43 protein-coding genes and 1 tRNA gene (1 of these 44 running past the window's edge) are annotated in these 57,671 nt (G+C 39.7%); 33 read left to right on the top strand and 11 right to left on the bottom strand.

Translation table 11 applies throughout. From position 1 onward, the window contains the following. On the bottom strand, window positions 1–202 hold the 5' end (the start) of the coding sequence (locus LBQ60_06550) for a RagB/SusD family nutrient uptake outer membrane protein (GenBank protein ID MDR2037566.1). 1,901 nt of this gene lie to the left of the window's left edge; only the first 202 of its 2,103 coding nucleotides appear in the window; the start codon lies at window positions 200–202; its stop codon lies beyond the left edge, outside the window. A gap of 24 nt (window positions 203–226) precedes the next feature. Next, the gene (locus LBQ60_06545; protein ID MDR2037565.1) at window positions 227–3,382 is read right to left on the bottom strand and encodes a TonB-dependent receptor; all 3,156 of its coding nucleotides are present in this window, start codon (window positions 3,380–3,382) and stop codon (window positions 227–229) included. A 675-nt stretch (window positions 3,383–4,057) separates the two neighbouring features. Between LBQ60_06545 and kdsB the strand changes: the two genes are divergently transcribed. The 5 genes from kdsB (at window position 4,058) to LBQ60_06520 (ending at window position 9,195) form a co-directional block, all read left to right on the top strand. Further along, window positions 4,058–4,819, top strand: coding sequence for a 3-deoxy-manno-octulosonate cytidylyltransferase (gene kdsB, locus LBQ60_06540; GenBank protein MDR2037564.1), 762 nt, complete (start codon window positions 4,058–4,060; stop codon window positions 4,817–4,819). Beyond that, window positions 4,806–5,675, top strand: a complete 870-nt coding sequence (locus LBQ60_06535) for an FKBP-type peptidyl-prolyl cis-trans isomerase (protein MDR2037563.1) — start codon at window positions 4,806–4,808, stop codon at window positions 5,673–5,675. Before kdsB ends, LBQ60_06535 begins: the two co-directional genes overlap by 14 nt. An 80-nt stretch (window positions 5,676–5,755) precedes the next feature. Continuing rightward, a complete protein-coding gene (locus tag LBQ60_06530) occupies window positions 5,756–6,721 on the top strand; it encodes a hypothetical protein (protein MDR2037562.1) in 966 nt (321 codons plus the stop codon). A 108-nt stretch (window positions 6,722–6,829) separates the two neighbouring features. Beyond that, entirely contained in the window at window positions 6,830–7,429 is a 600-nt protein-coding gene (locus LBQ60_06525) for a sigma-70 family RNA polymerase sigma factor (protein ID MDR2037561.1), read from the top strand. 95 nt (window positions 7,430–7,524) lie between these two features. Continuing rightward, complete coding sequence (locus LBQ60_06520) at window positions 7,525–9,195, top strand: formate--tetrahydrofolate ligase (protein ID MDR2037560.1); 1,671 nt, start codon at window positions 7,525–7,527, stop codon at window positions 9,193–9,195. On the opposite strand, the gene LBQ60_06515 is transcribed toward LBQ60_06520, so the two are convergent. Both LBQ60_06515 and LBQ60_06510 read right to left on the bottom strand, forming a co-directional pair. Next, a complete protein-coding gene (locus tag LBQ60_06515; protein MDR2037559.1) occupies window positions 9,192–9,806 on the bottom strand; it encodes a hypothetical protein in 615 nt (204 codons plus the stop codon). The two genes, LBQ60_06520 and LBQ60_06515, sit on opposite strands and share 4 nt — an antisense overlap. Further along, complete coding sequence (locus LBQ60_06510; protein MDR2037558.1) at window positions 9,803–10,123, bottom strand: helix-turn-helix transcriptional regulator; 321 nt, start codon at window positions 10,121–10,123, stop codon at window positions 9,803–9,805. Before LBQ60_06510 ends, LBQ60_06515 begins: the two co-directional genes overlap by 4 nt. A 173-nt stretch (window positions 10,124–10,296) precedes the next feature. Here LBQ60_06510 and LBQ60_06505 point away from each other — a divergent pair, with 173 nt between their 5' ends. Beyond that, a complete protein-coding gene (locus tag LBQ60_06505) occupies window positions 10,297–10,809 on the top strand; it encodes a prolyl-tRNA synthetase associated domain-containing protein (protein MDR2037557.1) in 513 nt (170 codons plus the stop codon). Here the strand turns inward: LBQ60_06505 and LBQ60_06500 are convergent. The 5 genes from LBQ60_06500 to LBQ60_06480 form a co-directional block, all read right to left on the bottom strand. Continuing rightward, complete coding sequence (locus tag LBQ60_06500) at window positions 10,781–11,800, bottom strand: bile acid:sodium symporter (protein ID MDR2037556.1); 1,020 nt, start codon at window positions 11,798–11,800, stop codon at window positions 10,781–10,783. The genes LBQ60_06505 and LBQ60_06500 overlap by 29 nt on opposite strands. Then, window positions 11,800–12,213, bottom strand: coding sequence for a DUF2721 domain-containing protein (locus tag LBQ60_06495; protein MDR2037555.1), 414 nt, complete (start codon window positions 12,211–12,213; stop codon window positions 11,800–11,802). The genes LBQ60_06500 and LBQ60_06495 overlap by 1 nt, the downstream gene beginning before the upstream one ends. Before the next feature lie 25 nt (window positions 12,214–12,238). Next, complete coding sequence (locus tag LBQ60_06490; protein MDR2037554.1) at window positions 12,239–14,044, bottom strand: hypothetical protein; 1,806 nt, start codon at window positions 14,042–14,044, stop codon at window positions 12,239–12,241. An 84-nt stretch (window positions 14,045–14,128) separates the two neighbouring features. After that, window positions 14,129–15,364: a SpoIIE family protein phosphatase gene (locus LBQ60_06485; protein MDR2037553.1), complete on the bottom strand. Its 1,236-nt coding sequence runs from the start codon at window positions 15,362–15,364 to the stop codon at window positions 14,129–14,131. A gap of 52 nt (window positions 15,365–15,416) precedes the next feature. Next, window positions 15,417–16,211: an SAM-dependent chlorinase/fluorinase gene (locus LBQ60_06480; GenBank protein ID MDR2037552.1), complete on the bottom strand. Its 795-nt coding sequence runs from the start codon at window positions 16,209–16,211 to the stop codon at window positions 15,417–15,419. Window positions 16,212–16,390: 179 nt separating this feature from the next. Between LBQ60_06480 and LBQ60_06475 the strand changes: the two genes are divergently transcribed. From LBQ60_06475 to LBQ60_06350, 26 genes are all read left to right on the top strand, one after another. Then, window positions 16,391–17,053: a hypothetical protein gene (locus LBQ60_06475; GenBank protein ID MDR2037551.1), complete on the top strand. Its 663-nt coding sequence runs from the start codon at window positions 16,391–16,393 to the stop codon at window positions 17,051–17,053. A gap of 344 nt (window positions 17,054–17,397) precedes the next feature. After that, window positions 17,398–19,950, top strand: a complete 2,553-nt coding sequence (locus LBQ60_06470) for an ATP-dependent Clp protease ATP-binding subunit (protein MDR2037550.1) — start codon at window positions 17,398–17,400, stop codon at window positions 19,948–19,950. Window positions 19,951–20,016: 66 nt separating this feature from the next. Next, a tRNA-Cys gene (locus tag LBQ60_06465) sits at window positions 20,017–20,087 on the top strand. A 119-nt stretch (window positions 20,088–20,206) separates the two neighbouring features. Then, window positions 20,207–20,761, top strand: a complete 555-nt coding sequence (locus LBQ60_06460; protein ID MDR2037549.1) for an RNA polymerase sigma-70 factor — start codon at window positions 20,207–20,209, stop codon at window positions 20,759–20,761. 85 nt (window positions 20,762–20,846) lie between these two features. Beyond that, entirely contained in the window at window positions 20,847–21,731 is an 885-nt protein-coding gene (locus LBQ60_06455; GenBank protein ID MDR2037548.1) for a FecR domain-containing protein, read from the top strand. A 153-nt stretch (window positions 21,732–21,884) separates the two neighbouring features. Then, window positions 21,885–25,394 carry a SusC/RagA family TonB-linked outer membrane protein gene (locus LBQ60_06450; GenBank protein ID MDR2037547.1) on the top strand — a complete coding sequence of 1,170 codons (3,510 nt, stop codon included), beginning with the start codon at window positions 21,885–21,887 and terminating at the stop codon, window positions 25,392–25,394. 14 nt (window positions 25,395–25,408) lie between these two features. Further along, window positions 25,409–27,355 carry a RagB/SusD family nutrient uptake outer membrane protein gene (locus LBQ60_06445; protein ID MDR2037546.1) on the top strand — a complete coding sequence of 649 codons (1,947 nt, stop codon included), beginning with the start codon at window positions 25,409–25,411 and terminating at the stop codon, window positions 27,353–27,355. A gap of 27 nt (window positions 27,356–27,382) precedes the next feature. Continuing rightward, window positions 27,383–28,582, top strand: a complete 1,200-nt coding sequence (locus LBQ60_06440) for a DUF4959 domain-containing protein (GenBank protein ID MDR2037545.1) — start codon at window positions 27,383–27,385, stop codon at window positions 28,580–28,582. A gap of 22 nt (window positions 28,583–28,604) precedes the next feature. Beyond that, a complete protein-coding gene (locus LBQ60_06435; protein MDR2037544.1) occupies window positions 28,605–29,717 on the top strand; it encodes a discoidin domain-containing protein in 1,113 nt (370 codons plus the stop codon). Window positions 29,718–29,855: 138 nt separating this feature from the next. After that, window positions 29,856–30,551, top strand: coding sequence for a GDSL-type esterase/lipase family protein (locus tag LBQ60_06430; GenBank protein MDR2037543.1), 696 nt, complete (start codon window positions 29,856–29,858; stop codon window positions 30,549–30,551). A 4-nt stretch (window positions 30,552–30,555) separates the two neighbouring features. Then, window positions 30,556–31,944 carry an FAD-dependent oxidoreductase gene (locus LBQ60_06425; GenBank protein ID MDR2037542.1) on the top strand — a complete coding sequence of 463 codons (1,389 nt, stop codon included), beginning with the start codon at window positions 30,556–30,558 and terminating at the stop codon, window positions 31,942–31,944. Between the two features lie 22 nt (window positions 31,945–31,966). Further along, complete coding sequence (locus LBQ60_06420) at window positions 31,967–33,157, top strand: glycoside hydrolase family 99-like domain-containing protein (GenBank protein ID MDR2037541.1); 1,191 nt, start codon at window positions 31,967–31,969, stop codon at window positions 33,155–33,157. A gap of 26 nt (window positions 33,158–33,183) precedes the next feature. Continuing rightward, entirely contained in the window at window positions 33,184–34,572 is a 1,389-nt protein-coding gene (locus LBQ60_06415) for an FAD-dependent oxidoreductase (GenBank protein MDR2037540.1), read from the top strand. 77 nt (window positions 34,573–34,649) lie between these two features. After that, window positions 34,650–35,063 carry a hypothetical protein gene (locus tag LBQ60_06410; protein ID MDR2037539.1) on the top strand — a complete coding sequence of 138 codons (414 nt, stop codon included), beginning with the start codon at window positions 34,650–34,652 and terminating at the stop codon, window positions 35,061–35,063. Between the two features lie 56 nt (window positions 35,064–35,119). Then, window positions 35,120–35,476 carry a hypothetical protein gene (locus LBQ60_06405; GenBank protein MDR2037538.1) on the top strand — a complete coding sequence of 119 codons (357 nt, stop codon included), beginning with the start codon at window positions 35,120–35,122 and terminating at the stop codon, window positions 35,474–35,476. Window positions 35,477–35,521: 45 nt separating this feature from the next. Beyond that, complete coding sequence (locus tag LBQ60_06400) at window positions 35,522–38,239, top strand: glycoside hydrolase family 2 (protein MDR2037537.1); 2,718 nt, start codon at window positions 35,522–35,524, stop codon at window positions 38,237–38,239. A gap of 107 nt (window positions 38,240–38,346) precedes the next feature. Then, window positions 38,347–39,450, top strand: a complete 1,104-nt coding sequence (locus tag LBQ60_06395) for a glycoside hydrolase family 88 protein (protein ID MDR2037536.1) — start codon at window positions 38,347–38,349, stop codon at window positions 39,448–39,450. Window positions 39,451–39,619: 169 nt separating this feature from the next. Next, window positions 39,620–41,122: a glycoside hydrolase family 28 protein gene (locus tag LBQ60_06390; GenBank protein ID MDR2037535.1), complete on the top strand. Its 1,503-nt coding sequence runs from the start codon at window positions 39,620–39,622 to the stop codon at window positions 41,120–41,122. After that, window positions 41,112–41,327 carry a hypothetical protein gene (locus LBQ60_06385; protein MDR2037534.1) on the top strand — a complete coding sequence of 72 codons (216 nt, stop codon included), beginning with the start codon at window positions 41,112–41,114 and terminating at the stop codon, window positions 41,325–41,327. The genes LBQ60_06390 and LBQ60_06385 overlap by 11 nt, the downstream gene beginning before the upstream one ends. Next, window positions 41,317–43,233: a discoidin domain-containing protein gene (locus LBQ60_06380; protein ID MDR2037533.1), complete on the top strand. Its 1,917-nt coding sequence runs from the start codon at window positions 41,317–41,319 to the stop codon at window positions 43,231–43,233. The genes LBQ60_06385 and LBQ60_06380 overlap by 11 nt, the downstream gene beginning before the upstream one ends. 52 nt (window positions 43,234–43,285) lie before the next feature. Continuing rightward, window positions 43,286–44,161 carry a hypothetical protein gene (locus LBQ60_06375; GenBank protein ID MDR2037532.1) on the top strand — a complete coding sequence of 292 codons (876 nt, stop codon included), beginning with the start codon at window positions 43,286–43,288 and terminating at the stop codon, window positions 44,159–44,161. Beyond that, window positions 44,161–44,979, top strand: coding sequence for a hypothetical protein (locus tag LBQ60_06370; protein MDR2037531.1), 819 nt, complete (start codon window positions 44,161–44,163; stop codon window positions 44,977–44,979). Before LBQ60_06375 ends, LBQ60_06370 begins: the two co-directional genes overlap by 1 nt. Before the next feature lie 7 nt (window positions 44,980–44,986). After that, the gene (locus LBQ60_06365) at window positions 44,987–45,781 is read left to right on the top strand and encodes a hypothetical protein (GenBank protein MDR2037530.1); all 795 of its coding nucleotides are present in this window, start codon (window positions 44,987–44,989) and stop codon (window positions 45,779–45,781) included. Between the two features lie 80 nt (window positions 45,782–45,861). Next, window positions 45,862–47,598, top strand: a complete 1,737-nt coding sequence (locus tag LBQ60_06360; GenBank protein MDR2037529.1) for an O-antigen ligase family protein — start codon at window positions 45,862–45,864, stop codon at window positions 47,596–47,598. Between the two features lie 96 nt (window positions 47,599–47,694). After that, window positions 47,695–50,691, top strand: a complete 2,997-nt coding sequence (locus tag LBQ60_06355; protein ID MDR2037528.1) for an FAD-dependent oxidoreductase — start codon at window positions 47,695–47,697, stop codon at window positions 50,689–50,691. Between the two features lie 267 nt (window positions 50,692–50,958). Then, window positions 50,959–52,950, top strand: coding sequence for an FAD-dependent oxidoreductase (locus tag LBQ60_06350; protein MDR2037527.1), 1,992 nt, complete (start codon window positions 50,959–50,961; stop codon window positions 52,948–52,950). Window positions 52,951–53,027: 77 nt separating this feature from the next. Here the strand turns inward: LBQ60_06350 and LBQ60_06345 are convergent, their stop codons facing one another. Further along, complete coding sequence (locus LBQ60_06345; GenBank protein MDR2037526.1) at window positions 53,028–55,304, bottom strand: DUF4114 domain-containing protein; 2,277 nt, start codon at window positions 55,302–55,304, stop codon at window positions 53,028–53,030. A 120-nt stretch (window positions 55,305–55,424) separates the two neighbouring features. Next, window positions 55,425–56,735 carry a ribosome biogenesis GTPase Der gene (der, locus tag LBQ60_06340; GenBank protein MDR2037525.1) on the bottom strand — a complete coding sequence of 437 codons (1,311 nt, stop codon included), beginning with the start codon at window positions 56,733–56,735 and terminating at the stop codon, window positions 55,425–55,427. A gap of 129 nt (window positions 56,736–56,864) precedes the next feature. Here der and ruvB point away from each other — a divergent pair. Continuing rightward, window positions 56,865–57,671, top strand: an 807-nt coding sequence (gene ruvB / locus LBQ60_06335; protein ID MDR2037524.1) for a Holliday junction branch migration DNA helicase RuvB, incomplete at its 3' end; no start/stop codon positions are given.

Raw genomic sequence — 57,671 nt, 5'->3', positions numbered from 1 at the left:
CTCCCAGCATCCAGGGCGAAACGTCGGTGTCAGCGTATTGAGGCATATAACTGTATATTTTCGCCAATCCGTTCCAGGCGTTTTCGCGAGTCTCATAAAGACTTTCCAACGACTCGGTATCATCGGGTACTATATCCAAATACTCTTTACACGAGGCAAGCGAAAAAATCGCAATAAATAAAAATATTATTGTATTTCTCATTTGATTTCTTATTTATGTGATGAACTAAAATGTAACATGAAGTCCAATATTATATTTCCTGTTGAGCGGATATCCTAATCCATTTCTTCCTTGTTCTGGATCCCACAATTTAAAACGACTCAACACAAAGAAATTTTCGCCGCTGAAATAGAATCTCAGGTTTGAGATTTTAATTTTAGGGAGACTTCCGACACTATATCCAAATTCCACGGTTTTCAACCTGAGGAATGAGTTATTGCGCAACCACCATGATGATTGTTTCGTATTATTATCTAAAGTGCGAACCGACAATCTGGGCCAAAATGCATGTACGTTAGGGTTGGTTTCGCTCCAATAGTCGCGTTCGACAATTTCCAGCGCATTTCGCCGGTTGACAAGCGGAGCAATACCTTCCGTACCATCGGTGCCACCGCCCGTACCTGAGTTGATAAAGAACGAAACCCTTGCGTTACCCTGGAAAAAGAACGATAAATCGAATTTCTTATATCCGGCAGAGAGCCCGAAGCCATATTGTATCTGGGGCGAAGTGGGATATCCCATCGGTATCTGGTCTTCATCATTGATGATGCCATCGCCGTTGACGTCCTTGTATTTGATGTCGCCTGCCATGTAATTTCCATCATACTGCTTGGGCGAGTTGGCCACTTCCTGATCATCCACAAAAAGCCTTTCGGCTACCAATCCCCATTTTTGCGTGGTGGAATGTCCTATCTGGCTGCGGTAATCGTCCCTGTAATTAGGCTCGTCCTTTTCAAGGATCTCATTAACGGCAAACGTAAAATTACCGCGTCCGGTCACCCAAAAATCAGTAGTAAAATTGTGCTGTATATCCAATTCAGCTTCAATACCCTTTGAGCGTACCCTGCCTGAATTGGTCCTGATATTCACTTCCAGTCCTGCACTGTGTGGGTAATTCTGGCGCAGTTCATAGATATTCTCCCTGTTGTCTAAAAATGCGTCAATTTGAAGTTTGATGGCCTGGTCTTTCAGGAATCCCAATTCCAATCCAAGATTGTATTTATTGGATACTTCCCACGAGATGTCGGCATTGGGATAACGTGCAATGCTGTAACCTTCATAGCGGTTCAGGAAATCTTCGCCAAAAATGTAAGCTCCTCCGCCTCTGTTGAATTGCGAGAGGTAGAAGAAGCGTCCGCCGCGCCCGTCAAGTGCATCATTCCCGACTCTTCCCCATGTAAATTTCAGTTTGAGGTTGCTGATGATATTTTTGCTCACGTTCCAATACGGTTCGTTCGAGATCAACCAACCGAGGCCAATGGACGGGAAGAAGCCGTATGCTTTGTCAGAAGAAAATTTTTCCGATCCGTTGTATCCGAATGCAAATTCCACGAAATAACGCGAATCGAAACCATAAGTCGCTCTACCTGAAATGCCCATATTTTTTTCGGGCAACTGTTCAAAGATAGACGTGCTGTTACCACTTGTCAATTGCTTGCTCGACAGGGTACCAACCACCATAGCGCCTACTGAGTGAACGCCGAAAATCCTTTCCCAGTTCAGGCGAAGTTCGCCGGAATACAGCGCATCGCCGTCGCGACTCGGTATAACGTCTCCCAACTTGTTATTAGTGTTGGTCGGATTGAGGCAATAAAGCGTGTGTTCGCCGGTTACCATATTGTAACTGTCTAACCCATAATAAAACGGTGTAAAAAATCTTAACCCCGAACTTTTGCTCCAGGTAGCAGCCGATCCTTTCAACTGCAATTTCAACCCCTCCGTGATGAAATCCAAATCCTGCAGCAACGTGGCCTGCGCCGAAATCCTGTTTTCCTGCCTGTCTTCGTATCCCATCACCATCTGTGCATAAGGATTGGTTTTCATATACTGGTTATTGTCATAAGTGTTGCCGAAAAGAACATGGTCGGCATGCATCCTGGCTGCGTCAGGCTCATATATCACCGGATGGTCTACCGGATTTGCGAGCATAACGGAATAATATATATCCTTTGCCGATCTATAGGGACCGTTATAGTTTTCAAAACGCCCCTGGATACGGGTATCCAGTTTTGTGGTGGACGACAGCTTCAAAATGACGTTATTACGGATATGTACACGATTGATAGAGATATTATTGTCGAAAGAGTTTGACTGATTGGTTTTCAACAATCCGTTATCATGATCGTATCCTCCAGACACATAATAAGTTGCAACCCCACCGCCGCCTGACACATTGATGTTGGCTTTGGTATTGACGGTGGCATTGTTGAACATTTCGTCGTACCAATCCACATTGGGATAAATATTCGGATTATCGCCACGTATGGTCGACTGTATCTTCTGTTCACTGTAATATGGTACCGACTCCGGATTTCGGCTAATCAACGCTTCGTTGTACATTCTCATATACGTTGGTCCGTCCAACACCTTTTTTTCGCGTGTAGGCGTAGTAACGTTCACGTCTACCCTGGCGCTGATTCTTGGCGCACCTTCAGTTCCGGGTTTAGTGGTCACTATGATGATACCGTTAGCGCCGCGCGCTCCATAAAGTACAGAAGCCGAAGCGTCCTTCATTACCGAAAAGCTTTCGATGTCATCGGGTTGCAAACGTGCCAAATCATCTTTTGTGGCTTCAAAACCGTCTATGAGGATCAACGGATTGGAGCGTCCTCCTTCGAAAGACGATACACCGCGCACAAAAAAGTCTGCATTATCCGCACCCGGCTCGCCGGTAGTTTGAACCGAAATAAGGCCGGCAATCCTTCCCGCAAACGCAGTGGTAAGATTGGATGAGGGTACTTTCAAATCAGAGACTTTCACCGTTGAAACAGACGCAACAACGCTTTCTTTCTTCTGCTTACCGAACGCTACAATCGTTACTTCATCCAACTCATTCGCTTTCGGAGAAAGGGTGATACTTACTTTAGTCTGAGCACCTACTTCAAGGGTAAAATCCTCATAACCGACAAACGAAACGACCAATTGGTCTGTTGGCGATACCTTAATGGAAAAAGCGCCATCAGGATCTGTCATTACCCCCCTCGTAGATCCTTTAACCAAAATCGATGCCCCGGGTAGAGGTTCATCTTTTTCATCAAGGACAACTCCGCTAAGGTTTACTTCTTGTTGGGCAAATAATGAAATTGTACAAGTACAAACGATACACAAAGTATACAGCAGTTTTCGTAATGTACCTCGTTTTCCATAAATTCCTTTACTCATGTTTTATGTTCATTTTTAAGTTTAATATTTGATATTGTTATGATGAATCAACTTCATCAGATAAATTTTGTAATAGAGTCCTTTCATATTGATTTGTTCATAGGCTAAAAAATTATTTTTAAATGGTTTATACTGTTGGTTTTGTTTTTATCTACTTATATTACCCCTTCCGTGCGCGCGCACGGAAATACACATTTATTATTTGTATAGGAAATTTTTCATTTTTTTTCAAAATTTAGAAAGACATCGGTCAATTAATGCTAAACAATAGTCTCATTCGGCCCCAAACTTATAAGGTTGAAAATAAAGAAGCCGCCCATTGTTGAAAAAACAATGGTACGGCTATATGTAGAAATAAGATTCTCCCTATGCGCTTGTCTTACCAGCTCTCTCTCTCTCTCTCTCTCTCTCTCTCTCTCTCTCTCTCTCTCTCTCTGCAATACACATGCCAATAGCTACTTGCGGCGTGTTGCATACTACATTTTTAAACAGAGTTTTCATTGGAGATATACGCTTAATCGATATTATATATTTTGCAAATATAAATCATTTTTGTAATAATATCATTTTTATAAAATTTTTATCGACGGATATTTTAAAATAGTTTTGATCATTTCCGTTTGAATAAACATAGCGTTTTATATATTTGCATTCCAGAAATCATAAAAAGAAAATTTGAAAACTTTTGGTATCATTCCGGCACGATATGCCTCAACACGTTTCCCTGGTAAACCTTTGGCTAAAATTCAGGGGAAAACTATGATAGAGCGGGTATATCAGCAAGCTTCCAAAGCTTTTGAAATAGTTGCCGTAGCTACAGATGACGAACGAATTGTCCAGGAAGTGAAGCGTTTTGGTGGTACTGTCGTAATGACCTCCCCATCGCATAATAGCGGAACAGACCGTTGCGCCGAGGCTTTGGTATTACTTCAGGAAATGTATGGAGAAAATCCGGAGGTAGTAGTTAATATACAGGGAGACGAACCATTTGTGGATCCGGGTTTGCTACGCCGCTTAGCTGAATGTTTCGAAGAAAGTTCTGTACAGATTGCCACAGTAGTGCGGACATTTGACCATATAAATGATTTATTGAACCCGAATAATGTGAAAGCTGTGATTACTCCTTCAGCCCATGCTTTATATTTCAGTCGTTCCGTTGTTCCTTATGTACGTGGGTACAAACAGGAAGAATGGCTGAACCAGCAAACTTTTTACTGGCATCTAGGATTATATGCATACAGGACTGAAGCACTCAGACAGTTAACCCAATTAGCACAATCGCCCCTGGAAATTGCGGAATCACTCGAACAAAACCGCTGGTTGGAAAATGATTTCTACATCAAAGTGATACAAACCGATCAGGAAACTATTGCAATCGATACACCCGATGACCTGGAAGCCGCGTGTAAATGGCTGACTGAAAATGCAAAAATATAAGTTGACCATATTATCCGGGATGATTGTGATCCTGGTAATGTTTTCCTGCCATGATCCCTACCCGGGATACACCAGAAATGAAGAAGGCATTTATTATAGGCTCCTGGAGGTGGGCGATAGAGACAAATGTTGTCATTTTGGAAATTATATTACCGTAAACCTTACATACAAAACATTGGATGATTCTGTTTTCTTTTCGGGAATAAGGAAATTTAAAGTAACTGATCCGGGCTTTCCGGGATCCATTGATCAATGTTTTTGTTTGATGTGCGAACATGATTCAGCTGAATTTATCATTTCCCTTGTCGATTTTTTTGAAAAAACATTAGAAAGTTCTGTTCCTGACCACTTACAGAATCACATGGAAATGAAACTTTCTGTAAAAATGCTGGATATCCAGACAACATCCGAATATTTAAAAGAAAAAGAAGCTTTTCTTCACTGGGTGGAAGATTTTGGTGCATATGAAAAATTGTTACTACAGCAATATATCCGTAAAGAAAAGATAGGTGCCCCCCCTGTTGAAGATGGTATATATTATATCGTGCAACAAGCCGGAACCGGTCCTGCAGTAAGAAGAGGAGATACTGTCACCGTTCATTATGAAGGACGTTTCTTAAACGGACGTTTCTTTGATTCAACATATTTGCGGAATGAGCCGTTTCAATTTGTATATGGTGAGCAAGAACAGGTAATTCGTGGTCTTGAAAAAATAATCGGCAGGATGTGTCCGGGTGAAAAGGCTTTAGTGGTCATTCCTTCCGACCAGGCCTTTGGAATCGAGGGTACCCAATCCGGAATCATACCTCCTTTTACACCGGTTGTATACAAAATTGAGTTAATTAATGTTAAATGAGTCGATTTTTTCTTAACATCAACGCAACGTTAGTAGTTTTGCATCGTCTAATAAATTGATGAATATTATTTTAACTTTTCATGATGAATAGAAACTTTTTCTTTATTATTACATGTATGTTGGGGGTTTTAGCATCTTGTAATAAGGATGATTCTTCTGAAAAACTGGCAAATGAAGACCGAAAGTTGGATGAGTACATACAGGCTAACTATCCGGATGCAAAAGAATTGACAAATAGTGTACCAAATGGCTTATATATTATAGCATCTGATACAGAACAACCTAAACCGGAACCAGGACAGTATGTATTGGTAGATTTTATACTCCGACAGCTCTTCGAAGACAAAGTAGAGAGGGTTAGTTACCAGGATTATGAAAGTTATCAACCGATCTATTATCCGTTTTATATATATGGAGGGCCTGAATTGTGGCAACTTTCAGCTCCTTCATTAACAGGTGTATATAAAGGATTGGGATTGATAGGCGAAGGAGAAACCGGAAGTATTTTTTTCTCTTCCCGCCATAATATGCTCTTTCCTTCAGGAGCTGATTTTATTTCCCGGGTATTAGAAGTAAAAATAGTAAAAATCATAGAAGATCTTACTCTTTATCAGGAATCATTGATGAATAGCTACTTATCAAAATATGGAACGGTTGACACTCTGGTTACCAAATCAACCGTTGATTCTAAAGAGTATAAAGTAATGTTTTCTGTAATTGATAAGGGATCCGGCGATTCAATAGAATCTCCCCGGGTAAAAGTAAAAATAAATGTTTATTATACCATGCTGGATGGAGTACAGCATACTTATCTTAAAGACGGTGAAACTACATGGAATTCTGAAAGTTCGCAATTTTTTAATGCTGCCCCCAATATCATGAAAGAAATATTCTTAAAGATGAATAAAGGTGGAAGAGTATCGATCGCTATGCCTTACAGGGTATATTACGGAGAAGACTATAATGAAATACTTTATGACGGTAACACCGGACAGCGCATAATCCCCCATGGTTCGGTAATTATTCTGGATGCAATTATTGAATGATTTTGTCATTTTATAAAAATATATATTACATTTGTTGTATGTTTCATTTATAATAAGCCAATTTATCGATAACATTCTTTTACTCTTTTAACCAATTTATTGTTGCAGATGAATAATCTACAAGAATTGTCGGACCAGACGTTGGTCGAACAATTTATTGCAGGTAATGGGAAGAGTTTTGAAATGTTAATCGAACGCCACCAAAGGCGTTTGTTTTCATACATTTATTACACTGTTAAGAATAAGCATGCTGCGGAAGATATTTTTCAGGAAGCATGCATTAAAGCTATTACCTCCTTACTCGATGGACGTTATTCCGAATCCGGACGTTTTTTGCCCTGGATAACGCGTATTGCGCATAACCTGATCATTGACCAGTATCGTCAGGAAAAGCTGTTAAATATAAAATCAACAGATAACTTCACCGTTCCGGTACTCAATTCGCCAAAATATTCAGAAAATACGATCGAGGAAGAGATGGTGCAATTCCAGATTTATGAGGATATACGTAATCTGATCGATTATCTGCCTGAAGAGCAAAAAGAAGTGATCCTTCTACGCCATTACGGAGATCTGAGTTTTAAGGAAATAGCAGATCATACCAATGTGAGTATCAACACAGCATTAGGACGGATGCGTTATGCTTTGATCAACCTTCGCAGATTGATCAAAGAAAATAATCTTCAACTCACTTTATCAAAAAAATAATACATCCGAAGGAACGTAATTTGTAAATCCTGATTAGGGAATCATGGGTATTTGTTGTATTATTGTATATTCATTAATACTACCATATCATGAATATGTTAAGTGACATAGAAATTGCCCGTTCGATCCGGATGAAGCCCATTACAGATATTGCTGCTTCTTTGAATATACCTCAGGAAGATCTATCCCTCTATGGTAAATACAAAGCCAAGTTACCGTTATCATTCATTGACAAAAAGAATATAGATCGATCGAACCTGATTTTGGTATCGGCCATGTCTCCGACTCCTGCGGGGGAAGGAAAAACAACCGTATCCATCGGCCTGTCGATGGCTTTAAACAAAATCGGAAAGTCATCTATTGTAGCATTGCGGGAACCTTCATTAGGGCCTATTTTCGGGATAAAAGGGGGAGCTGCCGGTGGTGGTTATTCCCAGGTACTACCGATGGAGGATATCAACCTTCATTTTACCGGTGATTTTTCTGCCGTTGAAAAAGCAAATAATCTACTGGCAGCATTGATTGACAATAACATACAAAACAAAACAAATAATTTAGGAATCAACCCGGGAAGTGTTGTCTGGAAACGGGTAATGGATATGAATGACCGTTCTTTGCGCCAGATCATCATTGGATTAGGTGGAAGTGCCAATGGAGTACCCCGGGAAACCGGGTTTGACATCACCGCTGCTTCCGAATTAATGGCTATCTTATGTATGGCAAAGGATATGAATGATCTGCAACAGCGTATCGGAAATATCTTTATTGGCTATACTTATGATAAACAACCCGTATATTGTCGTGACCTGAAAGCTGACGGAGCTATGACTGTCCTGATGAAGGAAGCTATTTTCCCTAACCTGGTACAAACAACTGAACATACTCCAGCCATTTTGCATGGAGGACCTTTTGCTAATATTGCCCAGGGAACCAACTCTACCATAGCCACATATACAGCTATGTCGTTGAGTGAGTATGTAGTAACTGAAGCCGGATTCGGGTTTGATCTCGGCGGGGAAAAATTCCTGGATCTGAAATGCCGCAATGCAGGAATTTCCCCGAAAGTAGTGGTTTTATCCGCTACCGTACGTGCATTAAAGTACCATGGCGGAATAGCTATTGCTGATTTAAAAAAGCCCGATCTGCAGGCCATCACTAATGGTATGGAAAACCTGAATAAACATATTGAAAACGTTCGTTCTTTCGGTCTTCCGGTCATAGTGGCCATCAACCGTTTTGCAACGGATACCGATGATGAGATAAACCTGGTCAAAAAATTATGCAATGAAAGATCTGTACAGGCCATACCCGTTGATGTATGGGCAAAAGGCGGAGAAGGAGCTGTTGAACTGGCTGAAGCCGTTCTCCGGATAGCCAAAAGAGACCCAGTACCATTCAAACCATTGTATGAGCTTTCCCACCCGATAGAGAAAAAGATAGAAAAAATCGCTAAAAATATTTATGGAGCTTCACAAATAGAGTACAGTAAAAAAGCGATATCGGATCTGAAAAGTATCAATGATCTGGGGTTAGCCGGACTTCCTGTCTGCATTGCCAAAACACAAAAATCATTATCGGATAATCCTGCTCTGCTAGGTGCTCCCCACGATTTTATTTTTAACATCCGGGAAATAGAAATCGCTGCCGGAGCGGGGTTTGTTATTCCCATCTCCGGAGAAATCATGCGGATGCCCGGCCTTCCTTCCATACCCTCTGCAGAACATATAGCCATAGATGATCAGGGAAATATTGCCGGATTGTTTTAGATTACCATGTCTGTTTTGTACCGGTTGGTAAATATCAAAGGGAAGACGGCAAAGTCAATACATAAGACCGCTGATAATAATGCAATAAATAATCCCGGCCAGTGGGAAGTGTAAAAAACAACAGAAACAATGAGTAATACAGTGCCGATACATCCGGCCACATATGGAAATTTTCCGATTTGCCGTATTCCCATTTTCTTTTGAAAGAAATAGAGGAATAATGCCGGAATAAGCAGAAAAATACAGACTACAGCCGTCAGCATCAATACAATCTGACCAAAAGGAATATGGAAAAGTTTCATGAACACAGTAGCGGTAAATCCAACCAGTGTGAAAATTCCGGATATTCGAAGTATCCGGCTAAGTCGTTTCCTTTTGGTTGTTGTCGGGATGTATGATGTTTCTTTTATCAAGCCGTCTAAACCTTCCGGGCATACTTTTTCGAAAACAAAACGATAAGCCATTTCAAAATCCTTCCCTTTGACCATTTCATCTTCTATGGTACAACTGAAATGGTCGATCAGGTCATCTTTCATTTCTCGTGATAATTGCACACATCCGTTGATTTTTTCTGAGATAAAATCAATTTGTTTTTCTGTTAAGACATTCATAACATAATTTTTTGAATGGTTTCAATAAAATCTTTTAACTCACTCTCTTGCTTTATTCGCTCCTGATTACCTTTTTCAGTAAGTGAATAATAATGCCGGATCCGTTTACCAATGTTTTCCGTCTCAACATCCACCCAGCCTTCTTCCTTAAGTTTATGTAAAGCGGGGTATAACGAACCTTCTTTTACCAGAATCTTATTCCCGGATAACCCTTTCACGGTTTGTGTAATCTGATATCCGTACATTTTGCCATTATCTTCCAGTAATTTAAGGATAATCACCGATAATGTACCTTTTAATAATTCTTTTGAATACATAGAATAAAAATATATAGAACAAAGATACATAGATAATCTATATATATGTAAATATTTTATATTTTTTTTGAAAAATTTAAAATTACCTGATAATATGCCGGTTATAAAATGTGTTGATTTTTACGATTAAATATGTAATTTTGATTTTTTTGATCGATTTCATGTAATACAAAATGAGCAACCTTATTGGCCAAGAAGAGGTATACCGGATTTTGGAAGAATTAAGTATTCCGTTTGATTATTACATACATCCACCCACGCCGACTATTGAAGAAGCACGTCAATACTGGCGGGATGAAACGGCTACTTACTGTAAAAATCTTTTTTTCCGTAACCATAAGGGAAACAAACACTATTTAGTTGTATTGGAATGTTCCCGGGCATTGGATATCCATGATCTGGAAAAGCGTTTGAAACAGGGAAAAATCAGTTTTGCATCACCGCAACGTATGGAAAAATACCTTGGCCTGCTCCCGGGCTCTGTTTCTCCTTTCGGTCTGGTCAATGATAAAGAGAAACATGTGCATGTCTTTTTCGATGAAAATCTGCAACATGCACAAAAAATATCATTCCATCCTAATGACAATCAGGTTAGCCTGGTGATACCCGCCAATGAATTCTGGCGTTATATGGATTGGACCCAAAACAATTATGAATTTATCCGCCTGTATGATGTGGATGAGTAGACTGTTCGTTTTTTGATTTCCGGTAAGCGATTGCCGATACAATCATCAGTTGCAGGGCATGGTACAGCATAATAGGAAGCAAAATAATACCGACACTGCTATATCCGGTAAAGATGACCTTCGACATGGCCGTTCCGTGTACCAATGACTTTTTAGATCCGCAAAATTGTGCCGTAATCGTATCTTCCCTGTTCAGTTTTAATATACGGGCAATTAAAGTAACGATGAAATAAACCACAAAGAACAGCAAAACCATACCTAGCGCACACCAGAGAATCCCGGAAGCCGAAAAATCCTCAAATACATGATCAGCAAACGAAGTACAAAAAGATGTATATACGATCAATAATATAATCGCCTGGTCAAATCGTTGCAATCCTTTCCTGTGCTTTTCGGTAAAATATCCCCATTTCCGGTTTAATATCATGCCCAGCGCCACAGGCAACAATATCTGCAGGATTAATTTTGAGATAATTCCCCATAAATGGGAGAAATCGTATCCGTTTGTACCTGAAAGCACCAGACTCATCCATAACGGGGTGATGAATACACCAGCAAGACTCGAAATACTGGCATTAAAGATGGCTGCCGGAATATTTCCGTTGGCAATGGATACCATGACCACGGATGATGAAACCGTAGAGGGAAGAACAGCCAGATAGAAAATACCCAGCCATAAAATAGTTTCTTCCCCGGTAAAAAGTGGACGAATGAACCATATAAGAACCGGGAACAGGATGAAAGTAGTTACATGTATCAGGATATGTAATTTCCAGTTGGAAAGTCCCGCATGCAGTTTTTCGCGATTAAGTTTCAATCCGTAAAAAAAGAAAATGAAAGAAATACCATAATTGGCTATAGCAGAAAGAGAAAAAACACCTTTTCCCGAACCTATTTCAGGTTTCAAGTAAGCAAGAAAGACGGCCAGGATAAGCAGTAATAGAAAAGCATCAATTCCGGCTTTTGCAAGAAATTTTCCCAGTCGTTCCATTAATCCTTATCAATATGGGCAATTTCTTCCATATCATTGAGGTATATGTCCAGAGCCTTTACGGAAATAATTATTTCCCAAATACAGATACTTAAGGAAATGATCAGCAATACTAATCCTGCACCGAACACATATGCTCCGGTTAAATTCAATTCTATATAAATGAAAAACATGGAAGCTACACAAAAAAGTAATCCTCCGATACCGAATATCTGCATGTTCCTAACAAGATTCAGCCGCTTGCGAAGATTAATGATTTGTGCTTCGGTTACGGAATTAGGATTTGCAATATGCTTATCTTTTAAGGTTCTGACCAATTGAGCGTATGATAAAAAACGGTTGGTATACGCCAGCAGTATGAGCGAGATTGCAGAAAACAACAACGCAGGTGTGGTTAAAGTAAGTTCTTCCATGATAATTCCAGGTAATAAAAAGAAATTAGCCTATAGTCGACTCAATATGAACAATTTCCTCTTCAATCCTGTTCAATTCTTTTTCAAATATTTCCTTTTCATTTGGCTTTTGGGTAAAAATCTTGTCTTTCAAAGACCGGTAATAGGCCACGGCATCGTGCATATTCCGGCAAAATGACTGATAGTATTTCAATTGCCGGGTATTGGTTAAATCTGCTACTTCTTCGGATAATTGTTCTTTCAGGTAACTGAGATAAATATCCATTTCCTTGATAAACACATGCGGACGGTAACCCTTACGTAATAAATCAGTCCGCCCATAGATGTGACCCACCATTTCCCCAAGGGAAACCACTTTATCGAAATATGCCAGGTTCGGTCCCGGACATGCAGTAACTCCTTGTATCGTCTTATTGATGATATCCAACCGATGCTGAATAATAGCCGGATTACTCAATCCGATACACAGGCATTCTTTAGTAAGGATTTCCCCTGTTTTTTTCTTACGTTCATCATCGCTCATCTCTGTTTCCTGCAATTGTTGCAATTTCTTCCTAATATATGCGGAAGAAGCCGTACATAATGGTTTTTCCGTAAATTCGGTATTGAATTGTAAGAGTTTTTCAGAACATGGACTGCCAGGATGTCCCTCTTCGGCCAGCCGGTATTTTTCTTTTTCTCCTGAAGCCCCTTTCAGGTAATTGAAAGGCACACCTAATGGTGAATTTTTGCTGAGTATGATATCATCTTCTTTGGCATCAGCCAGAAGCCTGAGCGTCTCTTCATCAATGGAAACAGCTTCGGGTACCAGCATAAAAGGAGTCCCCCAACCGATAGAATCAACCATGTAATAATCCCGGAAAAAAGCATCTTCCTCACTTGTACCGATTCCTCCCTGAACAGTCAATTTTATTGAAGGCCGGGTAGCAGGAGGTGTTTTTCCTTTTTCGGCCAATGCTTTGCTGTAAATCCCGTAAAGTTCATCATTCAGTGCTTCTCGCTTATTCTTAAATTCTTCAAGAATAGGACCGAGCATATATCCTTCGCTTGCGAAAGCATGTCCACCACAGTTCAGACCGGACTCAATACGAAATTCAGAAACCCATAATCCCTTCTTGGCCAGATATTTTCCTTGAATGATCGCCGACCGGTGATCACTTACTTTCAACACGATCTTTTTCTCGAATTCACCGTCTTTCATTTTACAAAAGACGTCCAGGTTTTCCATATAGTTGAATAAACGCGGATTGAGTCCAGCTGAAAATACGACGGAAGAATTTGTCAGGTCACTGTTTGCATATCCCCTTAAAGCTGTGATAGCATCCGAACCGTTTTCAATCAATTCTCCGTTGCGTTGGTAACGGTCATTATCCAGCTTTGTCATGATATTTACATCAATACTGCCGGCTCTCAATTCTTTCCGCAGCTTTAATTCCAGTTTCTTCTTTTCATATTTATCATGCATCTCCAGCATTTGTTGGTACATCTTTTTCAAGATACTGGTATCAGGTAACATTTCAAAATATTGTGTCAGGTCCGATCCTGCTTCAAAAGCTGATTCTTTCAATTTTTCGACCTGCTTATTCACAATCTCATTCAAGAGATTTAAATAGTCTGTAATTCTCTTTGCCCGGTAATCCGGCTCGGTAACATTGATCGGAAAATAGGTCCGGTTGGTTTTCTTGCAGTAATATTTACGCATTCTTTCAATAAGCGTATCTTCAATAATGGAAACCACTGAAGATATTCCAAAGCGTGCGACTTTAACAGGTGTGTCAATGGTATAGGCCAGCCCCATCACGGGAATATGGAAAGAATGATATGTGTGCATTATTACAGTTTATTCAAAATACAAACATACGGAATTATTAAGAGAAAGCAGCAGAAATACGGTTATTTCTGTTATCAATTAAAATCATTTCGGGAAAAATTCCACTCCTAAAAGGGTGATATCATCAAAAATAGCTTCATTCTGCCCCCGTAAATTCTGGGTAGTAATAATATTTTCTATCACATCATCAACAGTTGTGAATTGCTGGACGGCATTTTCCAATACATAGAAAGCTGAGTCCACTTCTCCTTCTTCCGTATCCGAAATCACTTCTACAATACCATCAGTATAAGACAATAATAAAGTATGTTCATCAATGGTTATTTTTTTTACATTAACAAACGGAAGTTCGTCAAGCATGCCGACAGCAACCGTTGAACTTTCCAGTAAATCCATTTTTTTACTTTCGGTATTGTATAAAATGACAGGCGTATGTCCGGCATTCACATATTCCATTTCCCGGGTGTTATAATCATAACGTCCGATAAAAAGAGTAATGAATTTTTCTCCCTTTGCCCTGGCCGAAATCCTCCGGTTTAATTTCTGCAATAATTTTTCCATGGGAATGTCCCAGGTAAACAATGCCTGTAAAGTAGCCTGAAAATTAGATGCCAGTAATGCGGCAGCCAGACCTTTTCCGGAAACATCCGCAACACAAAATCCTATCTTATTTTTTTTTAAATCAATACAATCAAAATAATCCCCCCCAACATCATAATGGGATTTGTAGAAAGCATTTACAGATATAAATTTATTCCTGGGCAGATCCTTAATATCGGGAACCAACATATTCTGCATCTGCGAAGCCAACTCTAATTCTCTTTTAATGGCCTCCTGTTGTAAACTTTCCTGAAACAAACGTATATTTTCAATGGCAACAACAATAATGTTGGATATCGTTTGTATGAACTGGAGATGTTTGATCACAGGACTTACTCCTTCCATCTCCTCTTCGATATCCCCGATCAGTACATACGCAATAGGGGTGTTATTATTAAAAACCGGAATAACAATATCAAACCCGGGTAATATGTCTTCTTCGGAAGCAATAAACGTAATATCCGAATAGAGGAGTAAATCTTTTTCAACATCGATATTGTCTACAATTCTAGAGGCAGCTCCTGCATTTAAAATACATTCCCATTGATTACTATACTTGAACATAACCACTTTACCTATCTTAAGCTTATGGCAAAGAATATCAATATACTTTTCCAACAAGGCTTCTACCGATTGGTTCTCATTGATGGAACGTGTAATCTCCAACAATGAATCCAACTTAAACTTCAATGTCTGCCGGACAGTATTTTTTTCAATCATGGAAATATTTTAATAATTACATAAATATAATACATTTCTTTGATTCAGAACATTATATTTTAACATTCAAAAATTTTACAATAATATTTGAATTCAGGGAAAGATTCAGCATTTCGGCAATCTTTCCTTTATTCATTGCAATTTCCAATAAACCGGAAACATCGAACAGGGCCAATAATTCGCCATCACTTGTCTCATGGTAATATTTATTGATACGTGTTATTTTATTCCGGATACTTTGTACCATAATCTCAAACGGACGGCCTTTTCCAATCCTATCAAAGTCTTCCCGTGTAATGTTAGTTATGACATTTCCGAAAGCATTGATATGTATGATAGTACCTGTAATCTGGGATTCATCAATTGTGGCCATCAACATACCTTTACGCTGGTATGTGGTATATGTAGACCCCAGGTCACTGATGTTACCTCCTGATGCAAGGTGAATAGCTGCAGGTGCAAATACGGAAATAGCAGGATAGTTAGGGGCAGCAGCATCAGTATATTTCTCGATACGAACCATATCTTCCGGCTCATATCTGAATATCAGGCTAAATATGCCATTATCAGTACCTACAAAATATTGTCCTTCATATTGTGCTGCAATAAAAGGTGTTTTTTCAGTATATTCACTGGCCACAGATATCAGATGTACTGTATTCTTCGGATAATAAATATAACTGTGACTGATCATATAAGCAGCATAAGAAATACCGGTATTAAATGCCGGCGTATGATGTGATATATCAACAATTTGTACAGAAGGTATTGCAGAAAGGATGATCCCCTTTACCACTGCAATATAATAATCATCTATCCATCCTGTGGTTAACGTAATAACAGCCATCCTGTGGTTTTACAATTGTTGAAACAAAAGACAAAAATATAAAAATGAACCAATACATATAACCTAAGTTAAAAAATTATCATCGAAAAACGGTTCGTCAATTCGTAAATAAGAGTTGTAAACAGATAATCGGGCACAGATTTTGAGTGTGTTTCACCATCAAAGTAATTTTTACGCACATGAAATTTAAAGTGTATTTTTTAGTTTCCTTGTTTACTATTACGGCAATTACATGTAACAAAGAAGAGGAGCCTGAGATATCAAATAATTATATCACAGATTACATTTATGAGCCGGATTATCTAAGTCTGACTTTTATATATCCGGGTGGCGGAGGGATCAAAGCAGATATGTCTTACGTTTCTATTAAAGATGCTTCTTTATTACTCATTGTTGAAGGCAAAAAAACCAATCAAAATGAAGCGGACTTCAATGTATTTTCTGAGATAATGAAAGATCAAACATTCAATCAGTCTGTAGAAAAAACATTTCCCGTATCGTGTTTGGCTGATTCCATATCGGATATCAGCATTTTTACCAATCAAAATTATAATGATACTTATCCTGAAGGAAGTATAATCAATGACATTGTAGATATCAGTTATTTACTTCCCAAAAAAGTAATTGATTCCGGCTATAACCAGTCTATAAGCTTATTAGAAGAACAATCATTATATTCTTTCAATCAAAATATACGGGCATTTACCTCCATTACTTTTGAGTTTCGATTCACCTCTCCGCCGTCCCGAAATGGTGTTTATTCATTTACACTTCAATACACCAGCAAGGATGGTACTATATTAGAAAAGACAATCGACGGAGTGCATTTATCTAATTTATAACAGGAAAGATGCACATTATTACCATTACCTACAAGTAAGCCTAAAAACGTTTAGTAGCATAAATTCCCCTTTATTTATCTCCACCATATTGACATGTTTACATTTTTAAGACAATATGTACATGAGTTACAAATCATACCTGTCATTTTGTCAATATAAAATAAAATGGCAAATTATTTGTATTATTGTAACCAAAAAATATAACAGATGTATTTTATATGAGTAAGTTTTTATTTTATTTTGTATTTTTCCAAAGTAGGATTCAAAACAATAACACTTACAAAATACTGAAAAAAATTTTACCTTTGTATAGTTAATACACCAGAATAACACAAATAAATAAGATGGATTCAAAATTTTCTCAACATATCAAAGGGGTTCTCGGTTATAGTAAAGAAGAGGCTATGCGTCTGGGTACACCATATATCGGATTAGAACACTTATTTTTAGGAATTCTTCGCGACGGGGAAAATGAGGCTCTTGATATTCTTCAATCACTGGGTGCTGATTTATATGATGTACGGAAACATATTGAAGACAAAATTAGGCCCGATACTTTTCAAACAATTCCCGAAAGTGAGGATATTCCTTTGCTAAAATCTACGGAAAGAGCATTAAAACTTGTATACCTTGAGGCAAAATCATTTAAAAGCCCGGAAATAAAAACTGAACATTTATTACTGGCCATCCTCAAGGATGAAACTTCCTATGTAACACAGTTATTGAACGAAATGGATATAGATTATTATTCAGTCAGAAGACGTCTGGAAGATATTACAGAAGTCAAGGACGATGAAATTAGAGCTGATTTTGCAGCAGGAGGTGATGATGACGAATCCCGCAATCCATTTGAAGGTGGAGGCGGTGGACAAGGAGCCAGTAAACAACAGGCTTCAAAATCTTCGTCTGAAACACCGGTACTTGATAACTTTGGCGTCGATCTTACGAAAGCCGCTGAAGAAGGTCGTTTAGACCCAATTGTCGGTCGCGAAAAAGAAATCGAACGTTTGGTACAGATCCTCAGCCGGCGCAAGAAAAACAATCCCATATTAATCGGTGAACCGGGTGTAGGTAAGTCGGCGATAGTTGAAGGTCTGGCATTACGTATCACTCATCGTAAAGTGTCGCGCGTATTATTCGGGAAACGAGTTCTCACACTTGATCTTGCATCTATTGTAGCAGGTACGAAGTACAGGGGACAATTTGAAGAACGTATGAAAGCCATTCTTAATGAATTGTCACACACTACCAATGTGATTTTATTTATTGATGAGATACACACCATTGTCGGTGCCGGTGGAGCTAGCGGTTCACTGGATGCTGCCAATATGTTGAAACCCGCTTTAGCTCGTGGAGAAATACAATGTATCGGGGCTACCACTCTGGACGAATATCGTCAATACATTGAAAAAGACGGAGCATTGGAACGAAGATTCCAGAAAGTCATGGTAGAACCGACATCTGAGGAAGAAACCATCGAAATACTAAACAATATAAAAGATCGTTACGAGGATCATCATAATGTGATTTATACCCCTGATGCCATCGAAGCATGCGTACACCTGACAAATCGCTATATCAGTGACCGGCGCCTTCCTGACAAAGCCATTGACGCCCTGGATGAAGCAGGTTCAAGGGCTCATATATCCAATATACTGGTGCCAGACCAAATAGTCGAACTGGAGGAATCCATTGAAGAAACCAAACGGGCAAAAGTTGCAGCAGTAAAAAACCAAAATTTTGAACGGGCTGCCAGTTTCCGTGACACTGAAAAAATGTTGCTGGAAAAACTGGAAAATGAAAAAGCCATTTGGGAAACTGAATTATCTAAAAATCGTGTCGTAGTGGATGCTGATAAGGTTGCGGAAGTAGTTGCCATGATGACCGGTGTTCCGGTACAGCGTATAGCGCAGGCTGAAGGAACCAGATTATTACATATGGCTGATGAATTACGCGGCAGTGTGATCGGTCAGGATGAGGCGATCGATAAAGTAGTAAAATCAATACAACGTAACCGTGCAGGTTTAAAAGATCCCAATAAACCTATTGGCAGTTTTATTTTCCTTGGTCCCACGGGAGTTGGTAAAACACAGCTGGCCAAAGTGCTGGCCAAATACCTGTTTGACAGTTATGATAACCTGATTCGCATCGATATGAGCGAATACATGGAAAAGTTCACGGTTTCCCGTCTGGTCGGAGCTCCTCCGGGTTATGTAGGGTATGAAGAAGGCGGACAATTAACGGAAAAAGTACGCCGCAAACCTTATTCGGTAGTATTGTTGGATGAAATCGAAAAGGCACACCCCGATGTATTCCATTTATTACTCCAGTTGCTGGATGAAGGACAATTAACGGATAGCCTTGGTCGAAAAGTGGATTTCAGGAATACCATCATCATCATGACATCCAATATCGGTTCCCGTCAATTAAAAGACTTTGGACAAGGAGTCGGTTTTCAGACAGAAGCGCGCATTTCCCAAAGTAATGACTATGCAAAAAGTGTCATACAAAATGCGCTTAAAAAGGCCTTTGCTCCCGAATTCCTCAACCGTATCGATGATGTGGTATTGTTCAATACATTGACCAAAGAAGATATTGGAAAAATCATCGATATTGAATTGAAAGGTTTGTTTGACAGGATACACACCATGGGCTACAACATCAAAATCACTCCCATTGCCAAGGATTTCCTTTGCGAAAAAGGATTTGATGTGAATTTCGGTGCGCGTCCGTTAAAACGCGCTATTCAAAAATATCTGGAAAATCCGATGGCAGAGGTAATGATCAAACAAAACCCTAAAAATGGAGATACGATCCGTGTCGGGTTCAACAAAAAAAGAGAGGAATTGACATTTAAGGTTGTCTCTGTTAAAGCAAAGGAAGAATCCGTCAAATAAGAACATAATTGAGCAGAATATTTTTGGAAGTCTGAAAATATTCTGTACTTTTGCAACCGCAAAAACGGTTTCTTGGCCGAGTGGCTAGGCAGAGGTCTGCAAAACCTTGTACGGCGGTTCGAATCCGCCAGAAACCTCGCTAAATAAAAACAAGCTCTTATACAGGGCTTGTTTTTTATTATATAGGATGAAGATCAGGATCATAACACAAATATTCGATTAAATTTGTATATTTGAGAATATTTTGAATTATTACTTGAAAAAAAAGCTTCATATTGAGTTAATCCATCGGATTGCGGTGAACGGGGAAGAATCAGCTTTTAGAAAGTTGTACTATGATTATTATGAGCGCCTTTTCCGTTTTGGAATGCATATGGTAAAAAGTGAAGAATGGTGTGAAGAAATTGTATCCGATGTTTTTTTTAATATCTGGCAGAACAGACAGCAATTAACTGAAATTGATAACCTGGAAGCTTATTTATTCAAATCGGTTAAAAACAAATGCCTGCATTACCTGGATAAATCAGCACGTCGCCCCAGAAATCAGGATTTGTCTGTATCTATTGAATATACTACAATCGATGAAAATACACCGGAAAGTATTGTTCTGGACAATGAACTAAACCAGTTATTACAAAAAGCCATCAACTCCTTACCCGACAGGTGCCGTACTATTTTCAAGCTGGTACGCGAAGACGGAATGAAATACAAACAAATCGCTGAAATACTGAATATATCAGTACGTACCATTGATGCTCAAATGTCCATTGCTACACAGAAAATAAAAGCAATCATCGAAAAATATAAATAAAAAATAATATTTTTTTATTTTCATTTAGGTGATTTCATTCCTTTTCCGGTCTTACTATATAATAAAAGACTTAACTTATCCTATCGTGAAAAAAGAACAAAATTCAGATCATTTAAATAATGATATCATCAAAAAGGTATCATACACTACGAATCATCCTTCTGAAAAATACCCTGCAGAAAACTCATTCAATCTTCTCTGGAAAAAAATTCAAAAAGACCAACAAAAAACAAAAATCAAGAAATTACGTCCCTGGAAGTATGTTGCAGCTGCATCCATTGTTATACTATTGATTGGTACATACTGGTTTTCCGGTTACCGGACAAAAGAGGAAACTCATATGTTATTAGTTGAAGCAGGAAGAAAACAATATACTTTACCTGACGGAACATTGGTATGGCTCAATTCTTCCAGTAATTTGACCTATATCGATAGATATGGCAATGAAGAAAGAAAAGTGGAATTAAACGGAGAAGCCTACTTTGAAGTAGTAAAAAATACAGAAAAACCTTTTATTGTAAGTACCGGCCATTCAAATGTAAGCGTACTGGGTACCAGTTTTAATATTAGGTCTTATCCAGATGAAATAAACATAGTTACTACATTAATCGAGGGCTCTGTTCATATCGACAAAGGAATTGATAACAACGGATCAATACTGTCTCCAGGCCAGCAACTATTACTGAACAAAAAAAGTAATCATGTCTCCCTTCATGAAGTGGATGTTACTTTATACACCGCATGGAAAGACGGACGCTTAATATTTCAGCAAACAGCCATTGAGAATGTATTTTCCGAATTAGAACGCGTCTTTCGAATAAAAATACAAATTGAGAACCAGCATCTTAAAGATCGTAAAATAACGGGACGTTTTAGCATAGATAACGGACCTGAAGCTATTTTAGATATTATGAAAGAAAGCATGCCATTTGACTATAACATACAAGATCACACAATAACCATTCAGTAAAATAACCTTTAAATATTAAATATATACGCCTATGGAATAAACAAAATTGAGAAAAAACAAAATAGGGAAATGCGCCAACATTCCCCTATCTGATGTTTTGAGTTTAAACAATGTGTTCAGAATTATTTAAAAAACAAAAATCGAAACAAATTTATGGATTTATTTAATAAGTATGGAGGATTTTTGTCCTCAAAAGAAATACGTAAAATAGTGAATATAGCCAAAATGATTTGCGTGCTTATCTGGGCAAGTATTTTCACGATTACTGCAAACGTATACTCACAATCCAAGAAGCTCACCTTCAGTTACAAAAACACTTCTTTGGAAAGTATTTTTAAGGAAATTGAAAATCAAAGCAATTTTTCTTTTTTTTATACCGATGAGATCGACCTGAGTAAAAAAGTAAATATTGATATCAAAGATCAGTCCATTAAAGAATTATTGGATGCTTTATTACTTAATAGTGATTTATCGTACAAAATAATGGATGAACATATCATCATTCATAAAAAAGAAAAAGAAAAAGAAAAAGAAACACTCCCGTCAAAGCCACAGCAACAAGGTATAAGAATTACCGGAACCGTTTCCGATGATTCCGGAGAATTACTCCCGGGCGTTAATGTGGTTGTCCGCGGTTCAGGCCAGGGAATTATGACGGACATAAATGGTGAATTTCTCCTGTCGGTTCCCAGTGATACATCCGTACTTCAGTTTAGTTTTATAGGATACCAATCCCAGGAAGTAACAGTAGGACAACGCCGTATCATTGCTGTCGTATTAAAGGAAGAAGCCGCCAGCATAGATGAAGTAACCATTGTTGCATTTGGTAAACAGAAAAAAGAAAGTGTTTTGGCCTCCATTACCACCGTTAATCCAGGTGAATTAAAAGTACCCAGCAGCAACTTATCAACCGCATTGGCAGGCCGTATTGCAGGATTGGTTTCTTACCAGAGCAGTGGCGAGCCGGGTATGGATGATGCCAGTTTCTTTGTTCGTGGAGTCACCTCTTTAACTTATGCAAGCGGACCGCTTATTCTAATTGATGGTGTGGAAATGTCATCGTCAGATTTGTCTCGTATGCAACCGGATGATATTGCCAGTTTTTCTATCATGAAGGATGCAACAGCTACAGCTTTATATGGGGCACGTGGAGCTAATGGGGTTATAGCCATTACAACCAAGGAAGGGCGTGAAGGTCAGGCTACTGTATCTTTCAGGGCTGAAACGTCTTTGTCTTTACCTACCAAAAAAGTCAAAATCGCCGATCCTATTACTTATATGCAATTGAATAACGAAGCAGTACTCACAAGGGATAAAAACGGAAATGCTCCTTATTCGCGGGAAAAAATTGACAATACGATGGATCCTAACAGAAATCAGTATGTTTATCCCGCTAATGACTGGTATGAAATGCTTTGTAATGATTATGCCGTTAACTATCGTGCAAACATGAATGTAAGCGGAGGAGGAAAAATTGCGAGGTATTATGTGGCCGCAACATTCAATCAGGACAATGGTATTCTCAAAGTAGACAAACAGAATAATTTTAACAATAATATTGATTTAAAACGTTACTTATTACGTTCTAATGTCAACATCAATATTACAAAAACGACTGAAGCCATAGTACGTTTGTCCGGTACTTTTGATGATTATCAAGGACCAATAGATAGCGGAGATGCGATATATAAGAAGATAATGAGATCGGATCCCGTACTTTTCGCTCCAAAATATGCGCCTGATGAAGCTAATCAACATACCTACCATATCTTATTCGGAAATTCAGGAACAGCCAATTATATCAATCCATATGCAGATATGGTAAAAGGGTATAAGGATTATAACAAGTCTAAAATGATGGCACAATTCGAGTTAAAGCAAAATCTGGATTTCATTATTTCCGGATTATCATTAAGGGCTCTGTATTCTACCAATCGTTATTCCTATCATAGTACCAAGAGACAATATAAGCCTTATTATTATTCCGTAGCTTCTTATGATAAACAAGCTGATACGTATATCTTACAATGGCTGAATTCCGGTACGGGAGAGGCTGAAGAATGGCTGAGATTTACAGAAGATCCTAAAGAAATCGAAACCACCAACTATACTGAAGCTGCAGTTACCTATGACAAAACTTTCCTGCAGAAACATGCTGTAAGCGGCATGTTGGTATTTACCATGCGAAATTATTCGGAAGCCAATGCTGAAAGTTTTGAATTGTCTTTACCTCATAGAAATATCGGATTATCCGGAAGAGCAACATATGCATACGATGATCGGTACTTCGCTGAATTTAATTTCGGGTATAATGGTTCTGAAAGATTTGCCAAAAATGAACGTTTTGGTTTCTTTCCATCAGCCGGCTTTGGTTGGATTACTTCTAATGAAAAATTCTGGACAGATAATTTAAAAAAGGTTATTTCAAAATTAAAATTTAAAGGAACATACGGTATAGTAGGAAATGACGCCATTGGAGACGCTGACGACCGTTTTTTCTACTTATCTAAAGTTCTTATGGGTACTGAATCGGGAAGATCCTATCAGTACGGATATGACTTTAACTACACCCGTTATGGTGTAAAAGTTGATCGTTACGCCAATGACAAGATCACCTGGGAGACTGCAAAAAAAATGAATCTGGGAGTCGAACTGAGTCTATTTAACAAACTGGAATTCATGTTTGATTTTTATACCGAAAAAAGAAGCGGTATTTTATTAAATAGATCCTATGTACCTGCTACAATGGGGCTTTCCGCTACGCCACAGGCAAATCTTGGTAAAGCAAAAGGAAGTGGGGTAGATCTTTCTCTTGATTATCAACATAGCTTTACCCACGATTTATGGGTAGCAGGAAGGGCTAATTTTACTTATGCTACTACCGAATATACCGAATATGAGGAAATAGATTATTCAACTACTCCCTGGCGGTCTATAATCGGAGAACCTGTTTCCCAGCAATTCGGTTATGTAGCTGAACGTTTATTTGTTGACGATTATGAAGTATCGAACTCACCAGAACAAAATTTTGGAGGTAATGCTGCTATTATGGGTGGCGATATTAAATACAAAGATATTGACGGAGATGGTCAGATTACCGATCTGGATAGAGTACCGATCGGCTTTCCGACAGAACCTCAAATAGTATATGGATTTGGACTTTCCGCCGGATATAAAGGATTTGATCTGTCATTCTTCTTCCAGGGATTGGGACAAAGGAGTTTCTGGATCAATACGGATGCAAGTGATCCGACAAATAGGCCATCAACTGTTCCTTTTATCGATACGGACGGCACTAGTAGCATTCAGTCAAAAAATGCATTACTGCAGGCATATGCAGACAATCACTGGTCGGAAGATAACCGTAATCTATATGCTTTATGGCCGAGACTGGCCAATGAAATGGTAAATAACAACGTACAACGCAGCACCTGGTTCATGCGTAACGGATCATTCCTGCGTCTTAAATCGGTTGAATTCGGATATACCATTCCTGAAAGATTGACCAATAAAATCAGGATGAAAACTTTCCGGGTTTATTTTAGTGGTACCAATTTATTTACATTCAGTAAATTTAAATTATGGGATCCGGAAATGGCCGGGAACGGATTAGGATATCCTATTCAAAAAGTTTATAATCTTGGGGTACAGTTTACATTTTAAAAAAAAAGAATAAAATGAAACGGATTTATTATATATTTTTCGTATTATTATGTTGCTCTTGTGATAGTTATCTGGATATCGTCCCGGATAATATAGCAACTATCGATTATGCTTTTCGCGACAGGGCCGGAGCAGAATCATACCTTACCACTTGCTACACCTGGCTGCCCGTTATAGGTGATCCGCGCTATGATCCTGCCATAATGGGAGGTGATGATACCTGGTCTTTATATGACTCCTGGGCCAATTCGAAAACGGGAAATTTCGCCGGGTTTTTCCTAAAACAGCAACAAAATTCCAATACACCTTATTTCAATTTTTGGGAAGGATCTGTTCAGGGAAAAGCGTTGTTCCAGGGTATCAGGGATTGTAATATATTTCTTGAGAATATACATAAGGTAGGACCCGATTTGAATGAAGATGACAGAAATCGTTGGGTTGCCGAAGTAAAGTTCTTAAAGGCATATTATCATTACTATCTGTTACGGGCATACGGGCCGATCCCTTTAATAAAAGAAAGTTTGCCTGTAGATGCCGGCATTGACGAAACAAAGGTATATCGGGATAAATTTGACGATTGTGTGGATTACATTGTGCAATTAATCAATGAAGCTGTTCCATATCTTCCCCTGATTATTTTCGATACATCGAATGAAATGCGCAGGATCACTCAACCCATAGCATTATCTATAAAAGCAGAAATATTGGTTACTGCTGCCAGTCCTTTATTCAATAATAACCCGGATTATGCCGGATTTCAAGATAACAGGGGAGAGAAACTATTTGAAAGCAGTCTTACTGAAAAACAAAAATGGGAAAGAGCAAAAGATGCCTGCAAAAATGCTATCGATACCGTCAGACTTGCCCAACAGTTTAAATTGTATACATTTAACCAATCTGTTTTTTACTCTTCTTATAGTGGCATTTCCGATACCAGTAAGTTGCTGATGACCTTAAGAACAGTAGTAACTGAAAAATGGAACAGTGAAACTATCTGGGGAACACTCAACGATTTGACCAGTTGTACCCTTCCTCATTTTTTAGTATCGCATACGACGCTTGCGGCAACGGAACCTGTTATTGCACCTACCATGCGGATGGTTGAACTTTTCTATTCCAATAATGGAGTGCCTATCGATGAAGATATAAATTATGATTATGAAAATCGGTTTAAAACAGATGTTGCCCCCGTGAGTCATAAATATTATATTTACAGGGATACTACCAGCGGTTATCCGACAGCCAAAATCAACATGAACCGTGAACCCAGGTTCTATGCTAACCTTGGTTTTGACGGAGGATACTGGCTGGGGAACGGCAGAAAAGTAGATTTCGACCAGTCTCCTGAAGATCAGAGGGCTTGGGTCACTTACATGTTAAAAGGAAAACCATCCGGAAACTATATGGGGCTAAGGTATTCTATAACTGGCTATCTTGTAAAAAAAGGCTCCCATATCGAGACACAAGTCAACAGTGCCGGAACCTCTTTAAATACAGTTCAGTCTACTTTCCCGATCATGCGTCTGGCCGATCTGTATTTATTGTACGCAGAAGCTTTAAATGAGAGCCTTGACGTTCCAAGCCAGGAAGTATATGATTATGTAGACAGCATCAGGTATAGAGCCGGATTACAAGGCGTTGTTGATAGCTGGAGACAATATTCCAAATATTCTGAAAAGCCGAACAGTAAAACCGGTATGCGGGAAATCATTCAAAAAGAACGTATGATCGAATTGGCTTTCGAAGGAAAACGTTTCTGGGATCTTCGCCGTTGGTTGTTAGCTGAGACGGAGATGAACAGAGCCGTTAGAGCTTGGAATATCATGGGTACGGTTCCTGAAGATTATTACAATCTGATCACTTTATATAATCTGCAATTCAGCAAGAAAGAATATTTATGGCCGATCAGGCATGGTGAATTATTGAAAAATACTAATTTGGTTCAAAATCCAGGTTGGTAATCTATTAATTTTATAAATATATTTAATATGAAAACATATATCATATTTTTTATAGGGCTTTTCCTGCTTGCAGCTTGCTCGGAAGATCCTATCGGACAATATCCTGTAGATGATACCCCGCCCTCTCCGATAAACAAGGAGAGTGTTCAGGTAAGTAATTTTCCGGGAGGATCTACTATTTCATACGAATTACCCGACGAAACCGACCTTTTGTATGTAAAAACAAAATTCACGCTTCCTAACGGAGAAGTGCAGGATATCAGGGCCTCAAGTTTCACCAATTATATCACAGTCAAGGGATTTGCAAAAAAACAGCAGTATACTTTGCAATTAATTGCTGTAGATAGAAGTCAGAATGAATCCGAACCTGTCGAGGTCACTATTGAACCCGAAGATGCTATTATTTTTGATATTGTCAGAAGTATCAATTACGAAGTAGCCCGTGGCGGATTCAAAATGACATGGGAGAATGCTATACAGGATGAGGTCACCGTAACCATATTGAAAAAAAATGAAACCGGAAATTTCGAACTGGTAGATGCCATTTATTCATCTGAAAAAAATGCCAAAAGGGCTGTCAGAGGACAAGATGCCGTTATGACTACATTTGGTGTTTTTGCTAAAGATACCTATAATAATTATAGTGATACGCTTGAATTTTCCCTAGAACCATTGTTTGAAATGCAACTGGACAACAAAAATTTTGTGGCTATGCCCAAACTTGCCAGCTTTGTTCTACATGGTTGGAGTAATTCCAGTATGAGTGTCATGTGGGATGACGTTCTGGTTGCCGGCTCTTCATCCGGACAAGTTTATTATATCCAGGCCAGTGATATAAATGCCTACTTTACAATAGATTTGGGAGTAACGGCTCAATTATCGAGGTTCAGGATGTGGGGTAGAAATGATTATTATTTCAGATTACATAACCCCAGGGATTTCTACATAATGGGAAGCAACTCTCTTGCTGTTGCTCAAAATGCAGCCAGTGCTGATAGCGAATGGATCCATCTGCTGGATTGTGAGTCATACCGTCCTTCAGGCTTAGATTCGAGCCAGGAGGCTACTGAGGAAGATTATTCATATGCTGCAGCCGGAGAAGAATTCGAATTCCCTGAGGATGCTCCGGCAGTAAGGTATATACGTTTCAGGGTAAGAGAAACATGGGGCGGAAGCAATGGCTTGCATGTTGCTGAATTAAGATTCTGGGGTGAACCTGTTAATTAATAATTAATGTAATTGTTTGATTATGAAAAATAGATTATTGTTTTTTTCAATCGTCACAACCATATTATTAAGTAGTTGTGCGAAAATGAATGATAAACATGATGATTTTCTTGCACGGGGAGAAACTGTTTATATCGGAAAGGTCGATTCTGTAAGAGCTCTTCCGGGAAGAGAAAGGTTATTATTAAAATATTGGTTAAGCGATCCCAGGGCAAAAACCCTAACATTAACCTGGGGTACCAATAATGCTAATTCCAGGGTACTTACTATTGATCCCCACAATCCTTCGGATGAACTGGAAGTATCATTCGAAGGCGAAAACGCCCTAAGTGAGGGAAATTACACATTCAACTGGGTATCCATGGATGATCACGGTAATAAATCTATGGTACTGGAAACATTGGCAAGTGTGTACGGACCATTATATCAGGAAAAGTTATTGAACAGAAGGGTTACCGAAACCAATATCAATGATGGAGGTGATATTCTGGTCACCTGGGCCGGATCTTCTTCTGAAGAAGAAATCGGAGTCGAATTGTTCTATACAAACAGGTCCGGTGAACCCGTTACTGAGTTTTATACAAGCTTCCTTAATAATCAGTTAACCATGGATGATGCTGATTACACAAAAGGTGTTAGTTATAGAACGTTGTACAAACCTGATCCGAATGCCATCGATACATTCTATACGGATATTATCTCAATGGACATTACCAAGATAGTAAATGTTTCGGTAGGTAAACCTGTTACAGTCGGTAGTGTACATCAAGATAATCCGGCTTCTTTCGGAGGAGAAAATGCAGTTGACGGGAATTATGCGACAAGTGCACCAAGATGGATATCAGGAGATGCCGACGGAACACACTGGATTGAAATAGACTTACAAGGCGAATATGCGGTTAATGGTTTTATGTCTTGGAATGGGAACGGAAATTATACGTCTTACCCCTTGTCTGATATTACTCTCAGTGTATGGGATGGAACTGATTGGGTACGGGTTTTCAGTGTTACGGGAAATACAGAGGGAATAGTAGGTGGCAACTTCAATTCTGTAACAACCGAAAAAGTTAAATTCGAATCAGCATCAAAAACCAGAATATATGAAATAGAGATTTATAGTATTATCAGATATTAATTTGTTAATTAAGAGGGTGTCTCAAAAGTATTTTATAGGCTTATTTCTTCGGGTACCTATCCGATATTAATTTCAAATATTGGATTCTCCAGAAGATAAACCGACTTTTGAGATAGCCCCTTAATCAATTGTAAAACAATGAATCGACGTAGATTTTTAACAGTACTATCTGCAACTTGGTATCTGTCTGATTTTTTATTGGCTTCTGATATACCTCAGGAACCTTTTCTTATTAATTCAGGAATTGGAGGAAATACAAGCGCAGATTTGATCAAAAGAATAGATAAAGACTGTCTGGCTTACCAACCTGACCTAACCATTTTGATGGTAGGAACTAATGATATGAATAGCATGAAATATATTCCTATAGCTCAATATGAAAAAAATATGCGGTTAATTATTTCCAAAATTCTCGACTCAGGAAGTAGAATAATATTAATGAATCTTCTTCCTGTCTATGAACCATATTTGTTTACCAGACATAAAAAAGAATTTTACGAACCGGAAGGGCATAGCGGGAGAAAATTAGAAATGAATAACTTATTAAAAAAATTAGCAATAGAATGCAATTTATCATTTCTAGACATTGATCACATTTTTGAGAAGGTGGGTAATGTCGGAGAAGAACGAAACAGCCTGATTCAAAATGAGGCCAACAGTGGCAAAAAAGACGGTTTACATCCGACTTCGGATGGCTATAGGATAATTGCTATTGCATTATATCAATATATCATGCAAAATAATCTTCCTCACAACAGGGTAGTTTGTTTTGGTGATAGCATAACAGCAGGAAGTTATCCAAATTACCTGAAAAAACTATTAAATATTACATAATCATATGGGTAACAGACGGGACTTTTTAAAGAAAACAGGTTTGATAACTATTACTGCAACAATCAGTACAGGATTGGCCGCAAATACACTGGCGAGCAAAGAAAATCCTTTATCTTTGAAAAAAACAAAGATAGCTGTGGATAATTCATGGGATGTGATTGTTGTAGGAGGAGGACCTGCCGGATGTGCAGCAGCAACGGCTGCGGCCCGTGAAGGTGCACGCACCTTGCTCGTCGAAAGTACCGGAGCCCTCGGGGGAATGGGAACATCAGGGTTACTAAACGCATGGTGTCCTTTTACTGATAAAGAAAAAATTATTTATAAAGGAATAGCCGAAAAAGTATTTCTGGAATCTAAAAAAGGGGTACCTCATGTAAAAGGAAACGACTGGGTGCCGATCAATACAGAGCACTTAAAAGTCGTATATGACGACTTAGTTATATCACAAGGGGTTTCTGTATTGCTTTTCAGCAGTCTGGCCGCAGTAGAAATGAAAGATAAAAATACGGTAGATGCAGTTATTGTTGCCAATAAATCAGGGTTAACCGCTTATAAAGCAAAAGTTTTTATTGATTGTACCGGGGATGGTGACCTGGCTGCATGGGCCGGTGCAAATTTTGATTTAGGAGACGAAAACGGTGCTGTCCAGCAAGGCACTCTTTGTTTCACAGTATCCAATATTGATCCTTATTATTTCTCTCTGGTTGGTACAGTCCAGAGTAGCAGAAGAGATAGTCCCGTATTTAAGATGATCGAATCCGAAAAATATGATTTGGTGAATGATCTTCACATAAACGACAAACAGGCCGGTCCGGCATATCTGGCCTTCAATGCCGGACATGTAACTGTAAATAGCCTTGATCCGGCTTCGCTTACAGAAGCCATGATGAAAGGAAGGAAAGTAGCCAGACAATTTCATGAAGGGATGAAAGAATTTACGCCGCAAATATTTGCTTCTTCCTATTTGGCTGGAACAGGGGCATTAATGGGGATACGGGAAAGCAGACGTATCAAATGTGACTATACTTTTACACTGGAAGACTGGCAGGCAAGAAGAAATTTCGATGACAGTATCGGAAGAAATGCCTACTACATAGATGTACATAAAAAAGACGCCAACAAATATCCTCGTTATGGCAAAGGCGAATCACATGGCATTCCTTACCGAAGCCTGACACCTGTCGGATTAAAAAATGTTTTAGTGGCAGGCAGATGTATATCCACAGATCATTATGCACACGGCAGCCTCAGAGTAATGCCTCCATGCCTGGTAACAGGTGAAGCTACCGGAATGGCTGCAATGCATGCTATTCAGCAATCTAAAAATGATGTGCATAAAATTGATATCCAAAATCTCAGGAAAAGGCTTAAAGAAGAAGGGCAATTTTTGTAAAAAATACCATATCTAAATAATAATGAAACACATAAAACGGAATATCTTATTTTTCATTTGTATCTTTTATTTTGGGGGATGCAATTCCCATCATATCCAAGATACGAAAAATAACCCTTCACAGGATTATTATGTTGCTGCCTATATCTGGCCGTCCTGCCATGATGATCCTAAAGGACGTGAGCATTTATGGCCGGAAGGCAAAGGAGAATGGGAAGTGATCCAAAAAGGGGATCCGCGTTTTGAAGGACACTACCAACCCAAAATACCACTATGGGGATATGAACCCGATAATGATCCCAAAGTAATGGAAAAATGGATCAATGCGGCAACGGATCATGGGGTCAATGTTTTTATTTTTGATTGGTACTGGTATGATGAAGGTCCGTTCCTGGAAAGTTGCCTTAATGATGGATTCCTCAAGGCAAAAAATAATGAAAAAATGTATTTCTATTTGATGTGGGCCAACCATGATGTAAAAAGAAACTACTGGAATGTACACCTACATAAAGATGATCATTCTTTACTTTGGGATGCCTCTGTTGACTGGAAAAATTTCAAAATAATAGTCGATAGGGTCATCAAACAATATTTCAAAAAACATAATTATTTAAAAATTGACGGATGCCCTGTATTTTCTATATTTAGTATTCACAAACTAATCGAAAGTTTTGGGGATGTAGAAGGGGCAAAAAAGGCTTTGGATTATTTCCGGGAAGAAACAAAAAAAGCAGGTTTTCCTGATCTGCATATTCAATTAACCGCCAGTCATCCAAACAAAGAAATTATAGAACGCATGGAGAAATTGGGTGCAAATAGCGCTACACAATACAATTGGAGCGGCCCCCACCCGGAAGATTATATTCTCTGGGGAACACAAGCCATGGAACGGCTAAACAGATGGGAAAGCGAACTCTCCATACCTTATTTTCCAAATGCTTCTATCGGATGGGATGATACTCCCAGATTTCCCCATAAAACCCAAAAACATGTAGTACATTATAATAATTCCCCTCAAAGTTTTGCCACATTTTTACAAAAAGCAAAAGAATATTGTGATAACCATCCCGACCAACCTAAACTGATTACCGTCTTTTCATGGAATGAATGGGTTGAAGGAGGATATCTCTTACCCGACATGAAATATGGATTCGGTTACCTGGAAGCCGTTAAGGATGTGATGACCGGAAAATACGATCAATATAAAAAATAAACCACATTATTATTTATTAAATAACCATGAACAATAGAAGAGAATTCCTAAAGAAAACAGGGTTGATCGCCATGGCTGCAGCAACCGGTAGCGGATTAGCAGCAAACACATTGGTAGAAAAAGATCGATCATTGTCCCTGAAAAAGACAAAAATATCCGTAAATGACCAATGGGATGTTATTGTTGTGGGAGGAGGACCAACCGGATGCGCGGCTGCAACGGCTGCTGCACGTGAAGGGGCACGTACCCTGCTGATAGAAAGTACCGGCGCTCTTGGCGGAATGGGAACATCCGGACTGTTGAACGCATGGTGTCCTTTTACCGACGGAGAAAAAATCATATACAAAGGAATCGCCGAAAAGGTATTTCTTGAATCCAAGAAAGGGGTTCCTCATTTCAAGGGTAATGACTGGGTACCAATTAATGCGGAATACCTCAAAGTTGTCTATGATGACCTGGTTACGGGACAAGGTGTTAATGTTTTACTATTCACCACCATGGCAGGAGTGGAAATGAAAGATAAAAACACGGTAGATGCCATTATTGTAGCCAATAAATCAGGGCTTACCGCATACAAAGCTAAAATTTTCATTGATTGTACGGGAGACGGGGATCTGGCGGCATGGGCCGGTGCCGGTTTCGATTTGGGAGATAATAGTGGAGCCGTACAGCAGGGTACCCTTTGCTTTACGGTATCCAACATTGACCAATATCATTATTCATTAACAGGATCGGTACATAACAACAGAAAAGACAGTCCTATTCATCCTATTGTGGCATCAGAAAAATATGACATGGTCAACGATCACCATTTCAATGATAAATTAGTCGGACCGGCACATATGGCTTTTAATGCCGGACATGTAACAGTAAACAGCCTTGATCCGGCTTCACTTACAGAGTCAATAATGAAGGGGCGAAAATTGGTACGGCAGTTACATGAAGGGATGAAAGAATTCAGACCGGATATATTTGCAGCATCCTATCTTGCAGGTACAGGTGCATTATTGGGAATCAGGGAAAGTCGTCGAGTTAAATGCGACTACACTTTCACTTTGGAAGATTGGCAGGCCCGTCGTGATTTCGATGACAGCATCGGAAGAAACGCCTATTATATAGATGTACATAAAAAAGACGCCACTCATTATCCCCGTTATAAGAAGGGAGAATCACACGGTATTCCTTACCGTAGCCTGACCCCGATAAACCTGCAAAATATTCTTGTCGCCGGAAGATGCATGTCTACAGATCATTATGCACATGGAAGCCTGCGTGTTATGCCCCCATGCCTGGTCACCGGGGAAGCTGCCGGAATGGCTGCAATGCACGCCATTCAACAATCTAAAAATGATGTGCATAAAATAGATATCCAACATCTCCGGAAAAGACTCAAAGAAGAAGGACAATTAATATAACAACCTGTATAATGGTTATTATATATTGCTTTTATGCCACTCAGAATTAAATAATTAAATAATTAAATATCCACCAAATGAAAACTGTGCGATTATTATTTATTCTCCTGCAGATAATAATTATTTTCCCACCCGATACAAAGGCTCAGGATTTTTTAGTAACAATAAATAGGGATACGCTCAATTGCAGGTTAGGTAAACTTGAAAAAGACCAGTACCCTATTACTTTTTTCGTTGATAACGAGAAAATCCATGGCTATATCCATAAAGATTCGATACTATTTTTAAAAAAGAACGTATTTCAAAGCCTGCGTAATAATAAACTTCTTCCATGGTATCCCTTAAGGGATATTAATATTGACGCCGGAGTTGCTCACCAGTTCGGAACTTTTCGATTTGAAGATGATCTGACAAGTAAAAGTAATTTCGCAGCACGAACAGGCTTTTATGCAAATGTGGATATGGTATATTATTTATCTGATACGGTTTAAAATATAATTACCGAACATTATTAAGCGGTGATATTCATTATCAATATGCCGGAGTTTTGTTTTTTTTCAGGTTCTGGGATAAAAAGAGAAACAATTTTTTATTTTTCAGCGTTTCGCCCGGTTTTGGATGGATGATGCAAAAGAACGCACCAATTCAGATTTTTTCGCAACGAGAACGTATAAAGATGCATGCTAATTCCATTGCCGGCGATTTTGCGGTAGGATATAGTTTAAAAGTTGCTGAAAATGTTTCCGCGCGTGTGAAATTATCCTGCAATCTGGGATATCCTAAAAAGGTAAGAGTTCCTGATATTAAAGATTATGTGTTTGAGATCGGCGATTATTGCGATAATATGAATACAGTAAACCTTTCTGTCGGCTTTACTTTTCACAGGAAAAGACCATTAGATTAAAAACAATTAATATATTTAATGTCATAAATAATCTCAAATAAAAAAATGAAGACATCTTGTATCGTTTTAATCTTCTCATTTTTAACTTATTCTTTATTTTCTCAGGAAGTGCGGTATGAACGTAATTATATCCATACCTTCCACTCAATAGACGGTCACGGAGGAGAATTCCTCTGGAAAATGAAAAAAGCAGGTGATATCACGGATAAATCCGAAAATATTTCTACTTCTAAAATTTCTACTTCCGACTGGATACCGGCCATTGTTCCCGGAACCGTACTCAATTCCTTAGTCTACAACAAGGTATATCCGGAACCTTATTTTGGAGTGAATAATAAACTGGAATCCGGTTTAATTCCTGATTTATACCATGCCGGAAGGGATTTCTATACTTACTGGTTCCGTACAGAATTTGATCTGGATAAGACACAACATGAAAAGAAAAGGACCTGGCTCCAGGTTGATGGAATCAATTACCGGGCGGAAATATGGCTTAATGGCAATATGGTCACCTATATATCCGGAATGTTTTTACAGGATCAGGTAGATATTACCGATTACATCAGATTCGACCAGAAAAATGTACTGGCTATAAAGGTATACCCTATAGACGTTCCGGGTACCATCAAACCCAAAGGGCAGAAATCATTCGGAGCCAAGGATGAGTTCCAAAACGGGGGAAATGGAGAAATTGGAAAAAATGTAACCATGCTGATGACTGTCGGCTGGGATTTCACTTTTCTGGATGGAATCCGCGACCGGAATACCGGAATATGGAAGAATATTTCCATATTCACCACCGGAGATGTTAAACTAAGGCATCCTTTCGTTAAATCGGAACTGCGTAAACCAGATTATGATCAATCCAGACAAACAATTTCCGTAGAAATAAACAATCCTACCTATGGAAACCGAAAAGTAAAAGTAGTGGGTGAAATCAAAGAAGGAAACATCCGTTTTGAAAAGGAAGTTAGTCTGTTCCGGGGAGAAGTAAAAGAGGTAATATTTACTCCGGAAGAATTTCCACAATTAGTGATCAATAACCCCCGCTTATGGTGGCCATTAAATAAAGGAAAACAGGAATTATACCATATCACTTTCAAAACGTTTATCGGCGAAACCCAAACAGATGAAATTTCCTCCCGTTTTGGTATCCGTGAGATCACATCGGATAGGAATACCCCGGACAAATCACGGACTTTTTATATTAACGGAAAACCCATCTTTATCCGGGGAACCAACTGGATTCCCGAAAATATGTTGCGCTTATCCGACGAACGTACTTATGCCGAACTACGTTACACCGCTCAATCAGGCGTTAACCTGATCCGTTTCTGGGGAGGTGGAATTACCGAATCGGATTATTTTTTCCAGCTATGTGACGAAATGGGTATCATGGTATGGACGGAATTCTGGATGACCGGCGATACCAAACATCCGCAGGATGTAGGATTATTCCTGAGCAATGCAACGTCCACCATTAAACGTATACGAAATTATCCCAGCCTGGCTTATTACGTATGTTCGAATGAGTCAACCGAAATGCCCCATATCAGGGATTTAGTAACTAAACTTGACGGTACCCGCGGTTATCAGATGCAATCCGAAGTAGAAGGGATTCATGACGGAAGTCCTTATAAAACGGTAAATGTCATGCGGCATTATGAAAATACAGCTTCCGATAGGGGAAGCCGCGTGGATGGTTTTAATCCTGAATATGGAGCCCCTTGTCTGCCAACAGTGGAATGTCTCAGGGAAATGATGCCGGAAAAAGACCTGTGGCCGATCAATAAACCGGTATGGGACTATTCGGACGGAAACGGATTTCATCAGATGTCGACTTTGTATGTGGATCTGACCAATCAATATGGTGAGTCTAACAGCATCGATGAGTTTGCTATGAAAGGACAGTTTGTCGGTGCCCTCAATTACAAAAGCATCTGGGAGGTCTGGAACTACAATAAACTGAATTACGGAGACCGGTATTGCTCAGGATTTTTGTACTGGTATCATAATTCGGCCATCAGACAGGTATGCGGAAGGATGTGGGACTGGTCCCTGGAACCGACAGCCGCTTTATATGCCGCTCAAAATGCCTGCGAACCTTTGCATCCGCAATTCGATTACCTGAAAAACACGGTTTCGGTAGTAAATGATTTCTACCAATCTTTCAGCGACTATAAAGTAACAGCAGAAGTGTACGACCTCAACATGAAAAAAGTATTTTCGAAAGAAGCCAAAGTCAATCTACCCGAAGACGGAGTTGCCAATGATATTTTTAAAATTGATTTTCCTGAAAATATCACGAATGTACATTTCATCAAACTGAGATTGTTCGACAATAAAGGAAAACAAGCAGGAAGTAGTTTTTACTGGAGATCCAATAATAAATACGAGGGCAAAAAGACCCTGACCGGACCTGCTACTGCTGGATTTCAGGAGATCAATAATTTAAAGAAGACAAAAGTGCAGGTGAAGTATACTATTAAAGAGGAAAATGGAAAGTACTTTATTTCTTTAAATCTGAAAAATACCGGGAAAACCTTATCATTTTTCACACAGGTACAATGGCTGGATAAATCCGGAAAGCCGGTACGTCCGTCGTTCTATACAGACAACTTCATCTCCCTGTTGCCGGGCGAAACCGCAGGGATGACCATCGAGACCAACATGAAGAATCTTCCTGATAATGAATATTTCCTTGTTGTAAAAGGGTTTAATGTACCGGAACAACGATTCACTATCCGACCAATTAGGAAATAACAAATGAAAGGATAGTGCTTCACACCACAACTCGTTGGGAAACCATGCAGTAATACAACCAATAATTCAGAAGATAAATCCTCGTAATCATTAATAATGTGAAAAATATGTGTAAGAAAGTGTTTTTATTAGTTGTCTTTTTACCTGTTCAATTCTTATTTGCCCAACAGGATCTGTTAACCAAATTCCCCAAAGGATCCAGACCTGAAGAGGTCGGTAAGCGATTAGCCTATCATTTTGTAGATGACAGGCATGACCTGTATGCCGGGAGATATATTCATTATGCAGAAGTATGTACCTGGATCGGATCATTAGGTTATGCTACTCAAACAAAGAACCAAAAGCTTATCAAACTTTTGCAGGATAAATTTGAACCGTTCTTTACAAGGGAAAAAGCACTGTTGCCCCCCATGAACCATGTCGACTACAATATGTTCGGCGGGTTAGCCCTGCAACTTTATCAAATAACAAATGATAAACGATATATGGATATGGGATTAGCTTATGCCGATTCACAATGGAAAGTGCCGGACAACGCAAAGCCGGCAGAAAAAGCCTGGGCAGAAAAGGGATACACCTGGCAAACCCGCTTGTGGATTGACGACATGTACATGATTACTGTTGTACAAATGCAGGCTTATTTAGTGACGGGAGACCGTAAATACATGGACCGGGCCGCAAAGGAAATGGTGATGTATCTGGACGAACTTCAACGTCCGAACGGTTTGTTTTATCATGCACCGGATGTTCCTTACTATTGGGGACGAGGCGATGGATGGATGGCTGTAGGTATGGCAGATTTACTCCGTTATCTGCCTGAAAATGACACCAATCGTCCGCGTATAATGAAAGGCTTCCTTACCATGATGGAAAGTTTAAAAAAATACCAGCAACCAAGCGGTATGTGGAACCAATTGATTGACGAACCGGATTGTTGGCCGGAAACATCTTCGTCCGCTATGTTCACCTACGCATTTATCGTGGGTGTAAAACAAGGATGGCTGAATGAGGAAGAATATGCCCCGGCAGCACGGAAAGCATGGCTCGCCTTGGTTTCATACATCGACGAACGGAACAATGTAACCGAGGTTTGTATCGGTACCGGTAAAAAGAATGATAAGCAATATTATTATGATCGTCCGCGTCTGGCTGGTGATTTTCACGGGCAGGCTCCTTTTCTTTGGTGTACTGTTGCCCTTTTAGAAAAATAGATTTTTCCGAAATAAATCTCCTTAAACCAGAGCTTTGAACAGGATGGAACCTTTCGTTTTATCAGAACGAATCGGTTATGTCAAGGGTAAATAATAAATAATGAACCGGAAGTCTGTTTGTTTCTGATAAACAGATCATCAATAGTCAAATAATAAATATACCAAAACATTGATATCCCTACTAAACTCTGAAAAATACCCGGGAAATAGCCCATTAATCAGGCGAAATTTCCCGTACCTGAACAGGAAGATCATCCTGCTGTTGTTTCTGTTCTTCGTATACCATAATACCTATGCCCGGATCACGATCACCGATCTGGGAGCCAAAGGGGACGGCGTAACAGACAATACGGAGATCATACAAAAAGCGATCGACCAATGTTCCGGAACATCTGCCGGAACGGTTATTGTCCCTCCGGGGAAATATCTGACCCGACCGCTCTTTATGCGTTCAAATGTCCGCCTGCACATCGAAGCCGGAGCAGAACTGCTGGGAAGTACCCGGTTAAAAGACTATTCGGATGTATTTCCCGTACTGAAAGGAAAAGAATCCCCGGCATTAATATATGCGGAAAACAAGGAAAATATTTCTGTTACCGGACATGGAACGATCAACGGACAAGGAGGGCATGCGGAATTTCAACACGGCAATGATTCCCAGGGAGGACCACGCCGTCCGAAAATCATCTATTTCCGGAAGTGCAAAAATGTGACGGTAACGGATATTACATTACGCAATTCCGCATACTGGACACAGGATTACGAACAATGCGACGGCGTTTTTATCAGGGGCGTAAAAGTTTATAGTCATTGTAATTACAATAACGACGGATTGGATATTGACAGCCGGAATGTAATCGTCTCCGATTGCTATATTGATACGGACGATGATGCTTTATGCTTCAAAAGCGATTTCTCATCCGTATGTGAAAATATCACCGTATCCAATTGTGTACTGGCAAGCAACTGTAATGCAATAAAATTCGGAACGGCCTCTTTGGGAGGTTTCAGGAATATTACCGTCACCAACTGCGTAGTCAGGAGTGCATCGGAAGATAATATCCGGAAATGGAAAACCAACAAAGCTACGGCATTTGCCGGTATTCAACGCGATACGACCGTTCTGGCCGGAATTGCGCTCGAATCGGTAGACGGCGGCGTGATGGACGGCATATCCGTTTCAAATGTTCTGATGAGCGGGGTGCAGACTCCTGTGTTTATCCGGCTGGGAGACAGAAGACGTACCTACTCAAAAGGAAATGTAAGCATTTTAAAGAACATTCAGATCCATCATATTATCGCACAAAGCGAAAGCCTCATCGCCTGTTCCGTAACAGGGGTACCCGGATCCTATGCCGAAAATATTTCGTTGAGAGATATACACATCACAGCTCCCGGAGGAGGAACAAAAGTTCAGGCGGAAGAAACCGTGAAAGAAGCGGAAAAAGGCTATCCGGAAAACAGGATGTTCGGTTCTGTGCTGCCTGCATCCGGCTTTTATGTACGGCACGTTAAAAATATCACCTTCCAGAATGTTTCCGTCATCACCCGGAAACCCGATATAAGGCCGGTATTTTATTTCGACGATGTGACGGATGGCAGACTAAATTTATCTGAAGATGCCGAAGTAAAACAAGTCAATAGCAAAAACATCCTGGTAAATGGTAAATAAAAAAGAAAGACCATCCGTTCTGATCATCCTGTTCCTGTGGCTTCTCCCGGAATGGAATTTATGGGCGCCGAATTATCCCGACCGGGAAAACCCGGAAGTTTTTGCTATTAATTCGGCTGATAGTTGGAGGCAATCCGGGTATCTATCCGGAATATTTGAAAAAACATATTATCCGTTAATATTTACTTTCACCTATGAGTACTAAAATGGCCTTCCTTTTATGTCTTTTGCTTATATCTTGTACCCGTTACTCTGATAAGGTGGAATATGCTTTGCAACTTGCGGACAACAACCGTTCAGAGTTGGAGAAAGTGCTTGAACATTACCGCATGCAGAAAGACAAGTTAAAATATCGTGCTGCAGAATTCCTGATAGCCAACATGCCTTATCATTACACAATAAACTATTCATTATTAGATTCGTTCAGGTTCCATATCCGTACTACAACACCCACTGCACATAGTTTGTACGATTTTGAACAAAAGTATGGGAAACTGGCAGGCAGTCAATATATGATACCTGATATAGAAGTAATTGATTCGGAATTCCTAATCCGGAATATTGATTTTTCATTCATGCTCTGGCAGGAAATGCCCTGGTGCCGTCATCTTTCATTTGACCTGTTTTGCGAAAAGATACTGCCTTACCGAGTAGGTAATGAACCTCTGGAAGACTGGAAAGAAATATATTTCAATCGGTTTCATACGATGTTGGACACTCTGAAATATAAAAATGATCCCATAGCCGCCGGAAGATTATTGTTCAATTATTTGAATAACCAGGTATGGATATTCGAACCGGCGTTACCCTCGACTCCTCATCTGGGAGCCTTAACGCTTCTGAAAATGTACGGCAATTGCCGCGATCAAACCGATATGATGACCTATGTCATGAGGTCGGTTGGTATACCATGCGCCATTGATATGATTGTCCAGAATCCGGACCATTCCACCCGGGCGCATCTCTGGATAAGCGTAGGCGACGAGGTAAACGGGATAGCTCCTTTTGAGCTGCAGAATTTTCGCGAACCCACCTTTCCACATCGTGTACCCAGAAAACTGGGAAAAGTATATCGTCGTTTTTTTGCTCCCCAGAAAGAATCTTTACCGCTACAAGCTGCTGATACGGTCATGATTCCTTCCACCCTCCATGATGCCTTCCTTCGCGATGTATCATCGGATTATTTTCCTTATAACCGGATAACTTTACACCCTGATCACCCTTATAAGACAGGTAGTATATTATATTTAAGCGTATTCAACAATAAAGAATGGATCCCGATGGCATGGAACCGTACTACCAGGCGGGGAATCCGGTTTCATTATGTTGAATCCGGAATTGTTTACCTGCTATCCGAATATTCAGACGGGTACGTGATTCCGGCTTCACTCCCGTTTATAGTAAATGAAAACGGAACTTTTTCATTTACCCGCGCAGACACTACAAAACGGCAAACGGTAAAACTGACACGTAAATACCGATATTCTCCCTGGTTGATGCAATTTATGGTACGGGCCATTGGCGGTAAATTTCAGATGGCCAATGATATTTCTTTTTCAGATCCGGTGACCTTGTATACCATAGAAAATGCGGCTACCATGAACTGGGTGGAAATTCCGGCGGATATTTCCGGTAAGTTCAGATATGCGCGTTATCTGTCAGGCCCCAGGGGCTATAACAATATGGCCGAAATACAGTTTTTTTCGGATGACAAATTATTATCCGGTAACACGATAGGAACACAAGAAGCTTTTCAGGATGATCCCCGGCGAAGTTTTGAAAAAGCTTTTGACGGTATCCCGGAAACATTTTTTGATGCCGCCCATCCGGATAGCGCCTGGGTAGGGATGGACTTTGGTAAACCGCAATCGATCGATCGCATCCGGTATATTTTCAGGAATGATGACAACAACATACGTCCGGGCGATCAGTATGAACTGAAATACTGGGATAACGGCAGATGGGTTTCATTGGGATATCAGGTGGCGGAAGGCTATGAAATGATTTATGATCAGGTCCCGTCCGGAGCATTATATATACTGCGCAATCATTCGCGGGGTAAAGAGGAACGTCCCTTCACCTATGAAAATGATGAACAGGTTTGGTGGTAACAATGTTGAGTTCAATATTTTTTAATTAATTAATTTTTTAGCTATGTTAAATATGAGTAAAATTTTTAAACAAAGAGTGTTTCTAACAAGTGCAATGCTATTAAGTGCATTTGTTTTCAGTTGTTCGCTTTTTTTTGCCGGATGCGGGAAAGAAGAGGATGAACCGTTAAATGAGGATATACTCAACTCGCCCGAATTAGAGGAGTATATTGTAGCCGGAGCTGATTTTAAACGATCAGTGGATATCTTCACAGGCGGATTGAACAAAATCGACTTCTCTACCCTGGAAGTTACCTACGATGCGGACGGAAGAAAAGTGATACATCTTCCTGCTGCGTTGGTTGGCTCTGTCGATATAGAAGAGAAAATAGGAGTGTTCAATGAAAAAAAGGAAATATTACAAAATAAATTTCCGCAAATCGCTGATTTTTCATTAAAGCTGAGAAAGAATTATATCCGGCAATCTATCCAGAGTTCTCTAAATGTAAAGAATAAATTACTGGATCTGGGAATCAGCCTTTCCCGTCCCTTGCTTAAAAGCGGTACGGTCGAAAACTGGACGGGACAAGAGGACATGGTTTTTTTATATTCTTATCTGTCTTCATGGGTAAGTAGTCCTGACTATGTGGAATTATACATCATCGCATATGAAGATGGCAGCTTTTCGACATGGATTGATGATCGTAATACTACGAATAAAACGCACATAACAGTAAGCGAAAATCCTAATACGGGTAAATATTATTTTTCTGAAGGAGGAATTAACAGTCCCATCTCCTGGGTAGCGCATACCCATAGAGACAAACCGTGTGCATCAAAGGAAGATAAGGAGGAGGGGATAACGGCACAAACCGGGCTACCCGGTTATATTTACTATCAGGGAGGATTTTATGATTATGACTATAACCCTAACAATATATGTGATTAATGATGGCTAAATTGACTTTTAATAAAAGAAAAAAACTCATTATTTGTTTTTTGTGGGGATTCTGTATTCCGGCACTACTTGCCCAACATATAGACCACGATGCGACCGATGGCGGCCGTTTCTTAAAAAAAGCAGAGTATAACCTGTTTTCCAAAGGCGGTACGTTCAATGGTCTTACATTTGGTGATAGTTATAACCTGAGCAGTAAAACGGATACGGAGAAATTGCTTTTCGGGAATTTCAATGCCCCGGTAGAGTTCTTTTACTCACCTTCTTTTGAGGACGAGTTTGGTTTCCGTATAAGGAGAGACTCACTGGATACATCTTTTATCCTTGAGGTCAAATGGGTCGCGAATTATAGTGAAGCGAGGAAAATGGCCAGCAAAGAAGCTGGAAAAGAGGATCACCGGATCAATCTTCCGATAAAACAGCTGGATTCTTTACCAAGGAATGTATTTAACCTGATATTTGATCATAACAAAACCATAGGAAGTAAAATTTATTCTAAAGAACTGCCCAAGCTCCTGAAGGCGGATGGCCGCTCTTTTCCCATCAGTGATCAACTGGCAGGGAAGATGTACGAAAAAATGGTCTCATTCATCGGTAATTTTAAGGCAATAGGAGTTCCCCATATTATTTCAGACGGCTATTCGGTAACCTTCCGCACCGTGGTGGATGACGAAGTATGGTCGTTATACATTCATGAGCCTCAGGAGAATGCCCTTAAACTGTCTGATCTCTGCAGGCAGATCATGACGGATGCCATGGATGGAAAACCGGATGAAGCAAAGTACATCAAATTACTGAATGAATTTTGATCAACCAATGAAAAAAATATTCATCACCTGTTTTTTGTGGATATTCTGTATTCCATTTGCCCTTTCTCAAAATGTAGACCATGACGCTACCGATGGCGGTCATTTCTTAAAAAGGGTGGAGTATAATTTGATTATAAAAGGCGATACGTCCAAAGGCCCTGCATTTGGTGATAGCTATCACCTGAGCAGCAAAACGGATACGGAGAAATTGCTTTTCGGGAATTTCAATGCCCCGGTAGAGTTCTTTTACTCGCCTTCTTTTGAGGACGAGTTAGGCTTCCGTATAATGAGAGACTCACTGGATACATTTTATATCCTTGAGGTCAAATGGGTCGCGAATTATAGTGAAGCGAGGAAAATGGCCAGCAAAGAAGCTGGAAAAGAGGATCACCGGATCAATCTTCCGATAAAACAGCTGGATTCATTACCAAGGAATGTATTTAACCTGATATTTGATCATAACAAAACCATAGGAAGTAAAATTTATTCTAAAGAACTGCCTAAGCTCCTGAAGGCGGATGGCCGCTCTTTTCCCATCAGTGATCAACTGGCAGGGAAGATGTACGAAAAAATGGTCTCATTCATCGGTAATTTTAAGGCAATAGGGGTTCCCCCGTTTATTTCAGATGGCTATTCGGTAACATTCCGTACCGTGGTGGATGATGAAGTATGGTCTTTATATATCCACATGCCTAAGGGAAACTCCCTTAAATTATCTGATCTTTGCAGACAGATCATGGCGGATGCCATGGATGGAAAAGTAGATGAAGCGAAGTACATCAAATTACTGAATGAATTTTAATCATTGGCGACTTTAATGATATTTCCCTGTTTCACATTTATTTATGCATGCTAACAGGGAAATAATCATACAGGATCAAAATGGATAGTATATTGAAAAATAAAGAAAAATTCATTCTTGCCGGTTCATTTTTTATCATTGTACTCGGAACCGTTTTTTGTGATTTTAATAAGTTTTTTGATTCGGAACTGAAATCAAAATGGTATTGGCTTTACATCACCGTATCTGTATGCGGGTTGCTGTTCCTTTTGGTCAGGCGTAGAGAAATTTTAAATCCGGAACCGTTCGGCTATTGGTTTATATTGCTTTTTGTGTATTGCTTTCTTAGAGTGATCACCGGACAGTTTGTACTTTCGTTCCTTTTACCATGTATCTTGTATTTTTTAATATGTTATCTGTTTTTTCAGATATTTCAGGAACAAACATTCGGATATATTTCGGGTTCCATCGTCATTTCTGCGTTTTTCCTTGCATGTCATGGCATTGCCCAGTATGTTGGATTGCTGCATGAAGGAACCCACTTCAGGGTGGTAGGAAATTTCAACAACCCCGCGGGCTTCGCTTCCATGTTGGCCATAAGTGTACCGTTTATTTTTTATTTTACCCTATCCGGCAAACGTTGGATGAAATACATAGCATGGTTTACTTATGCTGTAGTTGGTACGGCAGTCGTTCTGTCTGCTTCCAGAGTCGGAATGATAGCTATTGCAGTTTCAAGCTTTTTTTATATTCTGAAACAAAATAAGACATTTCGTGAATCAGTCGTATGGAAGAAGGTTATTTTTTTCCTTTTGATATCAACCGTTTTATCAGGACTTTATTTTATAAAAAAAGATTCGGCCGACGGGCGTATACTTATCTGGAGGTGTACTTTGGATATGATACGGGAGAAACCCTTATTCGGACATGGATATAAAAGTTTCGAAGCCCAATATATGCTTTATCAGGCACGCTATTTCGAACAAAACCCCGAAAGCGAATTTGCCTTGTTGGCTGATAACGTTAAACATCCGTTTAATGAATTTTTATTTTTAATTACAGAATTCGGACTGGTATCTTTCCTGTTGCTTGTTTTTTTGGTAGTTATCCTTATACGGACATACCTTCAGGATCAGGATGAAAAGTCATTCATACTCATGCTGGCTATGGCAGCCATATTCATTTTATCGTGCTTTTCTTATCCTTTTCAATATCCGTTTACCTGGCTTATAACCGGCTTTAGTATAGCTGCATTATCCTGTAAAAACAATGAACGATCTCATGCGAACCGGGGCTTCAATTTTCTCATTTTATCCTCATCCATCGTACTTTTGGTGTTTACTGTAAAAGAAGTTTATTATGAGAGCCAATGGTACAATATAGTGAAGCAATCGGGCCTTATGAGAAAACAGGATGTAATTTCAGAATATGAATGTTTATATCCTTTTATGAATAAAAATGCCTATTTTGTATATAACTATGCTGCAATATTGAGATATAATGATCCGGAAAAAAGTACAGAGATGGTAATAGTATGTGAAAAGATGTTGAATGATTTTGATGTCCAGATGTTAAAAGCCGATAATTATAAAAAGCAACGGGATTTTTATAAGGCGAAGGATGGTTATGTGCTGGCATCACAAATGTGTCCCAATAGATTTGTCCCGTTATATGAACTGACAAATATATACGACAGTATCAAGCAACCGGACATAGCATTAAAAATAGCCAATGAAATTATTAATAAACCTGTAAAAGTACCATCAGCGACAATTTCCGCAATAAAAATGAAAATGAAAGAAAAAGTAGAAAATCAGGCATCTTCCGTAAATCTTTAATATTGACGGTAATTTGTTTGTTTTGGCAGTAGTATCACAGCCGGACCATATCCGGATATATTTGAAAAGAATGTTGAATTTTAACCATTAACCAAAATGTATACCAGACGTAATTTCATTAAAACTTCAGCCCTTGGAGCCGGGTTGATCAGTAGTAGTAGTTTATCTATGGCTTATGCTTTAACTGATACGAACAATCAGTTGACTTCGACAAAACATTGTCTGTTGCCTTCCCATAACATACCCGTAATCGTGGATGTTGATCTACTGGTGATAGGAGGTAGCACCGGGGCTGTTGCTGTTGCTTCCGAAGCTGCACAGAACGGCTTATCGGTCTTTCTGGTATCACCTCTCCCCTATCTGGGTGAAGATATTTGTGGAACCCTTCGTTTGTGGCAGGATGAAAATCCCAGCCAGTCTATGGCTGAGAAAATATTCCGGAACAACGTATCTCCCATGCCGCTTCATGTGAAAACCGTACTCGAAGACGAATTGATCACCAACAATATCAATTTCTTATACAGTAGTTATCTCGTGGATGTTCTATACAACAAAAACGGACAGATTTCCGGCGGCCTTATTTCAAATCGTTCAGGCTGTCAGGCTATCTGCGCAAAGATGGTTGTCGATGGCACGTTAGATGCCACATTTGCACGCGCTGCCCATATTCCTTTTTCCGGTAATACTTCAGGAAACCAGCAATACGAATTCATCGTTGTAGGAAATTCGAAGAAAACAAACGAACATATCACCGAAGTAGTTGAATTAGATACCCTGATTAAAGTTAAAGACAAAACTTACAAAGCGCTTCGTTACACCTTCAGTTTTCCCGACGCCGGAAACGATTTCGACGCATTAAACCGGATTGAACAACAAATACGTGATATCACCTGGGATGTTGATCAGGTGGATAGTGCCGATCTTCTTTACTATATACCGTCGCAACAGGTGAAAAGTAAATTACAGGCCCCCGCCACCGGTCAGGATATCCCTATACAGGCATTGCAGCCTGAAGAACATACCAATTTTTACCTCTTAAACGGATATGCAGATGTCTCCCGCGATGTGGCAGAAACAATGCTTCGACCTGTTTCGTTGATTGATTTAGGAAAAAAATTAGGAAAAGAAGTCGCATTACAATCGGGAAAAATAACAAAACCTACATATGCCGATCTGAATGTTCATACATCCAAAGCGGAAAACATTAAACCAAAAGCCCGTGAAATCAACTCCTACCTCAGGCCGGACTTTCATAAAGGAACCATCCAAATATCCGATATTCAACTTCCCGTATGGGGAGAATATGATATGATAGTGCTCGGAGGCGGTACAGCCGGTGCTCCGGTAGGGATCAGCGCCTCCCGACAGGGAATAAAAACGCTGACCATTGAATACCTGCACGGTCTGGGCGGCCTGACCACTACCGGGTTGATCGGCCGTTACTGGGATGGTTTCCGCGAAGGTTTTACCAAAGAGATAGATGCAGGAGTACGGAATATGGCTCCTCTCGACCATCCCCGTCAAAAAAAGAACTGGAGTGTTGAATGGCCATCCGATTGGAAAATGGAATGGTTCCGTAAAGAGATACGTAAAGCAAAAGGAAATATATGGTTCGGTACTATAGGATGTGGCACTGTTACCGACGGAAAACGTGTTTGTGGTGTAGTAGTGGCTACACCCTACGGAAGAGGTGTTGTTTTGGCCAAAACAGTGGTAGACAGTACCGGAAGCGCCGATATAGCCATTGCCGGAGGTGCAGGTTATGATTATACCGGAAAACATACTGTTGCTGTTCAGGGAGCGGGTCTATGCAAACGTGATCCGAACGATTTTTATAACAACAATGACTGGACCTTTATCGATGATTCGGATATACTGGATGTATCGCGGGTCTTTGTAGCTGCCAAAGCCAAGTATAAAGGCTCCTATGACCTGTGTAAAATTCCTCAGACCCGTGAAAGACGCAGGGTTATTGCAGAACATAATGTTTCTGTCCTCGACGTGATCAATGGCCGCCGGTACCCCGATACACTTTCATACCATACCAGTTCTTTCGATACTCATGGTTTCACTATTGACCCGTATTTTACATTAAAAGCGCCTGAAAAACGGCATAAAATATATAATGCAGATGTTCCTTTAAGGACATTATTACCCAAAGGTCTGGATGGGATCATTGTTACCGGTCTGGGAACCGGTGCACACAGGGATGCTATGCCCATCATCAGGATGCAACCATGCCTTCAGAATCAGGGTTATGCAGTGGGATACCTGGTAGCTACCGCAATAAAAGAAAACAAATCCGTACGGCAGGTAGATATCAGGAAAATACAACAATACCTCGTATCCATGGGTAATCTCCCTGATAGAGTACTTACCGACAAAAATAATTTCCCGTTCTCAAAGGCACAGTTCGTTGAGGCAGCTTCAAAACTCCATAACGATATGGAAGGACTGGAAATATTGCTTACAGACACCAAACAAGCCCTTCCTTTGCTTAAACAGGAATTCAAAAAGAAAGCCGGTACAGCCGAACAGATCAACTATGCGCAAACCCTTGCCATGTTAGGAGAAAGCGTAGGTATACAGGCATTGATCGATAAAATCAACAGTTTCACAGAATGGGACAAAGGTTGGGCATATACAGGTATGGGGCAATTCGGTCCATGTATGAGTCATCTGGACAGTCTGATCATTGCATTGGGGAATGCCCGTAAAAAAGAAGCCTTACCTGCTATTGAAAAATTGGCAAAGCAGTTAGAAGCAAAAAATACATTCTCGCATTTCAGGGCTGTTTGTATGGCATTTGAATCTATCGGGGATAGTTCTTCCGCGCCTTTACTATATGAAATGTTACATTTAAAAGATATCCGGAATGAAGTGGTGGACAATTATAAACAAGCACGTAAAGCCACTAATACAGATTGGTCGGATACTTCCATACGGAATAAAGTTTTGAAAGAATTGCACCTGGCCCGGGCCTTATATCGTTGCGGTGATAAGGATACACTCGGAGAAACCATCCTGAGAAGATATACCAATGATTTTCATAATCATTATGCCCGTCATGCAAAAGGAGTATTAAGTAATTGAAAATGGTTAATTGAAAAGTGAATATTTGTATCTCAAATTCCAGTGTTTATGTTATCAGGTTTATTATCATTAGAGCCTGCACTCAACAATATTAAATCATTGATAATAAGCTATTTGATCATATAATTTTATTCCATTTTATAAAAACAATACATCAAACCATATCAATATACAATTGATTCCTATTCATTAATTTACGATTTCATCATACCTTAGTATTTATCATTTTCCAGTAAAAAAAATCGAACCAATAAATTCAATTATATCATGAAGTATATCAAAAACTATCTTTTTGTATTTTGTATAATACCTGTCATGCTAAATAGTTGCAATCGATCAGATGAAATTGACATCTGCGTATACGGAGGCACATCTGCAGGAGTGATCGCAGCTTATACTGCTAAAAAAATGGGTAAAAGCGTTATTCTGATCGAACCGGGAAAGCGGCTGGGCGGATTAAGTTCCGGAGGCCTGGGACAAACTGATATTGGAAATAAATACGCTATTACCGGGCTTGCCCGTGATTTTTATCGTCGCCTGGGAGATCATTACGGAAAATTCGAACAATGGATCTTCGAGCCCAAGGTAGCAGAAGCTTTGTTTCTTGATTACATCAAAAAAGGTGAAGTGGATATTATGTATGATTCGAGGCTGGTTTCTGTAAAAAAAGAAAACGGTTCCATCAAGGAGATCATGGTTGAAAATTCAGTAAATCCGTCTCCGGAAAACAATAAGGTGATCAAAGCCAGGATGTTTATTGACTGCACTTACGAAGGGGATCTGATGGCAAAAGCCGGAGTTCCTTATGCAACAGGCCGCGAAGACAACAAGGAATACAACGAAACGATCAATGGGGTTCAACTGATGCACGGACACCAGTTTCCTGACGGCATAGATCCCTATGTAATTCCGGGGAACCCGGAAAGCGGACTGGTATGGGGCGTCACCGGTAATATACTGGAACCGAACGGAACAGGAGACAAAAAAATCCAGGCATATAATTATCGTATTTGTTTGACTTCCGATCCTGCCAATTTAGTTCCTATTAGCCGTCCGGAAGGATATGACTCAACCATGTACGAATTATTGGTTCGACTGATAAAAGCCCAACCCGACAAAAAATCCTTAAATGACTACTTTATCTGGAGCCGTATGCCTAATAATAAAACGGACATCAATAACCGGAACGGGTTTTCAACAGATATGATCGGCGCTAATTATGATTATCCCGATGGAAGTTATGAAGTCCGGGAAAAAATCATTAAAGATCATGAGATATATACCAAAGGATTACTATACTTTTTCGGACATGATCCCCGTGTACCGCAAGAAATAAGGACTGAAATGCTGAAATGGGGTTATCCGAAAGACGAATATGTAGAATACGGGCATTGGTCGCCTCAGCTATATATCCGTGAAGCCCGGCGAATGATTGGCGCTTACGTAATGACCCAAGCCAATTGTCAGGGAAAAGAAGTGGTAGAAGATGGGATAGGTATGGCGGCCTATACGATGGATTCCCATAATTGTCAACGTTTGGTAATCAATGGACAGGTAAAAAATGAAGGGAATGTGGAAGTCGGTGGATTCGGCCCCTACCCTATCGCCTACCGGTCCATCACGCCCAAACAGGAAGACTGTCGTAACCTGTTGGTACCCGTATGTCTTTCTTCAACACATATTGCTTTCGGTTCCATACGTATGGAGCCTGTTTTTATGGTGCTTGCCCAATCTTCCGCTGTTGCAGCATCCATGGCCATTGATGGAAAAAAAGATGTACAACACATCGATGTGAAGAAACTTCAGAATACACTAATAGAAAAACCATTAGCAGATGAAAGCATATTTGAGATCCTGGTAGATAACGACTATAAAGATCTTATTGAAACCGATGGTGAATGGGAAATTCAGAAAAATCGTTGCTACGGACCAACTATGCTGGTATCTAAAAATGGTTCTGGCTCTGTAAAGTTTAATATAGATATTCCCCGTAAAGGGAAGTATGATATTTATTCGTATCTCCCAAAAATTCCGGAACTAACCAAAGAATTATCTATCGATATATTTGATGGTGGTAACACTACTCGAAAAAATATTCAGACTTCCGATGTTGTGGTAGAAGGACAAACCTCTGGTGAATGGGTATTATTAGGAAGTTATTCTTTACCAAAAGGGAAAAAAAGCCATGTGAGTATTCTTGCTAACGGAGCAGGCAATGTACCGGCTGATGCAATTATATTAGTCCCTTCAAAGAAATAATAACAAGTAATAGTTATTAAAAACAAAACAAGCAGTTCATAATGAACTGCTTGTTTTGTTTTTAATAATATTTTATCTTAATTCTCCCCCAGAAATAAAGTCTGACCATTGAACACGACTGATTGTTCATTTTGCCCGTCTTCATAAGTGGCTGAAGAAATGTAATACTTCGGTTTTGAAAGTTTGGCTGTAGATTGCCCTTCTTCGTCAATCTGTGACATTACAGAGAATATCATATCGTTATAATCCTTGTCCGAACCAGTGGATTTATCTTCAAAGAACAATACAATACTCTTACAATCGACCGAATAGAATGTGTTGTAAGGAATACCCGAGAAGTTATTATTGTAATCACAAGAATAATTAGGATCATTCTGATTGATCTTCCAATCTGTAAACACCGGCATGGTATATCCTTTATTGGTGTAATTAACCCATCCGTTCTGTGAATTCCAGCTGTTTGGCGCCAGGAAGAGCACAATGCGGTCACCCTGGTTGAAGTTACCATCCTGCCTGTTATAATTTTTAATCTGCCAGGTTTGTCCGGATTCTAACGATCCTCCTTTTTTATAATCCATGATATTATTGAAGATAATATATTTTTCCTTTATCTTCTTGGACGATGTTCCGGCATTTTCCCAAAGATTATCCTTTACCTCGTTGGTATAATAAGTTTCAATATCCTGTCCGGCTGGAACTACAAAGAAACCCAGTGCATTTTTGAAAGTTGCTCCTTCAGCGATATAGCTGATGAATACGGGAGATTCTCCAAGTACTTCGATATACCGTGGAACATCGTTTGCATTTCCGAATAATGTATTAACAATCTGATTATCGCTGGTAAATACATTTTTTGATTCAGGTAATAGGCTGGCTTTCGTACCATTAAACAGGTAACTCATAAAAGAAGTACATGCTTCACCCGGTACCGGAGGATCGATGGGCTTACCGTTATTAAAATCTATATAGAGGACCTTCAATCCGCCTAATCCGTCTGCGACAAATACGATATTTCCTTTGGAAGCTACAAAATTAGCCGAATATCCGTCTCCGAAATTAATACTGTTATTGTTACACAACACGATTTGGTCTTCACCGTCTACCTTTTTGATATCATACCAGTACAAACCTTTACCACCATTGGCCAACAGCATCAGGTTAGATTCTACCGCATCTCCCATTGAATTGTTTTTCTTATCGCTGTTCAAAGCCACACTATTGGTTACATGGTTTTCCGGGTCAGAACCGGGACGATCCAACTGGTCTACCACATTTCCATCCAAGTCAAGCATCCGTAATCCGCTTTCATTCATGGCTGAAAAAATGTAATCTTTCCATACTGTCATTTCCGATTTAGCTTCCTGTTGGGTAGCTTCACTGGTTACATTATAGATTTGTGCGATCAGATTTCCATTCAGGTCATATTTGTTGATACGGGCATGTTCTGCTTGCATCACATAGATATGATTATCGTCTACATCAACAGAACGGGCATTCTCCAGATCAATAAATTTTACCCTGGAATAGTCGGTTGCATTGATGATATACAATCCGCCATCCGTTCCATTCAAACCGCTACCGGTTGCAGCATATATATTACCTTTGGCCATCTTTACGGAAGTACCCTGATATGATGTCAATTGTTCTGCATAATACCCATCTTCATTAAAACTAAAGGTCTTATCTGCATTTAATTGTGCTACCAGGAAGAAAGCAAGATCGGTTTCATATTTTTCATCATACCCCAGATTCGGATCTTCATTCGCTCCTACTGCATAGATACGATTAGAGACCGGATCATAATCGATAGCACTGATTTCCGAATGACGTAAACTCATCAATGCTATATTTTCAACGGTAGCACCTACATCATTTCCCGATCCTGTATATGTAATCTTAAAAACGGCAATGGCGCCCACATGATCAGGTCCTTTGGTATTATAGGAAACAAAAGCATACTTAGCATCATCAGTCATTTTTACATGAGTAGCCTGAATGGTTAACGGACACTCACATCCGTCTATATCAACCTCAAACGGAGCTACCTCAGCAATCAGTTTAAAACGGTAATCATTACCGTATACAGGGGTTAGAGGAACATCGTTTCGTTTTAATAATGATTTTCTGGAACGTGAAGCCGAAATAAAATCATTTTCGGTTGAAACACCTTCCGGATATTCATTAAGAGCTTTGACCTTTATTGCAGAAGGATTATTGTTGATGATGATGCTCCCATTCATCAACTCCTTTTTGGCAGGATTTTCTCCTGAAGCAGGAGAATCTTCATTGTCTTTGTTACAGCTTGCAAGGCAAACCACACAAAGGGAAATAAAATATAAATATAATTTTTTCATATCTGAAACATATTTTACATGTGTATACTCAAAATCATGATACAATGTTACATAAAAATAGCATTATTTACCCTTTTTTTTGACAAAAGTAGTTTTTTCGGTGACGAACGTTTGATTGGGCTATTTGTTCCTGAAAAACAGCTGCATAGGTACACCTGTAAAGTCAAAATGCTCCCTGAGTTGATTCTCAAGGTAACGTTTGTACGGATCACGGATGTATTGCGGCAAATTGCAGAAAAACACAAATGATGGAGCCAGGGTAGGTAATTGTGTAACGTATTTTATCTTGATATATTTTCCTTTTACCGATGGTGGATGATGGTTCTCGATGACCTGCAGCATCACCTCGTTCAGTTTATGGGTGGGGATACGTTTAGTCCTGTTCTTATATACTTCCATAGCCGTATCGAGTACCTTTTGCAGTCGCTGTTTGGTCACTACGGAGGTAAAAATGATCGGCACATCTGTAAACGGGGCGATCCGGTCACGTATGACCTCTTCATACCGTTTGGTGGTGTGGTTGTCTTTTTCGATCAAATCCCATTTATTCACTAAAATAACCACCCCTTTCCGGTTACGTTGGATCAGCCGGAAGATATTCAGGTCTTGAGCTTCGATTCCTTGCGTAGCATCAATCATCAACAAACAGACATCCGAATTTTCAATAGCGCGAATGGCCCTCATAACCGAATAGAACTCTATATCTTCGCTTACCTTTCCTTTCTTTCGTAAACCCGCCGTATCCACCAGGTAAAAGCGATGATTGTACTTATTATACAGTGTATCGATGGTATCCCGTGTGGTACCGGCAAGCGGGGTAACTATATTACGGTCTTCTTCCGTCAGGGCATTGATCAGTGATGATTTTCCCACATTCGGACGGCCCACAATAGTGATCCTGGGTAATTCCTCTGCTTCTTCATTGATACTTTCCTTTGCCGGGAATTGCTCAAGGATCGCGTCCAGCAAATCACCTGTTCCACTGCCGTTGATGGATGAGATAGTGAAATAATCACCCAATCCCAATTTATAAAATATGGCGGCATCGTATTGACGCTCATTGGTATCGACCTTATTGACCACAAGAATGATCTTTTTATTTGTCCTACGCAAAATATCTGTGACGCCTTCCTCAAGATCGGTAATACCGGAAGTAACATCCACCAGAAACAGGATTACATCCGCTTCTTCAATAGCCAGAAGTACCTGTTTTCGGATCTCTTCTTCAAAAATATCGTCTGAATTGGTAATGTATCCGCCTGTATCAATGATTGAAAATTCCTGACCGTTCCATTCTACTTTTCCGTAATGGCGGTCGCGGGTAACGCCTGATTGTTCATCCACAATGGCATCCTTACGTCCTGTTAACCGGTTAAATAAAGTAGATTTACCTACATTCGGACGGCCTACGATCGCTACTATATTGCTCATATCTGTTTTATCGGTTTTGAACTGCAAAGGTAATCATAGAATCAGTAACAGCGCAAAAAAAATTAAATTCGCCGGAATCTATAAATTTGCAATATAAATGGTTGTATCTTTGAGGCACGAAAATAAGCCATGTCAGACAATATAGAATTTCGCACCAATAACTGGGACAAGGAAGATAAGGAACTCGACCGTTCGTTGCGTCCTTCCGGGTTCGGAGAATTCAACGGACAGCAAAAAGTGGTGGATAACCTGCGTGTTTTTGTGCAGGCTGCCAAAATGCGCGACGAAGCCCTCGACCATGTATTGTTGCATGGACCTCCGGGGCTTGGAAAGACCACTTTAGCCAACATTATTTCCAACGAGCTAGGAGTCAACCTTAAACTCACTTCCGGTCCGGTACTGGATAAACCTGGTGATTTAGCCGGTATCCTGACCAACCTGGAAAAGAATGACGTTTTATTTATCGACGAAATACACCGGTTAAGTCCGGTAGTAGAGGAATACCTGTATTCGGCCATGGAGGATTATACCATTGATATCCTGATTGATAAGGGACCCAGCGCACGTTCCATCCAGCTCACCCTGAACCCGTTTACGCTGGTGGGAGCAACTACCCGTTCGGGATTGCTCACCAGCCCTCTGAGGGCACGTTTCGGGATCACTTGTCATCTTCAGTATTATAATACCGATATCCTTACAGGCATTGTCTCCCGGGCAGCACGTATACTGAATGTCCCCATTCTGGAAGAAGCAGCCTTTGAGGTTGCATCGCGCAGTCGGGGTACGCCACGTATTGCCAATGCATTGTTACGTAGGGTCCGTGATTTTGCTCAGGTGAAAGGCGACGGTACCATCAACCTTGAAATTACGCGTTATGCCTTAGATGCCCTGAATATCGACAAGCACGGTCTGGATGAAATGGATAACCGCATCCTT

This window comes from Bacteroidales bacterium, from assembly GCA_031275285.1.
GTDB lineage: Bacteria > Bacteroidota > Bacteroidia > Bacteroidales > UBA4181 > JAIRLS01.
Note: the sequence above shows the minus strand (reverse complement) of the source record. Positions and strands in the feature narration are given on the sequence as shown.

What these genes read in the sequence shown, in the direction of transcription:
- LBQ60_06545 (MDR2037565.1), bottom strand. Translation starts at nt 3,382, where the DNA reads ATGAGTAAAGGAATTTATGGAAAACGAGGTACATTACGAAAACTGCTG.
- LBQ60_06535 (MDR2037563.1), top strand. Translation starts at nt 4,806, where the DNA reads ATGCAAAAATATAAGTTGACCATATTATCCGGGATGATTGTGATCCTG.
- LBQ60_06530 (MDR2037562.1), top strand. Translation starts at nt 5,756, where the DNA reads ATGATGAATAGAAACTTTTTCTTTATTATTACATGTATGTTGGGGGTT.
- LBQ60_06525 (MDR2037561.1), top strand. Translation starts at nt 6,830, where the DNA reads ATGAATAATCTACAAGAATTGTCGGACCAGACGTTGGTCGAACAATTT.
- LBQ60_06520 (MDR2037560.1), top strand. Translation starts at nt 7,525, where the DNA reads ATGTTAAGTGACATAGAAATTGCCCGTTCGATCCGGATGAAGCCCATT.
- LBQ60_06515 (MDR2037559.1), bottom strand. Translation starts at nt 9,806, where the DNA reads ATGAATGTCTTAACAGAAAAACAAATTGATTTTATCTCAGAAAAAATC.
- LBQ60_06510 (MDR2037558.1), bottom strand. Translation starts at nt 10,123, where the DNA reads ATGTATTCAAAAGAATTATTAAAAGGTACATTATCGGTGATTATCCTT.
- LBQ60_06505 (MDR2037557.1), top strand. Translation starts at nt 10,297, where the DNA reads ATGAGCAACCTTATTGGCCAAGAAGAGGTATACCGGATTTTGGAAGAA.
- LBQ60_06500 (MDR2037556.1), bottom strand. Translation starts at nt 11,800, where the DNA reads ATGGAACGACTGGGAAAATTTCTTGCAAAAGCCGGAATTGATGCTTTT.
- LBQ60_06495 (MDR2037555.1), bottom strand. Translation starts at nt 12,213, where the DNA reads ATGGAAGAACTTACTTTAACCACACCTGCGTTGTTGTTTTCTGCAATC.
- LBQ60_06490 (MDR2037554.1), bottom strand. Translation starts at nt 14,044, where the DNA reads ATGCACACATATCATTCTTTCCATATTCCCGTGATGGGGCTGGCCTAT.
- LBQ60_06485 (MDR2037553.1), bottom strand. Translation starts at nt 15,364, where the DNA reads ATGATTGAAAAAAATACTGTCCGGCAGACATTGAAGTTTAAGTTGGAT.
- LBQ60_06480 (MDR2037552.1), bottom strand. Translation starts at nt 16,211, where the DNA reads ATGGCTGTTATTACGTTAACCACAGGATGGATAGATGATTATTATATT.
- LBQ60_06475 (MDR2037551.1), top strand. Translation starts at nt 16,391, where the DNA reads ATGAAATTTAAAGTGTATTTTTTAGTTTCCTTGTTTACTATTACGGCA.
- LBQ60_06470 (MDR2037550.1), top strand. Translation starts at nt 17,398, where the DNA reads ATGGATTCAAAATTTTCTCAACATATCAAAGGGGTTCTCGGTTATAGT.
- LBQ60_06450 (MDR2037547.1), top strand. Translation starts at nt 21,885, where the DNA reads ATGGATTTATTTAATAAGTATGGAGGATTTTTGTCCTCAAAAGAAATA.
- LBQ60_06445 (MDR2037546.1), top strand. Translation starts at nt 25,409, where the DNA reads ATGAAACGGATTTATTATATATTTTTCGTATTATTATGTTGCTCTTGT.
- LBQ60_06440 (MDR2037545.1), top strand. Translation starts at nt 27,383, where the DNA reads ATGAAAACATATATCATATTTTTTATAGGGCTTTTCCTGCTTGCAGCT.
- LBQ60_06435 (MDR2037544.1), top strand. Translation starts at nt 28,605, where the DNA reads ATGAAAAATAGATTATTGTTTTTTTCAATCGTCACAACCATATTATTA.
- LBQ60_06430 (MDR2037543.1), top strand. Translation starts at nt 29,856, where the DNA reads ATGAATCGACGTAGATTTTTAACAGTACTATCTGCAACTTGGTATCTG.
- LBQ60_06425 (MDR2037542.1), top strand. Translation starts at nt 30,556, where the DNA reads ATGGGTAACAGACGGGACTTTTTAAAGAAAACAGGTTTGATAACTATT.
- LBQ60_06420 (MDR2037541.1), top strand. Translation starts at nt 31,967, where the DNA reads ATGAAACACATAAAACGGAATATCTTATTTTTCATTTGTATCTTTTAT.
- LBQ60_06415 (MDR2037540.1), top strand. Translation starts at nt 33,184, where the DNA reads ATGAACAATAGAAGAGAATTCCTAAAGAAAACAGGGTTGATCGCCATG.
- LBQ60_06410 (MDR2037539.1), top strand. Translation starts at nt 34,650, where the DNA reads ATGAAAACTGTGCGATTATTATTTATTCTCCTGCAGATAATAATTATT.
- LBQ60_06400 (MDR2037537.1), top strand. Translation starts at nt 35,522, where the DNA reads ATGAAGACATCTTGTATCGTTTTAATCTTCTCATTTTTAACTTATTCT.
- LBQ60_06395 (MDR2037536.1), top strand. Translation starts at nt 38,347, where the DNA reads ATGTGTAAGAAAGTGTTTTTATTAGTTGTCTTTTTACCTGTTCAATTC.
- LBQ60_06385 (MDR2037534.1), top strand. Translation starts at nt 41,112, where the DNA reads ATGGTAAATAAAAAAGAAAGACCATCCGTTCTGATCATCCTGTTCCTG.
- LBQ60_06380 (MDR2037533.1), top strand. Translation starts at nt 41,317, where the DNA reads ATGAGTACTAAAATGGCCTTCCTTTTATGTCTTTTGCTTATATCTTGT.
- LBQ60_06375 (MDR2037532.1), top strand. Translation starts at nt 43,286, where the DNA reads ATGAGTAAAATTTTTAAACAAAGAGTGTTTCTAACAAGTGCAATGCTA.
- LBQ60_06370 (MDR2037531.1), top strand. Translation starts at nt 44,161, where the DNA reads ATGATGGCTAAATTGACTTTTAATAAAAGAAAAAAACTCATTATTTGT.
- LBQ60_06365 (MDR2037530.1), top strand. Translation starts at nt 44,987, where the DNA reads ATGAAAAAAATATTCATCACCTGTTTTTTGTGGATATTCTGTATTCCA.
- LBQ60_06360 (MDR2037529.1), top strand. Translation starts at nt 45,862, where the DNA reads ATGGATAGTATATTGAAAAATAAAGAAAAATTCATTCTTGCCGGTTCA.
- LBQ60_06355 (MDR2037528.1), top strand. Translation starts at nt 47,695, where the DNA reads ATGTATACCAGACGTAATTTCATTAAAACTTCAGCCCTTGGAGCCGGG.
- LBQ60_06350 (MDR2037527.1), top strand. Translation starts at nt 50,959, where the DNA reads ATGAAGTATATCAAAAACTATCTTTTTGTATTTTGTATAATACCTGTC.
- LBQ60_06345 (MDR2037526.1), bottom strand. Translation starts at nt 55,304, where the DNA reads ATGAAAAAATTATATTTATATTTTATTTCCCTTTGTGTGGTTTGCCTT.
- der (MDR2037525.1), bottom strand. Translation starts at nt 56,735, where the DNA reads ATGAGCAATATAGTAGCGATCGTAGGCCGTCCGAATGTAGGTAAATCT.